A 57671-nucleotide genomic window follows, 5' to 3' on the forward strand; every position below is an offset into this window, starting at 1 on the left:
CATTCACTCGACCATCGGGTATCTCACTCCCAATGAATGCGAACGCAGGTACCGAAAGGCAGCTTAAAAATCTCGGTTTCTTGTGTCTACTCTATTGACAGAGATACAGATTATACCATATATTGATAGTTTCAATCCACGCTCTCGCACGGAGAGCGACATCTGCCTTCTTTTCCGTCGCATACTTATAGTATTGTTTCAATCCACGCTCTCGCACGGAGAGCGACAGGTCATAGCGATGAATGGCGGTGGGGACATTCCGGTTTCAATCCACGCTCTCGCACGGAGAGCGACCGGGGCTGGCTTAGCAGCTGGTATTGAGGGAACGGAGTTTCAATCCACGCTCTCGCACGGAGAGCGACCACACGTACAAGTAGGGTTTTGTGTCCTCTCCCATGTTTCAATCCACGCTCTCGCACGGAGAGCGACGTTAGCGGAGGATCGGCGGTACTTGATCGAGTCAAGTTTCAATCCACGCTCTCGCACGGAGAGCGACGGGAAAATTGCCTACACTTAAGGCAATTAAATAACGTTTCAATCCACGCTCTCGCACGGAGAGCGACCTACTACGTCCGTTGTCAAAATGTATTATAAAGGTGTTTCAATCCACGCTCTCGCACGGAGAGCGACAAAAATCCGTATAAGTCGATCCTAGACCGGATTATGTTTCAATCCACGCTCTCGCACGGAGAGCGACTTAACGGCATTAAACGGCGTATCCTGGAAAACTATGTTTCAATCCACGCTCTCGCACGGAGAGCGACCGCCTAAAAATATCGCCCGTTCGTCGTAATTAGGTTTCAATCCACGCTCTCGCACGGAGAGCGACCAAATCGGAAACCGTGTTCAGTCATACGCATTAACGTTTCAATCCACGCTCTCGCACGGAGAGCGACACTTTCAGCACCAACATATTCGGAAACCTTGCGTAGTTTCAATCCACGCTCTCGCACGGAGAGCGACATCTCATCATTCCTTTGTAAATTATTGTTCGATGCGTTTCAATCCACGCTCTCGCACGGAGAGCGACATCGACTCATCACACCAAACAAAAAATCTTTAATAGTTTCAATCCACGCTCTCGCACGGAGAGCGACCACCTACAACATGGTTGAGCCTTTGGAGTACCCAGTTTCAATCCACGCTCTCGCACGGAGAGCGACACACCTACAACATGGTTGAGCCTTTGGAGTACCCAGTTTCAATCCACGCTCTCGCACGGAGAGCGACGGATCAATATCAGCCATAAGGGGGTGAAAGTTTGTTTCAATCCACGCTCTCGCACGGAGAGCGACGGTAATATTCCACTACGGTTAAATACAGCATGTGAGTTTCAATCCACGCTCTCGCACGGAGAGCGACCAGAACCCGAATCCTTCAGATTGAGTTGCAAAAACTAGTTTCAATCCACGCTCTCGCACGGAGAGCGACACGAACATGATGTTTTAATGCGTCGTAGGCAGTTGGTTTCAATCCACGCTCTCGCACGGAGAGCGACTCGTCTTAACTAAACTGCCCGACTCATCGTAAAAGTTTCAATCCACGCTCTCGCACGGAGAGCGACCCAAACATGCTGCGGACGGATACGAGTGAATACTTGTTTCAATCCACGCTCTCGCACGGAGAGCGACGTTAAACGCTGCTGGAGTGCCGACAGCGAATCGTCTGTTTCAATCCACGCTCTCGCACGGAGAGCGACTTTATGATTTGCTGGAAGAGATGCTTACGGCCATGTTTCAATCCACGCTCTCGCACGGAGAGCGACGCGTTTGATACAGTTTGAAAATCGCATAACGATGTTTCAATCCACGCTCTCGCACGGAGAGCGACGCCATACGATAGAGTTCTTTCGGAAAAACCTTTAAAGTTTCAATCCACGCTCTCGCACGGAGAGCGACCTTGAATACCAGTTTCTTGAATGGATGATTATAGAGTTTCAATCCACGCTCTCGCACGGAGAGCGACGCTAACCTTCAGGCAAAGCTCCCAACGGAGCAGATGTTTCAATCCACGCTCTCGCACGGAGAGCGACCAATAGTCATGTGTACGAAGTGTAAGAAATTACACGTTTCAATCCACGCTCTCGCACGGAGAGCGACGTGGTGTTTTTGCATATATGGAAACAACTGGAAGTTTCAATCCACGCTCTCGCACGGAGAGCGACGGAGGAGAGAGGTTCAACGATGGGGGAGAGGTTATGTTTCAATCCACGCTCTCGCACGGAGAGCGACTTTCGGCTCCCACGTATTCCGAAACCTTGCGAAGTTTCAATCCACGCTCTCGCACGGAGAGCGACATTACCGTTGGGGCTGTTGTCGGGATTGTAGGCGGTTTCAATCCACGCTCTCGCACGGAGAGCGACGATCGACAACGGCAAGTTGCAAGTAGAACAAAAAGTTTCAATCCACGCTCTCGCACGGAGAGCGACTATGGGATAAGGTTATTACCAATCCCGACTTTTGGTTTCAATCCACGCTCTCGCACGGAGAGCGACCCACCTGTTCAATGCGGTGTAGGGGGTTAGCCGCGTGTTTCAATCCACGCTCTCGCACGGAGAGCGACTGTACCACCAGTAAAACAAGATGGCGATTAACACCAGGTTTCAATCCACGCTCTCGCACGGAGAGCGACGCAACTAGACAAAAACTGATTCTTGTCTTATATTGGTTTCAATCCACGCTCTCGCACGGAGAGCGACTGTTGCAAGCCCTTTTTAAAAATTCTTTTTCGCCTGTTTCAATCCACGCTCTCGCACGGAGAGCGACATAGCTGGAATCGTTTAATCGTAACCATATCAAGCGTTTCAATCCACGCTCTCGCACGGAGAGCGACAGCATATCTCATGAAGCCTTGCGCAGCAAGGGGAAAATGGTACATTTCCGCGAACCTCTTCATTCAACTCCATTTCCTAATGCCCATGGAAATAAAAATCCGAGTTTTCCCTGATCTGGCGCAATGTGCGAAACTCCCGGGGTTTTCATGGGAGCTTAACGTTCGCGCGACACTCCTCTTTTATCCTAGCATCCAAATCTGCCACTTACAATCATTTCCTGTGAAAATTCACCCTCTCAAGGCTCAAACCCCGCCTGACTTATAAAAAGCTGCTCTTCCGCAAATACCTCACGGAACTGCCGATAAACAGTCTCGTAAGCCGAAGGCTCATTCCATTCCTCTGCTCCCAGCTGCGCATACAGTGTCTCTAGTCCAAGTCGCTTAGTTCGTTTACCGCCGCTTCCGTCACCCATAAAATAATCGTCTATGCACACCCGATCCACGAGCGGAGCTAGCTTGTCCGCAAATGCCTCGCTGCTTGGCAGCAATGGAGCAACCGCCGCCTGAGTTGGCACTCCTGCTTCCTTCAATAATTTTAAAGCTTTCAATCGAGCTTGAATAGGCGGAGCCATCGGTGAAAAATGCTTGCGAATCGCCTCCAAATCCGTCTCCACCGTCATACTGACGCGTACCCGACTTCCCAGGCGCAGCAGCAAATCGATATCGCGAGTGACCAGCGGGCTTCTCGTCTGAACTAGCAAAAAGTCCGGCGGTTCCTCCGCCATCGCCTCCAGCAAGGAGCGAGTCACCTGCTCCTTATATTCGGCTGGCTGATACGGGTCCGTACTGGAGGACATAAAAATCGTCACCGGCCCCTTCGCTTTTCGCAGCTCTTTCTTTAGCAGTTCGGCAGCATTCAGCTTGACATCAACCCAACTTCCCCATTCCTGTCCACGGAAGATAGACACCGGCATGCCACGCACATAGCAATATGAGCAAGCAAATGCGCAGCCTGTATAAGGATTGAGCGAATGGCTGTAGCCTGACAGAAAGCCGGTTCCTTTATTGAGCAGCGTCTTCGGCTGCTTATATAAAAGCTCACTTTTCATCGTAACCCCTCCAGCTTGCAGAAAGCAGGCTTTTCAGCTTTGCTCTACTTTACTCCTCTATACTTTTCTTCTGCAGCATTAGCTTTTCACGACTTTCCGCTTCATGCTGCGGATAATCGCTTTCGTATCCGGATCGATGCGGTACGATTCGGTTATTTTTTGCAGCGCTTTGTTATACGTGAAAGTGTCGAGCGCATTATTTTTCAAATAGGCCATCGTCGGCTCCGGTTGCTTGATATAGCAAATGGATAGCGCCCATGCGACGGCCATTTTCACATAATACGCAGGATGGTCAATCTGATCGAGCCGCTGAAGCACCCGCTCCAAATATTCCTCCATTACATAAAAATTAAGCAGCATAACCGCGGCAAAACGCAAATCGTACTCCTGCTCCGAAGCAAAATACGGCTGGATAAAATCCCATATTTCCTGCTCATGTTTTTTGGTCACCTTCAGCCCCGCACAGAAGCTGTCGCAGACGGACCAGTTGTTGATTTTCGGCACAAAATCAGCAATATAGCGCTGAAGCTCCTTCATATCCGTCTTCACGAGGCCAATGACCATGCCTTGCAGCATGACCTCCTCGAAAAATTCATCGTCCGCCTCCGCCAAATAGGCGCGCCAGTCGCCCTTCGCAATTTCCGCTGCAAGCTTGCGCAGCTCCGGCAGCCGGACTCCCATTACATTGCTAATATTCGGAATCAGCGACGCAGCGAACTTCTGATAATCCGCCTCCGCACGCATAAGCAGCTCTTCCCTTATCGTTTTGGCCATTTCCATCCCCCCGCTATTCCATTTCGTTCGTCTTATCCTTACTATACCTCAAGTGACCAAGGCTGTAAGCCTCCGAGAATGAAAGAGCAAGATAACGAAATTCCTCATGACTAGTTAAAAAATATAGCCAAACAGCTCCTTACACTGTTTGGCTATATTTACACCGTCCCTATTTGACCGGGCAATGGTTCAATCCGAATCTTTGGCGGACAGAGATGCCGCTATTTTCCCCAAACAACGCTTGATGGAGAGGTTCGCGGACTCAGGAGCCGCTAATGGCTGCGAATGCCCCGCTTCTGTGCAAAATTCCCATAGATAACGGATTTCCTGTCCGCTCAAGCGCTGAAATCAACCAAAAGCTTAAAATAGCGGATCGTCAGGCCGCGAAAAAGAAGTATGCTTCTTGCTCCATGCTCCATGCTCCATGCTCCATGCTCCATGCTCCATGCTCCATGCTTCCTATTCTAGCTCAGCTTCACTAAGCTGTAGCTTTTTTTGCCTTTGCGGATAATGATGAACCGTCCGCCAATCGCATGCTCAGCTGTAACGGTAAACTCCAGCTCCGTCACCTTCTCGCCGTTCATGGAGATAGCGCCCTTCGTAATATCCTCGCGCGCTTGGCGCTTCGAAGGCTCAATGCCGAGATCGACGAGCCAGTCGACGATGTTTTTCGGCTCTCCGTTTGCTGTGAAGGTCGGCATTTCTTTAAAGCCCTGCTCAATTTCATCCGCTGTCAGCGAGCGAATATCGCCGCTGAACAGCGCTGCTGTAATGCGCTTCGCCTGCTCCAGCATGTCCTCGCCGTGCACGAATTTCGTCATTTCCTCTGCCAGCGCCTTCTGCGCCTCGCGTTTATGAGGCTCGGTTTGCACCTTCTCCTCAAGCGCTTCAATTTCCGCTTTGCTCAGGAACGTGAAGAACTTCAAGTATTTCACGACATCGCGGTCATCGGTATTCGCCCAGAACTGGTAAAACTCGAATGGCGTCGTTTTATTCGGGTCAAGCCAGATCGCGCCGCCCGCCGTTTTGCCGAATTTCGTGCCGTCGGCTTTCAGCATGAGCGGAATTGTCAGGCCGAACGCTTTCGCTTCTGCGCCTTCTTTTTTCCGGATGAGGTCAAGGCCGCTCGTAATGTTGCCCCATTGATCGGAACCGCCGATTTGCAGCTGCACATCCTCGTTCTGGAACAGGTGCAAGTAGTCGAGCGACTGCAAAATTTGGTACGAAAACTCGGTAAACGAGATGCCGCTATCGAGTCTGCTGGAGACGACGTCCTTCGCCAGCATCGTATTGATGCTGAAGTTTTTACCGAAGTCGCGCAAAAATTCAATGACATTGATTTTGTGCGTCCAGTCGTAGTTGTTGACCATGCGCACCTGATTGTCGCCGTCGGTCATAAAAAGCTTTTTCAGCTGAGCACTCAAAGCATCGACATTCGCCTGTACCTGCTCCAGCGTTTGCAGCGAGCGCTCCGTTTGGCGTCCGCTCGGATCGCCAATCGTTCCTGTCGCTCCGCCAATCAGAATAACTGGGCGATGGCCTGCGAGCTGGAAACGCTTCAGCATCATAAACGGAATCAAGTGGCCGATATGCATGCTGTCGCCTGTCGGGTCAACGCCACAGTATAGCGACACTGCCTTCGTATTCGTCAGCTCGCGAAGTCCCTCCGCATCCGTCTGCTGGTTAATGGCATCGCGCCATTCGAGTTCATCCATAATATTCAAAGCAAACAACCCCTTTTCCATTCGATAATAGTGGTCATGATTTACGTTAATGAGCACAATAACGCACTGGGCTAGGCTTTTTCAAAATATAAGAATTTATAAGTTTTGCACTTATAAATGGGCTTAAATTTCTCGGAATGAAACGAGCCGCGCCGCCAAAGAACGGCGATAGCCGTTTCACCTTGAAATATAAAAATTTATAAGTTTTTCACGTATAAATAGGCTTATATTTCTCCGACAAAGCTCTTCGCACGTCCCAGAAGGACGACGAAGTCGTTTTTGCTTGAAATATAAGAATTTATAAGTTTTGCACTTATAAATAGGCTTATATTTCTCGGACTGAAACGCGCCGCGCCGCCAGAGGACGGCGACAGCCGTTTCACCTTGGGCAACAAAAAATCGCCCCTCGTCTACTGGAGACATAGGGACGATTGAATAACCGTGGTACCACCCAACTTGCACAAACAGCTTGAAAAAAAGCTGCTCATGCCGCTTTTGGCGAAATATCGTTCGCCCTGCCGCTTGGCATTACCCAAGATACTCCAGAGTGTAATTCGCAGCCCATGTATGTGTCAGGTCTCATCAACCCCTGACTTTCTGCAACAGGGACAAAGCTGCTACTGCGCTCTATCAACGTATAACATGTATTAGATTATAGACAGTATAGCGGAACGTGAAAATCATTGCAAGCCTAAACGTCTAGTGAAAACGTATGGTGAAAAAGAGGCTGCGCTGCATGAAAAGCTGGGCTTACGATCGCCATTACCCTTGAATTTCTTTGAATCAGCTACAATAGGTTAAATTTTAAGTGTAAAAGCGAACGCTGGCGCTTCTTCCGCTCAACCTTTTCATTCCGCTACGCTTTTTTCACCGCCCTTTTATTCCTTTACCGCCCCTATAGTCAGCCCTTGAACGAAGTAGCGCTGGAAAAAAGGATAAGCGAGCACGATCGGTCCCGTCGCCAGCACGACCATCGCCATCCGCGACGTATCCTGCGGCATGTCCTGCAAAATGCCGGTGCTAAGCGAAGCATTGGTTGAGTTTTGCATAATAAACTGCATGCTCGTTTCAATTCGCATCAGCATCGATTGCAGCGGCACCAGATTAGGCGTGTCGATGTACAAGAGCGCATTAAACCAGTCATTCCAATAGCCGAGCGTATTGAATAGGCCAATCGTCGCAAGGCCGGGAAGCGACAGCGGCAGCACGAGCCGAATAAACGTTTGCAGCTCGCTCGCCCCATCGATTTTTCCCGATTCAATAATGGCGGTTGGCACCATCGTACTGAAAAATGTTCGCATAATGAGAATATAAAACGCATTGACGAGCATCGGCATAATGAGCGCCCATATCGTATCCTTCATATGCAGCAGCTGCGTAACGACGATAAAGGTCGGCACCATGCCGCCATTGAACAGCATCGTAAAAATCGCAAAAAAGCTGAAAAAGCGGCGATATTTAAAGCTTCTCTGAAAAATGGCATACGCATAAAGCGTAATAATGACAAGGCTCAGCAGTGTCCCGACGACCGTTACAAAAATCGTAACGCCATACGAGCGCAGCAGCGCCTCGCCTGTCCGGAATATATATTGGTACGCCTCCAGGCTCCATTCCTTCGGAATAATCCGGTAGCCGTTCGAGGCGAGCGATTTTTCATTCGTAAATGAAATGATGACGACGAACAGAAAAGGAAAGACGCAGGCAATCGCAATAGCACCTGTCAGCAGGCTCAGGAGAAAGTTGGCAGCAGGTGAGATTTGATCGAAACGCCTTGTTTTTTTGATGGGCACCTAAAGCTCCTCCTTCGTTTAAAACAAGGCATTATCCTTGTTTTTTCTTCTGACGATGTAGTTGGACAATAGAACAAGCAGAAATCCGACGAAGGACTGATATAGCCCGGCAGCTGTGCTCATGCCGATTTCGCCGTTCACTTTTAAGCCTCGGAACACATACGTATCAATGACGTTGGTCATCGAATAGAGCAGGCCCGAATCCCTTGGCACCTGATAAAAGAGTCCAAAATCCGCGTAAAAGATTTTTCCGACAGCGAGCAGCGTCATAATCGATATGACCGGAGCGAGCAGCGGAATCGTAATATTCGTAATTTGCTTCCATTTGCCTGCACCGTCAATCATCGCAGCCTCATAAAGCGAGCGGTCAATTCCCATAATAGCCGCCAAATACACGACGCTGTTGTAGCCGACGAGCTTCCACAGGTTGACCAATATGAGGATAAATGGCCATTTGGCAGGCTCCGAATACCAATTGATCCGCTCCATGCCCATCCATTCGAACGTTTTATTAATCAGCCCTTTATCAAAGCTGAGAAAGCTGAATACAAAATAGCCGACAATAACCCACGATAAAAAATAAGGCATAAACATCGCCGTTTGAAAAAACTTGCTCAGCCGCCTGTTCGTCAATTCAACTAAAATAATCGCCATCGCTACGGCCAAAATGAGCCCTAAAATAATAAACGCCGCATTATAGAGCACCGTATTGCGCGTAATGATATAGGCATCCGAGGTGCTGAACAAAAACTTGAAGTTGTCCAGGCCCACCCATTTGCTATTCATGATGCTGGCAAAAAAGCCATCCTTGCTGTATCTGTACTGCTTAAAGGAAATAATCGTGCCCGCCATCGGCAGGTAGGAAAACAGCAAAAACCATAGGGCGCCCGGCAGTACCATCAGGAGCATCGCCCGATTGCGAAAGATGTCCCGCAAAAATATTTTCAGCTTGTCGCTCATATCGTTCCTCTCCTTAAACCGCCAGCTTCTCAATACTCATTATCGTTATAAACAAAGAGAGGCAAATCCGAAAATTCGCCTCTCCCTCTCCGCGGATTATTTAGGATTAGCCGCTTTCCACGCATCAAGCTGGGTCTGGGCTTCGGCAATTACCTTATCCAGTCCGGCTGCTTTAAACTTCTCAATCGCTTTTGGCAAATATTCATTCGGATCAACTGTACCCGTCATTAACGCCGACCAGAACTCACCTTTGACGTTCTGAATCGATGCCAGCTCGGTCGTGACGCTCGTTGAATCGAAGTTGAAGCCCAGCGTTGGCGCTGCTTTGCCCGCTTCGTTGAATACTTTGTATTCATCCCATTTGTTCTCAGGATCGCCCGTATTGAGATACGTCAACGTGACATTGCCTAGCGAGAAGGTTGGCATATCATAGTTTTTCGAATCATCCAAGTTTTCCATTGCGTTGTCAGCCGTTTTCTTATAATGAACGTTTTCGATGCCGGAATCGATCATATTGCGCAATACCGGATCAGTGTTCAGCAAGTTTAAAAATGCCATTGCTTTCTCTGGATGCTCCGAATTTGCTGAAATCGCCTGCAGCGAGCCCATGACGGACCAGTTGAAAATGATCGATTCGCTCGCTGGTGTTGACACGACTGGATAGCCATAGCTCGCGCTCCACAGATTATCGGCGAATGGCGTCGTCGCTGCGCGGTCAAGGAACCATTTGCCGGATTTTTGCGTATCATCCAGCCCATTCGTCGTTGCCGCCTCTGGCGAAATGTAGCCCTTCTTGTAATAGCTGTGCATCGTATCAAGCGCTGCTTTAAGCTCCGGCGTCTCCAGCACATTTAAGACTTTGTAGTCGCCTTTATCCAAGCTTACAACCATTGGCAGGTTGGAGATCAAATAATCGTACGGCAGCACCGGCATATAGTCCTTCGTTATAGCGAATGGAGTAATGTCCGGCTCGCTGTCTTTAATCGTCTTCAGCAGCGGCTCTATGCTTTCCAGCGTGTAGATGCCGTCCATGCTCAGGTTGTATTTATCCAGCAGAGTTTTGTTAAAGCGCCATACTTCAAGCGCCGGGAGCTCTTTTTTCGCCGGAATGCCGTAGTTGTGGCCATCTACTTTGGAGCCTTCGAGGAAGGCTGGATCAAGCGTCTCCACAATTCCTTTGCCCTGCTCCTTCAGCAAATCGTCAATTTCATAAAAGGCTCCTTTACGGGCATTTTGCACGTAATCGAAGGCCCATGAAGAAGTAAACATGATGTCCATAGGCGTTCCTGATGAGGTAGCGATTTGCATTTTTTGCGTGTAGTCGCCCCAATCAATTTGGGTCATTTTGATCGTTACGCCAATTTTCTCAGCCGTATATTTGCTGACCTCCTCCATGACACGGTTGACATCCTTTTGCGGGGTACCGATTGTGTACCAGCTCAGCTCCACCGTTTCCTCTTTGCCCGCATTGCCGCCGTTGCCGCTGCCGCTGCTCTCCGCCGTTGCACCTGTTTCTTTTGCGCCGCCGTTTGTGCTGCATGCCCCTAGCAGCAGCGAAAATGAAAGCAGCACCCCGAGCAGCATCATCCAGCTTTTGTTTTGTCTCATCAATCGTTACCTCCCTTTTTTTGTAGCCCCTTTACTAACGCTTAACACTTACTTGTAGATTATCGGATGTAAGCACTTTCAAATAGAGAAGAAACTAAACAAACGCTGTTCAAAATAAACATATACAACGCTGCTCTTTATGTAGGAGAGTCACCCGATTCGCCGCTTGCTGCAAATAACATGCTTTTATAATCGGCTGGCGTTACGCCAACATATTTTTTAAACTGTTTATGAAAATAACCGCTGTCCCAATAGCCGACGTTTCGGGAAATTTCGTGTACCTTCTGCGCCGTTGTGCGGAGCAGCAGCTTGGACTGCTCGATCCGGTATTTGTTGACGTATTCCGTAAAGCTCTCCCCGGTTTCCTTCAGAAACAGCTTGCCTAAATAAACCGGGTGAATATGGTATTTGTGCGCCAGCTGCTTGAGGGACAAATCGGTGGCAAAATATTGCTCCACGTAATTCAGCACCTGCTTGACCGTAGGGTTCGTCTCCTCTTTAACAAGCATCGTGGACATGTCGCGGATCGTTCCTGTCATAATGGCAAGCAGCTCCTCCCATTCCGAAGCCTTCGCCGCCTTGTTAAAGGAAGCGTTCATATGGTCCGCAATAATAGCATTAACCGTATTGGCGCCTCCCATCTCCTGATGCAGCCAGAGAAGCGTTTGCATCACCAGCATGCGAAGCCTGCTTGGCGTTGCCGCGTCGGATGCTTGAATCGCCTGGAAGTCGCCTGTCAGCTCGGTGACAAGCGCCTCCGTATCCGCAGCGGAAACTTTCTTCCTGTAGCTGGCCCAGTTTAATTCCGTATCAGGCAGCAGCTCGTCCTTTTTTGCCGCATAATCCTCATACAAAGCAATCTCTTCCTTATGCAGCAGCAAAAAATAGTCCTGTGCCCGCAGCGCCTGCTCATAGCTGAGCGCCTCCTGCACTCCTCTTGCCTGAGGAGCGCCGATGGAAATCCGATAAGGGCACGCCTCCTCTCTCTGCCTCAGCTGCAAAGCAAATTGCAGGGCCATGGCAGCGCAATCCGCTTCCTCCTCCGCCATAAACACAAGCACGGCATCACCCTCTACATTTCGCAGAAACAGCCTGTCATGGCTGGCATTTGCCGTTTGCCGCAGCTCCTGCATGAGTCCGTCCTCCCGCTCGCCGCCCCCTCTGAGCAGCATCGTCGTCATATAACGGCCGCTGAAATGGATATCCAGCAGCGCCGCCCGCTCCTGCAATTGAATGGAATCGATCGCAGCGGTCAGCCAGCGATAAAGAATCGTATCTTTTAAAATATCAATTTTCTCAGCTTCAAGAGCGCTGCTTCGCCTTGTTTCATCCAGCTTCTTGACCGTATGGGCAAGCGTTGCGGCCAGCTCGGCGAAATTAAGCGGCTTCAGCAAATAGTTTTCAATGCCTAGCTGCATGCCTTCCTTTAAATATTCAAAATCATTGTAGCCGCTCAAAATAATAACCTTCAGCTCCGGCCTGATCGCTCGCGCAGCCCGAATCAGCTCCAGCCCATTCATAATGGGCATGGAAATATCGGTAATGAGCAAATCAGCGGGAACCTGCTGCAGCAGCTCGAGCGCCTTGCGGCCATTTTCTGCTTTGCCCGTCAGCTCCAGGCCATGGTCTGCCCAATCTATGGCATCGTATAAGCCCTCTAGTATAAACGGCTCGTCATCGACTAGAAATACGCGGTACATTTTCCATCTCTCCTTTCCTTAAAGCCGGGAAGCTGAAAATAATCTTCGTCCCTTTTCCTTGGACGCTCTCGATGTCGAATCTACCGTCTTTGCCATAAATCAATTCAAGCCTTTCTTTCACACTTCGCAGTCCAAGCGAATCCTCCTGCTCCTGAACCGTATACTTGCCAAGCGACCGTTTAATCTGCTCCAGCCGTTCCTTGCTAATGCCTGTTCCATTGTCCTCCGCTACAATCGTCACCATGTCGTTTTCCAGAGTGGCGGTTACTTTAATCAAGTTGTCCTCCTCCTCCGAGCGCAGGCCATGGACAATATAATTTTCCACAATCGGCTGCAGCGACATTTTAATCATCATGCGGTCCTTCAGCTCGGGATCACAGGCAATAAAATAGGCAAAACGATCCTTGTAACGAATGCGAAACAGCTCCAAATAAAGACGGCAATTTTCCAACTCCTCCTCCATCGTCACGACGGTCTGCTGCTGTACAAAGCTCTTGAACAATACGGCCAAACTATAAATCATCTCGCTGACATCGGCAGCGCCATGGGAAAGGGCTCTCATCCGAATGACCTCAAGTGTATTGTAGAGAAAATGAGGATTAATTCTCGCCTGCAGCGCTGCAAACTCCGTATGCTTTTGCTTCAGCTCGGCCACATACACCCGGTCGATATGGCGCGAAAGCTCATCGAGCATTTTGTTGAAGCCTTGCGAGAGCTGCCCGATTTCATCCTCCTTCTCGTCGACAATCCGAATCGTCAAATCGCCCGTCTCTACCCGCCTCATGGAGCGGATAATCCGGTTCGTCCGGCGTGAAAAATTAAAGACGACAAAGGACGGAATGGAAATCGTGATCAAAATAAACGCAAAGCTCGCTGCAATAACCGCATTTTTCATAGGCGCATAAATCGCTTCCACTTCCCGCTTCGGCATGATGCCAAATACGGTGTAGCCGAGGCTGCTGGACGGAAGCATGGAAATGTAGGACTCCTCCTCCAACAAAGCGATGCTGTCCACCGATTTGATTTTGTCCACATAGGGATAGAGCTTGCCGTAATATCGGTCCGAAGAGTCAAAAATGACCTGTCCATCTCCAGACAAAATCAAAATATTGCCCCGTCGGTCCCGCCCCTCGCTCGCCAGCGCCGTTTTTAATGCATCCGCTTGAAAAAAGACGAGCAGCTGCCCGACATTGCTCAGCGTGCCTACTTCATTAATATGTACTCTGACGGAAAAAAGCTTGTCGTCCCATTGGCCAATCGTCCTGCGAACCCACGGGTTGGGCGTAGATACGACGCTGCTTTCCAGCGCCATCGCATCCGGGACATAGGATTTAGACGCTTGCGTCTGATACAGCTTCGTCAAATTGCTTTGTCCGAACATATAAAGAAACTGCTTCTCGGAGCTGAACAGCAGCATATTCGCAATATCAACATCGTTTTCAATCATTTTTTTAAAAAAATCCAAATCATCGACACCGCTGCCCAAATTATTGTAATAGCTGTCCATTTTGAAATTCATATATTCGGAAAAAGAGTGCTTCAGCAAATAGGATAAGGAATAGGAAAAGGACGGGTCGCGATAAATGTCCTGCACCTGCTGCTGAACGACGTGAGCCTTGCCAGCAAGCTGCTGATTGACGCGCTCCATGGACATTTTCTGCTTCTCCAGCTCATTGTCAGCCACCGACTGGGACATATAATCGACTGTAAAATAAGCGAGAGTCGCCGTGGCGCAAACAATAATAACAGCAAAAACAAGCATGATTTTGACAAACAAATTATTTTTGATCGCATCAATATACAGCTTCTTCATCCCTTCCCCCTTGCCGCTTGCTCCTTCATCGACGTTAACAGGAAAAGGAAGACAGGGTATCGCCCTGTCCTCCCGCTTCTACTAGTATAAGATGATCTGATTAACAAATGAATTTATTTTTAGCTGCGAACATAGAGCGGCTGCGATTGATTTCCCGCATAATCCTCCATCACAATATAGACAGTGGCAGCTGTCGACGTGAAGCTCAGGCTTGCCTTCGTCGTTCTGCCGCGAATGATTTTCGCAAAGCTGCCCGCGCTGCCGGAAATGTACGTGACCGGGAACGACTTCGCCACGCCATTTTCATACACGTACATATAGCGCCAGTCCCTCGTATTTGGCATCGGCAAATTCAGCGTATTGCCGTTCCAGGACCATTGCTCGCTGTAAGGCTCGGCTATTTTATCAATAAAATGGCCGCTTTTGCTGACGGAGCTTCCGCCTCCCGTCGTAACCGTTACGAGAAAATCATCGCCGTTAATGGGCATATTGCTGAAGGTCACGCTAGTGGCTCCTGCCGCCGCCGTCTGCTGGGCAACAATAGGCTGCGCCGTCGTAATCCAGTTCAGCGAACGCAAGCTTACCATCGTATTTCCCGCTGCATTCGGCGGATTTACCCAGCTCACCGACAACTGGCCATTTTCCTGAGAATTCACGCTAATGCCGGAAGGTGCCGCATTCAAATTAAAAGGAAGCGTTGCGGCAAAGCCCTCCAATCCGTCCGCCCCAATCGGAACGACCTTCAGCGTGCCTGCTGTCGACGGAAGAGCTTTTATATAAAACACTTCATCATATTTGCCGCCTACATAGACGTCATTGATATAGATATCGTATTGCTTAACCTTGCTGTAGTCGGTATCCATATTCCACTTAATGTTCATTTCCCCTGTGTCCACAAAGGCTTCCGTAATGGCAAGGCCAGAAGGAGCTGCAGGCTTAATCGCCGAACCGTCGAAAATGCGAATTTGCCCCACATTGAGCTGATAACCCGCAATCGCGCTTGACCCTGGAGCAACGACAAGCCCGAAAGCGGCAAGCGATTTGCCCGCATAGGCGCCAAGCTCAAGCTGCTGCGTAATCCAGCCATTCGTCTTGCTGCCGGCATTTGGAATGGCAACCTTCACGACCTGACTCGGATTATCTTTAAAAATAAGGCCGATATAAGCAGCCGATGCATCATTAGCCGATGGCTTGTTATATGTGATCGACAGCTTGGAGTTTGCATTTACGCTCAAATCGGTTTTGAACAGACGCAGGAAATTTTCGGCGTTTAGGTTGCCGTTCAGCACAAGCGAGCTGCCGCCATTGTAGCCGCCCAGCTTTTCATATTGATAACGCTGCGTAGCCGAAAAATCATATTTTGTGCCGTAGTCATAGTCCACCGTCAGACGATTGCCTGTCGTATCCTGCCACCACTGCCAAGTGACGGGCACATCCTGCAGGCTCATATTGGACCACTCGCTGTTACCCGAGACCGCACCGTCCTTGTAATAGGAAAGGCCATGGCCCGTATTGAAATTCGTGTAAAAGTTCGTACTGCCAATAACGGAGCGCTCCGCAATGACCGAGGCGATTCCCGGCCAATAGCGGTTGTCCGCATAGACGTCGGCTGCCGTGTTCGCAGCGGAAACCGTCGTATTTTTCGGATTCAAATTCGGGCCCGACCACCACAGCTGATCACGCACATTCGTCATCCATTGGTAGTTGTTTTCCGATCGGTGGCTCACCGGCCAGCTTTGCCCCATATCCTCATCCAAGCCCGCATGGACAAAGTCCGCACCGAGCGTAGCCAGACTTAGACGGGGCAGCCCGCTGCTCAGCTTGCTCGAAAGTGCCGTTCCCTGTGCAGAAGAAAAACGGTCTCTGCCTGCCTCTAGTCCCGCAAAGCCGATATCAAAAATCGTATAGGCTGTACCATTTGCGGCATTGTAGCTGGCTAGATAAGTATTCGCGCTGTTAATTTGCGTATTGCCTACACCATAGTCAAAGAAAAAGGAATTGGTGACCGCTTGGTGATTCACCTTGTCATGCAGCATCGAAATATTGTTATTGTTGAACGTGCGGGCAAACGTATTTGCCCCTGTAGACGTACTCAACGAGTCATACCATTGCACGTAAAGGCCGCCGCTTTGCAGCACTTTCAGAAATTCAATATACGCAGGAATGTCAGCTGTCGCAACGTTGGGCGACAATTCCTCCTGGTTCATAAAATAGCCGTCATAGCCAAAATAATCGGCCATTTCAATCATTTTTTGGGCGACTGGGAAATTTCCGCTGCTGTCTTTTACAATCATTTGTTTGTAGGTTTGCTGGCCGCGGTCATTGTTGGAGAAAAAAACGCCAGCGAGGGAGAGGACGCCGTTTTTATGCGCGGCATCCGTATACGTTGGGTTAGGGATGTTCAGCATGCCGAATTCAAACCATTTTTGCTGCCAATTCGATTGGGCCAAATCATCGTAATATTCAGGCGGAGTGTAAGCGCTTGCAGTTCCATGCCAATAAGAATAATAGTCAATGTATTGCCAGAAGTTGAAATGATACTGGGCAAACTTGTTCGTATATGGCGCATTTTCGATAAAAGCATTGCCATAATCCCCTGCGACATTCATCATCTTCACATTGGTGCTCAGCGTCGGCTTTGCCTGTGTGCTGGCAAACGGCAAAATCCGGTTTTGCAGCGGCACCTTTGAACGCAGCTTCTCGGCACCCGGGTCTGTTGCCGGGCTCCAATTCGCAATTTGGCCACTCGTATAGCCGTGGACGCTTGGCTGATTGCTGCCGTGTGCGCTTTCCCCCTTGAATGGCCATGTGTCGCCGGCATACGCAGCAAGCGGCATCATGGTGATGAGCATAGAAGCGGTTAAAGCAACGGCTGTCCATTTACGGACAGCTGCTTTTGTTCCTTTTGTTAATGCCATCGTTCCATCTCTCCTCGCATGATTCGATTTACAATGTAACCATAACCGATGAAAGCCCTTTCCATAAGCAGATAAATTAAACATTGGCTGTTCAAAATAAAGAAACAGCTGCTTTTTAAGAAAAAAAGATGGACCATCCGTCGTCTTTCGACGACAAGACTGCTGAAAGGCAACGTTACATCACGATGAAGCTCGCAGAGACCCCTAACACAACAAAAAGGGTTCGAGCAGGGATATCCCCGATCCAACCCTTTTGTTACCTACTTACGGCTCAATTCCCCATACGAGCTGACCATTCATATAGCCGACAACCTGTTCATTGTTTACGAACTGATTGCTGGATGCCTTGAACGAGTAATCGCCCGCTTGGTTGTAATTGGACCAGTCGGTTTTGGAGAAGCGTGCTTGAATTTCTGCGCTCTGGCCGGGATTCAGTGTTCCAGCTGAGGTCGTAAAGCCAATTTCCAAAGCATAATCGGCACCCTCAACCGGAGTCGCCAGTTTGACGAATTTGCCGGTTACATTCGCATTTCCGATACTGGCCCAGTCGATCCAGAAACTCTGATTTCTCTCCCCGTCAATCGTATAATAATACCGGAGCAACACATCACTGAGCTGAATGGCTGCATCACCGGTGTTAACTACTTTGAATTTGGGTGAAATTCCGTTGGTGGAGGCACTCGTATTGCCGTTAAAGGCTTGGACCGTCAGCTCTCCCGCGGGTACGGAAACACCGCTGTCCACAACATTTAGCGTTAATATAGCTTGATTTCCTCCGCTGAAATGAAAGGTTATGGCATTCTGGCCCAGCGGCAGTGTGGAAAGATAAGATTTGCTCAGAACGACACCAGCGCTTGATGCCGTATAATCCTGGCCCGATAGAAGGGTATAATTTCCATTTGAGATACTTACAAGCTGGTGCCCGTTTAAGGTAAGGGCGACGATAATATCCTGCGCTAGAGTTGCCGCTTTATCAAATGCTGCACTCACGGGTGCAATGGATGCGCTCGGTGTTGTGTCAACAATTTTGACTTTTAATACGGGATCTTGACCTTGATTGAAATCAAAGACAATCGAATGCTCGCCAATCGGCAGCGTCGCCAGAAATGCTTTTTTCAGCAGCAGCGTATTTCCACTCAAGGTATAATCCTGATTCGCTAACAAGGCATTGGCTCCTGCGCGGAGAGCGATTAACGTATTTCCATTTGAATTCACGGTTATCGCTGGGTCGATTTGATTGGGGGCATACTTGTCAAATTCGACGGTTGCTGGTGTGATGGACGCGTTTGGAATTGGATTTTCAACCTTTAAATCGGGCAGCTCATCGAGCGTAATGACATAGTCGCTTTGGTACAGTGTTGTTAAGGTCGCTGGGTAATTGAAGGCAGAGCTCATGAGATGTTCCCCATACCAAGGCAAGAAGTAGAGCCATCCTGCTTTCTCCTCTGTCAGATTCATTACGCTTGGGACGGTGTCGTTCTCCGTCATGGCCACCATTTTCGTGCCGCCCGTCAAATCAACAAGCTGATAAAAAATAGAGGTAATAGCATCCTCATTGGGGACACCGGACAAGCCGTCATAGCGGTTGTAAATGGTATTGTATTTATCGTATCCGATAATATCCACCTGATCGCCGCCGGGATACCATGCGGGAGAAGTGCTATACACATAACTGTTGTAGGTCCAGATCAAGTTGTGCAAGTCGTATGTCTCTGTAAGCTCGGTATAGATCAGATCCCATAGCTGCTTATACACCTCCGCGCCTGCCGAAGCCCACCAGAACCATGCACCTTCCCCATTCAATCCGCCGTTGCCCTCCGCCTCATGGAAGGGTCGGAAGATCACCGGCACATTGTTATTTTGCAGAATCTCCAGTTGCTCTGCCAAATCCTCAATGGCCATCATCACGTATTGATATTCTTTCGTGCCGGGAATCACCGCACTCGCTGTATTGAAATTGGTTTCCGTCGGTTTGTAGGTGGCTTCTTTCCATTCCACAAACTCTCCAAGCTGATAGGCCGTGAAATTTCGGGGTACAGTAATATGCCAGCTGCTTGTTGCGATCCCGCCCCGGTTGTTCACCCAATCGATCATCCGGGCGGTTGTACCATCCTCCCAGCCGTAAAGCGGATTATAGTTCAGAAAATCGAACCCGCGAATGGCCGGATACTTTCCGGTTAAATTGTGAATCCAATCAAACTCCAGCTCGGAATTGCCGTCATTTCCGCCTCCGTATATCTCCTGCTGGCCGGAGAGCATATGATTGCCGTAAACCTCTGTTAAATAATTCATCAGAAGTTGTGTTTCCGCTGTGGCCTCAGAGTCGGCGAGGACAGGCTGCACATTCAAAGGATCAAGAGCAGCATAATCCACAGTGAAGGTATCAAAATAAGCGAATCCCCAACCTGCCTTCAACTGAATGGTGTTGCTTCCTTGATTCAGCTTGTGATAGCCAAAATCGAAATCCGCCCAATTGGTCGTATAGGGCAGCATATACGAACCCTTCGTAACGCCATTAACGGTTAAAGATTGCTGCCTGCCGTCAGGACTAAGCTCCTGCATATAGCGGGTGGAGATCGTATACATTCCGGTTTCAGGGACAGTCACTGTAAAGGTAATGGTACCGGAATTCTGCATCCAGACAAATCCACTTCCGGAGTATCCGGGCTTCTGTTGTCCGTAAATTTGGGTCGTCACTTGAAGATCGGAGGTGAGCTGAGCATTTTCGCTTTCAATTGTGAAAAGTGCGTTGTCTGCATGAACGGGCGGTGCTGTCATTAATCCAAGCAGCAGAGTAAATGCCAGCATCATTACGCTTGCCTTCTTGATTAAATTTTTCATCCTTTCCCTTCCTCCCATGTCAAAAATGGTAATTGCAAGTTCAATATACAAGATATTGAATGCGCTTTCATAGCAACCATATCATAATCCCCATATTATGTAAATCCTATCTATATTGAAAATTTTTGGCCTTCATTTTTCCATAATTATAAAGAAGAAGGTGCAGACAGTGACCCGTGAAGTGCGGATAGTGGTCTATGATACGGACTTGCAGCTTGAAGCGTATCAGTTCCAAGGCATTATGCTTCGGAGAGAAAAGCCAAGCTGGCAGCTTCCGGCGCATAGGGATGAGCATAGAAGCGGTTAAAGCAGCAGCTGTCCATTTACGGACATTTAACAAAAAAAGATGGACGGTCCGTCGTCCTTCGACGTCTAGACTGCATCCATCTCCTCTTAAACTTGCTCGAATCCGATTAACGTAAAACTGCTATAGTTCAACTGCTATAGTTCAGCAGCTTCTATTATTGCTCGGCCAGCAAGCAGCTCGCCGTCCATCCGGCTAACCGCATCGATAATCGCAATGTGGAACGAGCCGCTGCCTTTGCCTTCCGTTGCTTCTGCGGCAAGCTCGCCGGCAATGCCCATTGCAGCTACGCCCGCCGCGGCCGCGAGCAGCAAATCCCCCTCCTGCTTGGCGCCGCAAAATGCGCCGATCAGCGTGGAGCACATACAGCCGGTGCCCGTTACACCGGACAGCTGCGGTACGCCGTTGCGAATAAGCAGCGTTCGCTCGCCATCGCTAATGACATCGGTCGCTCCGGTAAGTGCCACGATGCAGCCAAGCTTGCTCGCTGCACGCTCCGCAACCTCCTGCGCGGTCACTTCGCTTCTGGCCAGGTCGGCCTCTGAAGCGTCGACGCCCTTCGTCAGCGATTCCAGTCCTGCTGCAAAGCGGATTTCCGATAAATTGCCGCGCAGCACGCTAATTTCCACCTCGCGCAGCAGCTGCTCCACCGCGGCATTGCGCAAGGCCGAGGCTCCCGCTCCCACCGGATCGAGCACAACCGGAATGCCCCGCTCATTCGCCCGCTTCCCGGCGGCGACCATTGACTCGATCGTGCGGCGGTTCAGCGTGCCGATATTAATGACAAGTGCCGAAGCAATGGCGACGATATCGTTCATTTCCTCCAGCTCATCCGCCATAATCGGCGAAGCGCCAACAGCGAGCGCAATATTCGCGCAGTCATTGACCGTCACGTAGTTCGTAATATGATGAACGAGCGGCTTATTGCGGCGCACCGCCTCCAATGATTCAGCAATCGTTTGTATGATTTCCATGTAGAAACATCCCTCTCTGCCGCATGACTAAAGCGGCCTTTTTATCTTATATATACCACAAAGCTGGGGCGAACACCTATGAGGATTGGCACAGCTGCATAAAAAAAACGGATCGGCACGGAGCATCTGCTGCTCTCTCTGCCCATCCGTTTGTGGCGGTGCTCTTTATTGCTGCTCGTTATTACTGCTCCTTCTAAACGCTTGCTCCATTTAATGGTTTCGGCTTGCCTTCCTTCAATACTTTGGCGATAAGACAGCCAATCAGCAAAGACCAGACTGGGGATGAAATGCCAAAAAAAGATACATTAGCAATCGCGATAATGAAGGCAAACAAGGTCGAAAACCGGTACGTCGTTTCGGAAAAAACAGCTTGCAGATTGCCAATCAGCACCCCAGCCAGCGAAAAGCCTGACAGAAGTACAATAAACGTCGATGGCAGCCGATTAATCAGCACAAGCATCGCTCCGGCAAACAGGCCGAAAATAATGACCAGCACGCTGCATACGATCCCCGCCCAGATGCGGCTTTTCCTCTCGCCTGCTTCTTCGCTGCTGCATAAAGCGGTCATCATGCCCCCGACGTTGACGGCATGCCCGCCGAAAAAGCCTACGAGCAGCGTACCGAGACCCGAAAAGACGACCGTCTTGTTCACTGGCGGATTGTAGCCATTTTTCTTAAGGGCAGCCAGCGATACCGCAATATCGTTGCTCAAAATCAATATCGCAACCGGGACGGATATAGAGATAAAGCTGCCCGTCGTAAAGGACGGACTAATCCAGTGCGGCATACTGAATTCAGCTGCCTGAGCCGCAGGAAAGTCATACCAAATGAGCAGGCCGATGACGCCAAATGCCAGCATTCCCAGCAAGGGCGGAATTGATTTATGCAGCCTAGGCACGATAAGAAAGCCCAGAAAAGATACTAAGCCGATCATTGGAAGCTCTTTAATCGCCGGAATAATCGCCACGACATAATGCAGGACAATTCCCGCCAGCATCGCATCCAGCATCGGCTTTGGAATGAGTCCTAGAAGCTTGCCGAATAAGCCGGTGGCGCCAAGCACGACAATAAGCGCGCCTGCCATAATAAAGCTGCCCGCCAGCTCCTTTATCGGATAATGCAGCGCCGACGCGCTTAGAAAAGCGACCGCGGTCAGCGAATGGCAGCCCGCAAACGGCATTTTATAGCGGAGGATAAGCCACAAATTCAGTGCCCCGCCAATCACATAAACCGCAAACAGCCACGATAAAGCTTCCGCCCGGCTAAGTCCAAGCGCATCGGCAGCTTGTATAATGAGCACCGCGCCGCCTGTACAGGCCATTATCGCTGTCGCGAGTCCGCTCGAAACATTTTTTGTGTTCAGCATACGTTTTCCTTCATGCTCCCTTCCCTAACACTCCTGCTGCAAGGAAAAATAACAGCATAAAGCTGGCTGAAATGACAGCCAGCTTTACACACATCCTCTTATTCTAGTATTTCTTCTACTAATTGTACAACCTCATGTCCTGTCCCGCACATCAGCGCCTTCGCAGCAAGCTGCTTCATCTCTTCCTGATTCAGCTTCGCCATGAGGCTGCGAGCGGGAAGAATCGAGCTTGCGCTCATGCTGAATTCATCCAGTCCGAGCCCAAGCAGCAGCGGAATAGCGGTTTGATCGCCAGCCATTTCGCCGCACATGCCCGTCCATTTGCCCGCTGCATGGGCAGCATCAATGACATTTTTGATCAGACGCAGCACGGCAGGATTATACGGTTGATACAAATAGGAAACCCGCTCGTTCATTCGGTCCGCCGCCATCGTATATTGAATCAAATCATTCGTGCCGATGCTGAAAAAATCAACTTCCTTCGCAAACTGGTCTGCAAGTACTGCTGTTGACGGAATTTCCACCATAATGCCGACCTGGATGTCATCCGACACCGCTTTTTCTTCGGAAAGAAGCTTTGCCCGCTCTTCTTCGAGAATCGCTTTCGCTGACCGGAACTCCTCCAGCGTCGCAATCATGGGAAACATAATGCGCAGATTGCCGAAGACGCTGGCGCGCAATAAAGCTCGCAGCTGCGTGCGGAACATATCCTGCTGCTCGAGGCAAAGCCTTACCGCACGGAAGCCTAGAAACGGATTCATTTCCTTCGGCATATTCAAATAAGGAAGCTCCTTGTCACCGCCAATGTCGAGCGTGCGCACGACGACCGGCTTCCCTTCCATTTTTTGCAGCACAGCTTTATAGGCGTTAAACTGCTCCTTCTCCGTCGGCATGCTTTCTCTGCCCATGTACAAAAACTCGGTGCGGAACAGCCCCACTGCTTCGCCGCCGTTGCCTAGAACAGCTGCCACATCCGCCGGTGTTCCAATGTTTGCCGCCAGCTCGACATGAATACCGTCCTTGGTCACGGTTGGTTCATTCCGCAGCTTCGCCCATTCCGCCCGCCTCGCTTCATACTCGGCTTGCTTGATTTTGTAGCCTTCAATGGTGGCCGCATCAGGATGCAAAATAACTTCCCCTGCCAAGCCATCAAGAATGAGCAAATCTCCGCTTTGCACCTGCTCCATAATTTCCTTCGTTCCGACAACAGCCGGAATTTGCAAAGTTCGCGCCATAATGGCGGAGTGGGAGGTCCGTCCTCCAATATTCGTTGCGAAGCCTTTAACGAAGCTTGGATTGAGCTGCGCCGTATCCGACGGCGTCAAGTCCTCGGCTACCAAAATAACCTCCTCATGAATGGCGGTCAAATCCTGAAGCTCCACGCCAAGCAAATGGGAAAGTACGCGTTTCGATACATCGCGCATATCAGCGGCACGCTCGCGAAGGTAGGCGCTTTTCATATTTTCGAACATCTGTACGAGAATCGCCGATACCTCTTGCAGCGCAAATTCCGCGTTGACACGCTCGCTTTGGATTTTCTCCTCGATCGGGCCTACCAGCTCGGGATCGCTGAGCACAAGCAGATGCGCTTCAAATATTTCCGCCTTCTCCTCGCCCAGCTCTTCAAGCGCCCGCTGCTTAATTTGCTGGAGCTCAATCTTGGATTTGCCCAGCGCTTCATGAAGGCGGGTCATTTCCAAAGCCAGATCATCCACCTTCCGCTTTTCTACAACGAGCGATGCCGATTTTAATATCATCGCTTTGGCGATAGCAATGCCATCCGCTGCCGCGATGCCCGTTATTTTAAGCATGAACAACACCAAGCCCCGCTTGCGTCATTACATCCTCTAAAGCTGAAATCGCTTCTGCCGCATCTGCTCCGTCTGCGCTAAAGGTAATCAGCTCACCCGCTTCAAGATCGAAGGACAATAGGCCGAGAATGGATTTCAGCGTTACCTTTTTACCATTTGCTTCTGCGTAGACTTCCGTTTCAAACTTGCTCGCCGTATTGACAAGCGCTGTCGCCGGTCTTGCGTGGATTCCGTCTTCGTCTGTAATTTTAAATGTTTTTTGCATGATTTCTCGCTCCTCATCCATTGTTTATATTTATATTAAAGCCCGTTATTCGAGATAACGTCCTTGTACCAATAAAAGCTTTTCTTCGGTGTTCTAGCAAGTGTTCCATTCCCGTCATTATCCTGGTCAACGTGAATAAAGCCGTAGCGTTTTTCCATTTCGGAGGACGAATAGCTGATCAGATCAATACAGCCCCAGCTCGTATATCCGATGAGTTCAACACCGTCGAGTATTGCCTCATGCATTTGCTCTAGATGCTGCTGGAAATAAGAGATGCGGTAATCGTCCTGGATGCTGCCGTCCTCTTCCACTTTATCGTAAGCTCCCATCCCATTTTCCACGATGAATAATGGCACCTGATAGCGATTATACAGTTCATTGAGGAAAATCCTTAAACCGACAGCATCAATCTGCCAGCCCCATTCACTCGTTTCCAAATACGGATTTTTAACCCCGCCGATTGTATTGCCGCTGACCTGCTCCATGCGTTCGCTGTCCACACTCGTCACGAGAGACATGTAGTAGCTGAAGGAAATAAAATCTACGGTATGTGCTTTTAGCAGCTCATCGTCGCCCGCATGCTTTTCAAGCTGTATGCCCTTCTCCCGGAACAAGCGCTCAATATATTTCGGATAAGCGCCGCGCACCTGAACGTCGGTGAAAAATAAATTAAACTGGTTGTCCTGATAAGCGACGAGCACATCTTTCGGATTTGGCGTATTCGGATATTTGATCAGGCAAGTCAGCATACAGCCAATTTGCGAGTCTGCTACAATCTCATGGCAATACTTGACAGCAAGGGCGCTCGCAATAAATTGATGATGCAAAGCCTGATAAACGGATTGCTCCAAATTTTCGAAACGGCCCGGAACCATTCCTCCGCTTGTAAATGGATGGCGGATAATGCTGTCAATTTCATTAAACGTAATCCATTGCTTGACCTTATGTTTATAGCGCTCGAACACCGTTTGGCAGAACCGGACAAAAAAGCCGACCACTTCCCGGCTCGTCCAGCCGCCATACTCGTTGACAAGATAAAGCGGCATTTCATAGTGGGACAAGGTCACGAGCGGTTCTATGCCATGCTTGATCAGCTCATCGAACAAATCGTCATAAAATTGCAGCCCCGCCTCATTCGGCTCCGTTTCATTGCCATTTGGAAAAATCCGCGACCAGGCAATGGATACCCTCAGCACCTTGAAGCCCATTTCGGCAAACAAAGCGATATCTTCGGGATAACGATGATAAAAATCAATCCCTCTGCGCTTCGGATACTCTGAGGCATCCGCCGTCTCCATCGCCTCTTTAATCTGCTCCTCGCTGATCGAGTTATGCTTCTTATAATCCGCTTTGCTTAAATGCTTCCGATACATCGCTACATCGGCGGTCGAAAGCCCTTTGCCGCCTTCGTTCCAGCCGCCCTCGACCTGATTGGCGGCGATGGCGCCGCCCCATAAAAAACCTTCAGGAAATTTGCGAAAATTGCTGCTCATCTGTTCCACTCCTATCTTCTATTGCCTGTTTATAACGGCTAGCCTCTTGAAACGACCCGTTTAATATGCAAAATGAGATACATTTTCTCTTCGTCCGAAATCGAATAGCCAAACTTCTTTTCTATATACTGCTTGATTTTCAGCACGCATTTATTCACTTCGGGGTACATGCCTACGATTTGGTCAGCCAATGCGTGATCGTCAGAATCGAGCATTTTGTTCTCCGTCAGCCGCTGAATGAAAAATTGCAAATGCGTCATAAATCGCGAATAACTGATCGACTGCGGTTCCAGCTCAATATCGAAATATTGCTTAATCATTTGAAGAATATCTTTATACGTATCCGTCATTAAAATAACCTGGCTCATATTATCTTCCGTTTGCTGGGCATTGACCAAGTGGAAAGCAATATTCGCCGCTTCCTCCTCAGGCAGAGCAACACCCAGCCGCTGCTCTATCAACCCTAGCGCATATTCGCCAATGCTGAATTCAAACGGGTAAAACTTTTTCACTTCCCACAGCAGCCGGTTTTGAATCGTCATATTAACCTTGAACCGTTTGACCGCCATATGCAGATGATCGGTTAAAGCAACGTAGAGATGCTCGCTGAGCGGCTTGTTCAAACGCCCCTTCGCAAACGTTATAATTTCATCTGCCAGAAAAAGATAGTCCTCGGGAATTTCCTTCATCAGCTTGGACAGGTTAGCGAAAATATCGTCGCTTTGCGGCACATAGATTTTTTCAATGTCGCTCTCCCTGATTTTATCGCCAGCCTTGCTGTTGTAGCCGATTCCCTTCCCAAGCACAATCACTTCCTTCTGATCGTCGCGTTTGGCGAGAACAACGCTGCTGTTGAGGATTTTGATTACTTTCATCTGCGAGCACCCCGTCGTTGATAATATTTAATTTATATAACGGTCACCAGCCGCGTATCGGGACCTGCCGGACTATTTTCATCCTGGGTCACAATTTCCAAATAATCCGCGGTATTCGTTACAATGACCGGAGTCGTCGTATCATAGCCAGCTTGCTTGATGGCCTCAAGGTCAAATTCAACGAGAAGCTGCCCTTGTTTAATGACGTCACCCGCTGCTGCATGAGCCGTAAAATGCTGGCCTTTCAGCTTCACCGTGTCGAGGCCGATATGAATAAGCAATTCCACGCCGGAAGCAGACTTTAACCCTAAAGCATGCTTCGAACGAGTCAGTGTCTCCAGCGTGCCGTCAAAAGGAGCGACTACCCTTCCGGCACTAGGACGAACGGCCATGCCTTTGCCCATCAGCTCTTTGGAGAACGCCTCGTCTTTAATGTTGCGAAGAGCGACGCTTGTTCCTTCCAGCGGGCTGTAAATATAGCTTTTTGCATTGGATTTAATCGTTTGCGGTGTCTGTTTTGCTTGCTCAGACGCTCCAGCCTGCTGCGTTAGCGTAGTGGAGGAAGCGGGTGGGACAACCGTTCCATTTCCAGCTGCAGCTGATTGAGCCGTATCCTGAAAACCAATGAAATAAACCGCAAGGAACGTAATTACTGCCGAAATGATCAATGTGACAATTGCATTTATTATGTTAGCCGAAGAATCCGAGCTAATGTACATGGGAAGCGAAGCAAGTCCAGGACCGACCGCTGCATAAGCTTTTAGCTGGACAATACCGGAGTAAGCTCCGGCTATTCCCGCACCGATCATACAGCCGATCATCGTTTTCTTTAAGCGCAAATGAACGCCATACAACGCTGGCTCTGTAATGCCGAACAAACCTGAAATGCCTGCTGAAATTGCCAGCGACTTGAGCTTGGCATCCTTCGTCTTGAAAGCAACCGCCAAAGCACCAGAGCCTTGAGCAATATTGTAGGAAAGCATTGCAACCAGCAGCAATGTGTCATAACCCGGCGAAGCAAGAGATGTAAATACGACGGGATAAAATACTTTGTGCATGCCGAACATGACGATGAATGGCAAAATAATCGCCATGAGCGCAACCGTCAGCCAACCAGCCCGATCCTGAATCCAATAGACTCCCGTAGATAAGCCATTGCCTACATAAGTTCCGAGCGGCCCAATGACGATCAAGCCGACAGGCACAACGATAAGCAGGACAATTAACGGCTTCAGAAAAATTTTAACGGGCCCTGGCGATACCTTATCGGCAAATCGCTCAATGTAGGACATGAACCACACAATAAGAATAATCGGGATCACCGTCGAAGCATATTGGACGACAGGTATTGGCATGCCGAGAAAAGCGATCGGCACCTTGCTGTTGAACAAAGCCGTCAAATTCGGATGAAGCAGCACGCCCGCAATCGATACCGCCACATACGGATTAACTTTGAACTTCTGCGCACTCGTGAATGCGAGTAAAATCGGCAGGAAATAAAACGCTGCATCGCCGACAATCGATAGAATCACATACACTTGATTCTCTTTAGCCAACCAGCCTAACGAAGTAACAAGCACTAAAAGCGCTTTCAACATCCCGGCAGCGGCAATCGCCGGAATGACTGGCTGGATAATGCCCGAAATGGTGCCGGCGAACAGGTTGAACCCCGCTTTAAACCCTTTTTCCCGTTTAACGCTGCCAGATTCTGCATCAATAGTGGTCATTTGGGCTAGCTCCCTGTACACATAACCTACATCATTGCCAATAATAATTTGATATTGCCCGCTGCTATTGACGACATCCAAAACGCCATCCAGCTGTTTAATCGCCTCTGTCTGCGCTTTCGCCGGGGTTTTCAAGGTCATTCTCAGCCGGGTCGAGCAGTGGATGACGCTGGAAATGTTGCTTTCGCCGCCAACCTTGTCCAGAATGGACTTTGCCGTCTCTTTGTAGTTCATAATGTTCCCTCCAGATATTGTAAGCATGCAAATTTAGGCAACAAAAAAAGACCTAAGACGGGCAGGTAAAAGTAAAGATTACCTACCCAATCTAGGTCTTGCCTGCCGAACAGTAACATGCCTGTATTGGATAAAATATGAAGTTATTGGTTGTGAAGCTTGATTGTTTAGTCTCGAGCTGTTTGGTAAATAAGCGCTTAGCCCTATTATAGCCAGATGTTTAGAAATTGCAAATCTTTTTTGCCGACATGCCGTTTATTCCATTTGATCAAGCAAAATAAATTGGCCATCCGCTTCTTCCAAGCGGAAAATGACGGGACGCTCCTGCGGGTGCTTGTTAGGCGCATGAATGGTCAGGCATAGCTGGCCTTCAAACGTTCTAAACAGCATGCCATGGCCCCCGTCCTTCGCAAACAATGGCTCGGCGTCCTGAATCCATGGCCCTGTAATTTGCCCGGAAGCCGAGCGGGCAATACCCATCGTATAGCCTTCCTGACCAGACGTCGACCACATCATGACCAGCTCGCCATTTGCCATGCGATATAGGAAAGGGCCGTCCGTGACGTAGTTTTGCTGATTGTCGCCACCGCCGACCGACCACACAGCATCCGAAGCTTTGAACAATAAGACCGGCTCGCCAATAGCTTGCTTGAAATCACGAGTAATCCGCACCGCATACATTTCGCCGTCCTGTACCTGCACCCACTCCTTGCAGAACACCATCCACGGATCGCCATCATTGTCGATGAACAGCGTGCCATCCAGGCATTCCCAATCCGGCGGGGTCAGCGCCCGGCTCCATGGCTCGAACGGCCCTTGCGGCTGGTCTGCCGCCAGAACGCCCGTTACCCGCGGAATGCCGTCCGCTTTGAAGCTGGCGAACATATAATAGCGGCCTTCCCACTCGTACACCTCCGGTGCCCAATAGTGATGGTCCGACCAGAAGTCCGGCTCAGGCCGGAAGCACGCAATGGGCCCCTCCCACTCAGCGAGATCGTCGCTCTCATAAACGTCAAAGCCTAGCGCTTTGCCGCTCCATACATTTTGCCCGGTGGAGCCGTACAAATAATATTTTTGGCGTGTTTGGTCGACTAGTATATATGGATCGCGAAAATGAATATCTCCCAGCTGTTTTTTGCTCAAATGAAACGCCCCTTTGCGCTATTTTAATCGTATTCACAAATGAATTAATGAAATCATTAATTAAAGAGCATATAAATTAACCTTACCTCATCATATAATTTGAAGGGCCTGATCGCAATCTTTTTTTGAAGGAGACAACTCTGTGCTAATTGTGACCCAGCATGCAACAAATTGTGCGTATATTCGTCTGAAATGAAAATGCAGGAAAATAATTAATCGTTTATTTCACTAAGGGAAGTGCAAACATGAAAGCAAAACATATAACCGTTCAAGGCTGTATTTTATTCAGCCTCTTAATAAGTGGTTGTTCGAATGATAGCCAAATAGGGACACCCACAGCAACCGAGAAGCCCATTTCAACGGCTCAGCCTGCGGCTGCCGTTACGAATTCGGCTGCTGAGCTGAGCAGCCTGAGCTTTACAACGAGCCGCAACGCCGATGGCAGCCTAAGTGCAGCTTTACCCGCTTCTTTCGGCCATTATTCAATGAGCAGCAGCCCTCCTGTCGAGCTTCAAGGAAGCATCTATCACATGGTCAATCTGTACCGCGGCGACGATAACGTTACAAATGCGCTTCTTTCGCACCGCCCCGGACAGGACGAGGTAAAGGTCGAATGGAGCGAGACGATTACCGATTCCAACAATCGCTGGTACAATTCTTTTCATCCCGGGAAGGAGCGGCAGCTTCTCAAACTGGACGAGGAACGGCTCGTGTTTCTTGAACCGGAAATCATTGGCGACAGTGGTCGCTACCACCTGTCCACTTTAAATGCAAAATCAGGTGAAATGGCACGGATTAGAGAGGATTTTTGGCCGCTGGCTGACGACTACGACTACATTTATCAATATCAATGGAACGAAGAGAAGCAGCAGCTGTTTATGCAGAGCTATTTGGGGAAAGTGTGGTTTTTCGACCTGCAAGGCGAGGACAACCAGGATCGGGTGCCGGAAAAGTTGCTCCGCGTCATCCCTCATTCGACGACCGGAGCCCCTTCCTTGTTCATTTCACCTGACTTTGAACGTTTCGCCCACAACGATGAAAGCGGGGAGGTTACTTTTTACACGGCTGACGGACAACCGCTTAAAAGTGTTAAACTTCCGGAAAAACGCTATGTCGCCTCCGAATTGATGAAATGGAATCCGGCAGGCACCGTGGCCTGGATGGATACGGCTCCAGAGCAGCGGCATCGCATTACAGGCATCGATATTGATTACTTAAAGCTGGCTCCTCAGCAAATTCATTTTTATGACCATGATGGACTGCCTATTGCTTCGTTGAAAGCCGCGGCAGGCGATCATTCAGCGATAGAAGTCGTTCGGTGGCTTGATTCTAACGTCGCTCTCATCAAAGCCTATACCTATGCACTAAAAAACACTACGAATTATGACATAGAAGAAACGGATATTAGCTACTACAGCTATGATGTCATTCATAAAGTGAAAAAGCCCGCTGATGCAGCGCCAGCAGCACCGGTCAAGGATTCGGCCGCCAAGGCGGAACCGCGCATTTCCGAGGATGGGCGAACCCTTATATATGAACAAGGTTAAAAATGGGGCGTAATAAGCGGGCACTCTGCAGCAGCAGAGCAGCCTCTCAATCTTTATGAATTGCAAAAGGCTGACGATGGATTAATGCCCATCGTCAGCCTTGCATTTTTCAAACCAAAGCCTCAGCTATGCACGGAGGACGCTTCATCCAGCGTCTCCTGCTTCAAATTAATGCTGCCCGCGTCATCAATGAACCCAATCAGCTTCTCAAGCGCTGAAATTTCCAAAGCTTTAATCGTTTCCACACATTGCTTCATTTTGCCAATGAGGAGCAGGTCCTCACTAATTTCGAGTTTCAGATAGAGATTGCGCAGCACAAGCGTTTTGTCGACTAAAAGTGCAAATTCATCAGCTAACGCAGCTGACGGCTTAATCCTTCCTGTCTTGCTTAAATAGTCAAAAAGTAAGCGCATGCATTTTTTATGCTCATACAAAATATGAAAAGGCAAGCTTGAATGCGCGGTGCTCTGTTGTTCAATCCGATCAAGAAAATGCTGTAAATCCGTATAAACATCGATGCCGTATGAGGCCTGCTCCCTCGGCTTCGTGAATAAAGGCATTCGTTCGTATGAATTTCTAGCGTACAAATAATCCTTCAGCAGCTTGCTCGCTAACGAAAAATTAAATTCATAATGCTCGACTTGATTTAATTCAATGACCACGATTTTGGAGCGATTTAACACTTGTCCATAAATCCCCTGTTTCGCAGCATGAACAAGCGCCGGGATGGAGATGGTGACAGCCATGTACTGGGCGTTGAAATAATCCATCAGCGTAAATTCATTTTTCTCCAAATCATAGCCCGTAATAAGCAATTGGCTTCTTCTATTGGCCTTCCCATAAAAATTCGAATAAGGCACATAAAAATAATCGCAATTTATATAAACATATTGATTGTTGTCAATGCAGCTAATAATGAACTCATCTAATGGAGTCAATTGGTTAATTAGACTCAATTCTATTTCTTGCGTATAAATCCACGGGTTATTGTTGTGCCTCCAAATGAGGGGCTCCCCTAAATAAAAGCTCAGCCAATGAATGTCTTTATCGAAGGGCTTATCTGTATACAGCTGTATAAAATGATTCAATATCCAGGCTTGAGACTTTTCATCATTACTCATTACTGCTAAAAAATGGGAATATCTTTTGTACCCCACAACTATTGGTATCGTTACAGGCAGCATCTTTTTTGTCAAACGATCCTTCCTTTCTCATTATAATTGAGGGTTTGTCACAATTATTTTTTGAGAAACTCTAGATGAAGAATAAACCGCAGCAAAACACCCCTTCTTGCATCCTTATTTGTAATAATTATCCTATAATTGTAACGTATTAGTTAACAGGCTGCAATCCTTTTCGACCAATTGGTTCGAGTAGCCCCACTAAACAGCCTCCATCCAACCATTCCCGCTCTACCACAATCATTTTTCTAACTCTTTACAGAAAAGAGGACGCTTGCTTACCTTTTTCTGTTGTTCGGTCACCTACCAGTCGTTTTTTATTGTATTTACAACAATAATGATTTTGTATAGGATAAACGAAGAACTTGTAATTTCAACCGAGCAAAACAAAAATCCGTCAGGGGGACTCTAACATTGCGTATAAAAGAAGGTTACCCATTTGAGATACGACGTTTATATCATCAAGAACTTCAAGATATACGAGCGCTTATGCTTGAGGTAATTTCACGGCTGCCTTTCCAGGATCTTTTTGCAATGAATGACGAAGATTACTTCCTCGAGCTTATGAATGGAAAGGGTGAGGTATACGGTGCTTTTCATAATGGGAAATTAGTTGCTTATTCAGTTTTGGCATTTCCCGGTGTAAGTGAGAGTAACCTAGGAACTGAATTTGGAGTACCAGAAAAAGAATTGCCCTTTGTTGCAGTATTGGATTCAACTGTAGTCCATGAATCCGCTCGCGGGCTTGGTCTACAAAGCTTCTTTCATGAGCTGAGAGAAAAGCGTGCGGTGGAAAAAGAATGCCTGTACCTATATTCAACTGTGCATCCTCAGAACCATACAAGTATTCATAATCTAGAAGCTGCAGGTTTTACTCTTCAGTTTACACGACTGATGTACGGAGGCAAGAATAGACATTGCTATTCAAAACGACTAATTGGGCTAAAGAAGTACGATAGTTGAGTCAATATGAATCATATATGAAAGGAGCACTCAACAAAGAGCGCCCCTTTTACATTACAATCTTTTACTATTTGCTGTTTTCCTACTGCCCGGCTGCTTTAATAAGCAAGTCCAGACTCTTCCTGAAATTTAAAATGGGAATTAGTCACATAGCCTCTCGGCAAAGCCGGCATATTGGTAAAGGTCGATTGCAGAGCGATGTGCCGCTTCGTCTCGCCGCTTTTTACGATGCTGTGTAAAATTTCCAGCGCATGATAGCCCATCTCCTTGCTGGCCCGGTTCGCTCTGCCCTTGCGCATGGACCATGCCATTTCTGCAACGCCAAGTCCTCTGCTCTCCTGCGTGAAGCTATGGGATTGCTGCATCACCATCGGCTCCGTGTTCCCCTTCAATATAACGTTGACTTCCCCTCCAAAAAGGTTAGGATCTGACATATACATCACGCCATCCGTGCCGTACAGCACCAGCGTAGGCTTCTCTGGGACAATCAGTATGGAATTGGAGTCAAACAGCATGCTGCCGACCGCCCCGCTCGCAAATTGCAGCGTGCCGGCCATTAGATTTTCACACTGGATTTCGTAGGACTCATCGAGCTTCTCCATATAATAATGCTGCCGTTCCTTGTTCAGCGTCTTCGCAATTCCGGAAACCTCCGCCACAGGTCCCAAAAGGCTCAGCAAAGCGGTAATATAATAAATGCCCACGTCAAAACCAATACCCGCGCCGGGCTTAATCGCATTCGGAGACAGCTCCGCGAAGAGGGATACATCCCTGCTTAAGGCGCAGTGAGCGGATGTAATCGTTCCGATCATCCCGCTTTCGACTACATATCTGGCGGTCTGAATGCTAGCTCCAAGGAACGTATCCGGGGCGACGCCAAGGTATAGGTTTTTTTCATCCGCAATTCTCACGAGCTCGGCCGCTTCCTCCAGCTCCAGCGCCAGCACCTTCTCGGTATAAACATGCTTGCCAGCTTCCAGCAGCTGCTTGACGACACTGTAATGGGCGGTCGAAGCAGTCAAATTAACAACGAGCTCAATAGAGTCATCTTCCAAAATTTGTTGCATGGTGAGCGCTTTAATGTTGTATTTTTCGGCAGTGCGCTCGGTCTTGTCCAAATTACGATCATAGCAGCCGACGACCTCTAATATACGAAACTGGTTAATCATCGTGCTTAAATAGGCGTCGCTAATCGCTCCGCATCCAATAGTAGCTACTTTTACAGGTTTCAAAGCTGTCATCCTAGTCAACCCCTTCTATATTATAAAAAATAGCTCACGCCCAGAAAAAGAGAATCGTCCTTTGTTCATCCGGGATTAGAACGTTAAGCCTTCAAGCGGTACGAAACAAAGGCAAGCCTGCGGCTGTCCGGCGCCCATGAATTGACGTTAATCGTGCCTTGACCGCCGAACAGCTTGGCAATCGTGCGGGACGCTCCGCCTTCGGCAGGCATTAAGCGAAGCTCCACTTGTTTGTTCGGCGGGTGCTCGCCGGGGGCAACATCTTCGGTGCGGTAGGCCACATAACATACCCATTTGCCATCGGGAGACACATGCGGGAACCAGCTGTTCGCATCGTCAAAAGTCATTTGCTCCTGATTTTCCCCGTCAGCGTCCATCCGCCAAATTTGCATGAGGCCGCTTCGCGTCGAATTGAACCAGATCCAACGGCCGCATGGGGAATATTCAGGTCCATCATCCAAGCTTCCTGGAACATCGGTCAGCTGTGTTTCGTCGCCGCCGCTCACAGCAATCGTATAAATATCGTATTGACCCTTTCTTTCCGCACAATAAGCAAGCGTCGAGCCGTCAGGAGACCATCCATGCAAATAGCTAGGAGCATTCGGCGTTACAAGTTCCGGCGTTCCTCCCTCGAGTGGCAGCACGTAAATTCGGGAGCTTGCATCCTCTTCCGTAAAATGGCTGACCGCAAGCCTCGTGCCGTCGGGAGAAAGCACATGATCGTTGTTGCAATCGATCGCAAATCCGGTTTCAATCTGCTTAACCGTTTGGCTGTCCAATTCATAGGCGTACATGCGGCCATTGCCGTTATAAACTAGAAATCGGCCGTCCTGCGTCCAATTCGGAGCTTCAATGACGTAGTCGAATTCTCGTAAAACCGTCCGTTCCCCCGTAACGATATCGAGCGTTTCCAATAGGCTGTAGCTATCCCGCTGCTTCATCAAAGCTCTAAGCGCATGAATGTCCACTTTTCAATCCCCCTCTGATATTTAAAATAGCTTGTGATTTCATGTCTGATGCGATTAATCCGCTTATTTCACTTCGTCTAAAGGCTTGGCCAGCCCTTTGACCAGGAGCTCCATTAATTGGCTAGTGTCAGCCAAGTTGTTAATGCTGAGCTCTAACCCAAGCTGCGCTTTCGTGTCTACATAGCTGTATGAGCCTTTGCCGAAATAGCCGACATGATATGGCTGTTCTGCTCCGATGCCCTCCAGCGTGTCATACATTGCCTTCCGGTCATCTACAAACAGGCAGAAATGGAATACGCCTTGTCCGTTATTGTCCAAGAAGGTTCTCCATGGACTCGGCGTTTCCGCTGGCTGCATAAGCTCTAGTATGAAATGCCCCAGCTCATATTTGGCGACCTTGCAGCCGCTATATTCAGCGGCCTTCTCATGCGTATAGTGAAGCAAGCCTTCCGTTGGGAATATTTCTACAGGCGCCTGCTGGACGCCGAGCACCTTGGACCAATTGGCGCTGGCCTGCTTCGCATCATGAACGACAAGACAGATCTGGGTCATTACAGGTGGCGATTGAGTCATCATTTTTTTCCACTCCTTCGATTCGTTTAAAAGCCATGCAGATGAATAACGATGCAAAAACATGAAGCTAGCTGGTGTTCATACAATATGTTAACGTTAACATATCAATCACAGCCAATGTGTTAACGTTAACACATTGGCTATATAACTAGGCAATGCTTAACCGTGCTCACTCAAAAAATCTTCCAGCTACCGCGGTGCGGACGCTAAAAAGCAAGGAGCAGGGAGCCCGATGGGAAAACCCGCCGGGCCGAAGGGAAGGCCGCCGGGCCGAAGGGAAGGCCGCCGTCTACCTTTTCAGACCATATGGCTTTAGTCGCCCTTCCATTCTCGCACCGTATGGCGATCCATCAGAAAAGGGTCTATCCCGATTGTGCAAGATGTGGCTTCCTGATCATTCATTCGCTGCAAAAGCAGCTGCAAAGCATGATCGCCAATTTCCTTAAATGGCAAGCCGACGGAAGTAATCGGCGGTGACAGCAAAGCGGACAGCGTGTTGTCATATCCGATCAGCGATAGATCATCAGGTACGCGAAGACCGCGTTCATACAATATCTGTAATACTCCGCAGGCGTAAATATCAGAGGTCATAAAAATCGCCGTAGGCGGCTGTCCAGCCCTTAACAGCTGGTCGATTGCCATTCGGCCTGCCTCGATCGAATATTCGGGCATCACCTGCACCCACTCTTCATGAGGGGCAATTCCCGCCTCGTTCAGCGCATCCAAATAACCGGCATAACGATCCTCTTCCACCTGATGCCCCAGCTTGGAGCCGATAAAGGCAATTCGCCGATGGCCCTTTTGCAGCATATGCCGGACGGCACCTAATGAACTCGCACGATCATTAACGACAATGCGGTCTACCATCGGCATATCATAGGTTCGTTCGATCATCACAACAGGAATATGATTTTCAATTAAACGCCCAATTAAGTCTTTGGAAATGGAATGATAGGAAGTCAGAATGACTCCATCCACCCGGTGGCCGATCAAGTCGTTAATTTGCTGCTCTTCCTCGCCGAGGCCCATATGGCTCGTCAGCGTCAGCACATGGTAACCGCTGCTTGCCGCTGCCGTATTAATCGCGGAGCTGATCTCCTTGAACTGCATATTGGTGTTGAATAGCGTCAAATGTCCAATAATGTTGCTGCGGCTGCTTTTCAGCCCCTGTGCAATTCGGTTTGGAATATATCCCAATTCTTTGATGATGCGCTCGATTTCCCGGCGCTTATCCTCAGACACATAACCGTTGTTATGCAAAACTCTGCCGACGGTCGCAAGCGAAACACCAGCTGCCTTAGCCACATCCGACATCTTAATATTCATTTTTAGTCTCCAGATTCCCATGTGTTATCGTTAACATATTAACATGTTATATTCGTTAGGGCAATATGATTGAAAACGCTTTTTTTAATCTTTCTTTTCGGGATGCTGTTCTCCCCTTCTCTGCATCGCTCTGTAGGCGCTGGGAGAGACGCCGTTTAGCAGCTTAAACATTTTGCTGAAGTGAAACTCCTCGAAATAGCCGCATAGCCTGCCAACCTCTTTAACCGGATAATCTGTAAATTGCAAATAGCCGCAAGCCTGCTGGTTGCGCAGATGGTTCAAATATTCTTTCGGTCCCATGCCTGTATATTTGAGAAAAAGCTTTCGCAGATAGGAAGCGGAAATGCTGTATTCCTTAGCCAGCTGCTCAATTCGCAAGTTTTCCCTATAGCTGCCCTCCAAATGCTTTTTTATTTGTTCAAAGGCGGCGAAGGCTCCCGATTCAGCCAAGTTCCAGTCCGGCTGTTCAATCTGATGGAGTCTATGCAGCAATATTTGCAGTTTGGATTGGGCAACGCTCGCGCCAGCGGCAATTCCTGCGAACCAATCCTCATGTGCTTCACGAAACAACTCCCCTAGCTCTTCCGCTTGCTTTGGCTGATATTGACTTAAAAAAGGGAGCGTAAGCTTGTTTATTGGTTTAACCTCCCCCCACATCACATCATAGATAAGCTCCGCGCAATCGAAGAGAACCATCGTCATGCGGAGCGGAGCATGCGGCTCTGAGCGCATGGACATCTCAAGACCGGGCTTTAAATAAGCGAGCATGCCCGCCTGCACCTTATGCTCCGAGTTCGTCAGAAAGGTCCCCTCTCCCCCATGAATCCAGTACAAGCTGTGCACATTCACAAGATTGCGAACATCCTCCCAGCCCGGATACGTTATTTTATCGAGGACGAAATGAATGTGCAGCACTAGGTTATTCGTGTGATAGGGCATTAGCTCCATCTCTATACCCCCTCTTCGATCCCGCTTCAATAGAGGATCGATTTTTACATGCGATTGCAGGTTTATTCCATTCCGCCTCAAAACGCCGCATGCTATTATCCATATTATCAAACGATAGCCAAGCTGACTAATGCTTCCTAGCGAAGAAGGAGGAATACCGTTGTTAAGGACTTTTCGCGAGCATCATATTCGCAAGACAGCATTATTGGACGGGCCATGGGACTTTGTAACAGATTCAGGCAATGAAGGACTCCATGAAAAATGGTTCGATCGATTTCCACATGATTCAAAAGCTTTATACATTCCATCCTGCTGGAATAACGAGCTGTCTCTGTTCCATTACGAGGGCGTTGCCTGGTATAGAAAAAAGATTCGGCTTGCAGATGCGCAGCATGTCAGACTGATTTTCCATGCCGTGCTAGGCCATTGCGATGTTTATTTGAACGGACGTCATCTCGGTTATCACTATGGCGGCTACACCCCATTTGACTTTGTCGTTCCTTCGTTAAGTGCGGGAGAGCATGAGCTTATCGTGCGGACAGACAGCACATTGGATCGCCTTACAATTCCGACGGAGCACGTCGATTGGTTCCACTACGGCGGCATTATCCGTTCCGTTGAACTGCAGCTTTTGCCGGATCTGTATATTGAGCAGCTCAAAATCGACTACCTGCTGGAAGGAGCAGAGGCAGACCTCTCCATTCAAGTAAGGCTTAACTCCCTCTCGCAGCAAGCTATCACCACGACATTGAAGCTTTCCGAAGGCGGACATGTTTTTCACTCCGAGAAAGTTAAGCTAGAGGCAGGCCAGTCTGTAGATTGCAGAGTGAAGCTGCATTGGAGCGACGTTCGGTTGTGGAATGTCGGTAAGCCGGAATTGTATAAAATAGAGGCTCGTACCGATTTTGACGACAAAATCGATCGAATCGGCTTCCGCCGAATAGAAACAAAGGACCACCGGATTCTCATTAATGGCTCTGCAATTTATTTGAAGGGCGTGAACCGCCATGAGGAGCACCCGGAGTGGGGCTTTGCTTTTCCGCCAAAGCTGATGCAGAAGGACCTCGATATCATCCGGGAGCTTGGCTGCAACACCGTGCGGGGTTCCCATTATCCCCAAAGCCCTTATTGGCTTGACCTGCTGGATGAGCATGGCATCCTTTTCTGGAGTGAAATCCCGATGTGGGGAGCCTTTCTGCCAAACGAAACGGTCTGCGAGCCTTTGTTCCAGGATCGTGCGCTCACTATGATTTCAGAGATGGTTAGCCTGCACTACCATCATCCATCGGTCGTGTTCTGGTCGGTTCATAATGAGATCGACTCCCGTACGCAGGATGCCTATGAGATGACGAAGCGGCTCGTTTCCTTAGTCAAGCAAATGGATACGTCCAGACTTGTTACTTACGCCACGATGCACCCGCTGGAGGATGTTCTGCTTCCGCTTTTTGATGTCATTGGCATCAACAAATATTATGGCTGGTACGAAGGCGATATAAGCGGCTTTCGGCAAATGCTCCAGCAGTTCCACGAGCGGGCGGAAATGCTAGGGGCGGGCGATCGTCCGGTGCTCATGACCGAGTTCGGGGGAGCGGGCATCTTTGGAGACGTCGGCTGGGAGCCACGATTGTTCAGCGAGGACTACCAGGCGAAAATCGTAACGGAGGCGCTGGACATCTTCCGCAACGATGCTAAAATCGGCGGCACCTATATTTGGCAATTCGCCGATATCCGGGGCGATCTGAAGAGCGACGGCAAGCATTTTCGCGACCGTGCGCGCAGCTTCAACAATAAAGGCCTGCTGAACGAATACCGCAAGCCTAAACAAGCGTTCCGCGAGGTGCGGCGCATATACCAATCTTGGAACGATACTGCGGATCTGCACGAATAGCCTAACGATAACGTTCCAAGCTCTCATCTACAAAAGTAGGAATAACTACCGCCGAACAATTCCCTGCCAAGCAGGAGTATTTTTCGGCGTTTTTTTGCAGAGCGGAATATGGAGACCATAGATATGTACCTTGCCTTAGTCCAAAGCTGTTCCTGCTTTGTCCGTGCTATCCTTCCAGTCACATCTTGACCTTCCCTAGGATACTTTATAGAGTGGGAGCCGTTGAATTTACACATACCCAGGAGGGATCGATGATGAAACTGGATTTGGGCTGCGGCGCTAGCAAGCACCCTGACTTTTACGGAATTGACTGCCGTCCTCTGGATGGCGTGGATTTGGTATGGGATGTGAACAACGGCATTCCTCTGCCTGATAATTCGATAGAATGGGTGTTGGCATCCCGCAGTCTACCTTATGTCCAAGATTTACATGCCGTATTGAAGGAAATCTATCGTATTTCTATTCATAAATCCGTCGTATGCATACTGGCCCCTTATGCCCACAGCTTCAGAAACGCAACAAATCCTCTGCTCCGGCATCGCTTTGACGAGCATACCCCTCGTTATTTAACGAAGCATTTTTATCAGCCGCCACACGGACCAGAATCTCCAGAAATCAAGTTTTATAATGACTTGGAGGAAATTCCATTTGATTTCCGCTTGCTTCGCATGGAATACTTCTACAACGAAATCTTTCGCTCCCCTATGTATGAATCGGAAGAACTGGAAGAACTTCAACGGCTTCAGGCCAATGTCGTGGATGAAATCATGTATCATTTCGTCGTCGTCAAAGAGCACATCTCGGCATCCGAGCTTGATCAATTGTCACGGCAATCCCAAATGGAGCCCTTCTGCGTAAACGCATTGCGCAAACTTGAGCCTCCTGCGGATCCGATAGAAAAAGCCGAGCCTCGCTTTCCAGAAGAAACCGATGCCGTTCCGCCAATCCCCCCCAAGCGTTCTTTGGCTCGGAGACACCTCCACAAAAAAGCGCCGCGATTTTCAGGCAATCCCAGGAAACGATCCCGTTATTATCGATAATTTATTTGCCTTGCCCGAATGTGGACAGACAAATTCAAGAGTTTAGGCTCATACTCATGAGTTGATAGAAACTTTTATGGAGTTGTCTTTCCGAAATGGAGGTGAATCAACATTCCACTTATCGTTCGGGCAACTGTTAATGCAACAGGCGCCATTACCTTTACGGGAAACACCCTCGGCCTCAGTCGTTCCGAGGTGTCTGGCATACCTGGAACTGCCGACAGCATTGGCGCATTCACTACAACCAATACCGCCCTGCGATATGGCACCTATCCTTTTGGCACCACGGATAATTATCTGCTCAACAGCTCGTCAGCCGTCCTGAATCTTCCAGCAGGAAGCACCGTGCTTTACGCAGAGCTGATCTGGGGCGGCACTTACGTCAACGGCACCACCAATCTGACGGCAGCCATTAATAATTCGGTGTCCTTCGCCACCCCCTTGGCCACCTCTGACGTATCGCCTGACTCGGCTACTAGCAACATCTTTGATCTGGGCGGAGGGGCGCTTGGATATGTGAGAACGGCAAATGTGACCTCGCTGGTTCAGCAGGGCGGTGCAGGAACCTATACAACGGGACGGGTCGTAGGCACCCTGACGATCAGCAGTGATCCAACCGCCAACAATGCCGGATGGACACTCGGCGTCATTTATCAAAATGCCACCCTTCCCTTTCGCAATATGTCTCTGAGGGCAGGGGCCATTCTCGTTCAAAGCACCTCATCAGCTGTTAATACTACACTTACTGGATTCTCTACGCCTGTATCTGGGGCTCTTGGAGGTAGAGCGTTATTCAGCGCTCAAGAGGGGGATGCCAACCGAAACGGTGATCAGGCGCTGTTCGGCCCTACAACTGCAACCTTGGTTGCTTTGTCGGGTACGAACAATTTCGCCAACAACTTTTTTGCCTCCCAGATCAATAATAATGCCGGCGCGTTGGATACAACGGGCACCTTCGGGAGCCGCAACCAGACCAACGGTGCGCCTGGAAGCAATATTGCGGGAGGAAGACAGGGCTGGGACATTACCAACGTGGATATATCGGCCAGATTGGTCAATAATCAGACCTCGGCTGTACTTCAATTAACGACCTCTGGCGATGCCTATGTCCTGAATGCCAATGCCCTGCAAATCGATATTAACGCACCGAGAGTCGGTGTGACCAAATCGGCTAATGTATCCGGCTCCCTGACCGGTGATACGATTCGTTATACCGTTACCGTCACCAATACGGGAACAGCCAATGCCACCGATATGATTGTGACCGACAGCCTTCCGGCCGGATTAACCTTCGTTGCGGGCAGCGTCACGGTTGCGGGTGCTGCAAGGCCGACCAACGATATTACGGCTGGCGTACCGGTCGGTACTTTAGCGCCAGGTGCCTCTATTGCCGTGGCCTACAGCACACGGGTAACTTCCATGCCCGGCACACAGCTGCTCGTCAACACAGCCAGTGCCTCCTTCAATTTCCAAAGCATAGCCGGAGGCCCGATCACACCTGCTGTTATACCGTCAAACGGCGTCACGGTCCCCGTATATTCGCCGATTCTAGCGATGAAAAAAACAGCAAGCACAGCTAATGCAACTGTGGGAAGCACCGTCACTTACACGATTGTTGTGACCAACTCAGGCAATATCGCTGGCACGACAACCGTAACGGACCCGATACCTGCGGGCACTTCGTTTGTGCCGAACAGCGTGACCGTGGGAGGTGCGACCGTGCCGGGAGCCAATATTGCTGCAGGGGTTCCGGTTGGCTCCATTCCGGCAGGCGGCTCGGCCACCGTCACCTTTCGGGTATTGGTTCAAAATCTGCCCTCTCCTCCACAGCTGGTAAACCAGGCTACCGCCGCGTATACGTTCACGGTTCCCGACGGCCGAGCCTCTTCCGGCTCGGCAGCCTCGAACACCGTAACGTTGCCTGTTGCCCTGCCGAATGTAGCAGTCGTCAAAAGCGCCAGCGTACCTGATGCTTCTGTCGGAGAGGCTTATACCTATACCGCAATAATAGCCAACAATGGCACTGATCCCGTCACGAATGTAACTTTGACCGATGCCATGCCGAGCGGTTCTGTTCTTGTAGCCGGCAGCGTGACCCTGAACGGAGCCCCTCAGCCGTCGGCTAATCCTGCAAGCGGCATTGCTATCGGCACTTTGAATGCGGGCAGTTCAGCAACCATCACCTTCCAAGTAACATCATCATCGCTGCCCTCTCCGACTCAATTTGTCAACAGAGCTTCAGTCGCGTACAGCTCCGGAGCATTCAGCGGTGTATCGCTGTCCAATACCGTAACCATTCCGGTCTATCAGCCGATTGTACGTACAGTGAAATCGGTGAACCGGAACGTTGCCACCGTTGGAGATACTTTAACTTATACGGTGTTCGTCTCAAATACCGGCAATTTGGCTGCACAAGCGACCTTAACGGATACGCTTCCGGCAGGCACCTCCTTTGTGCCTGGAAGTGTCACGGTTAACACGGTTTCCGTCCCGGGGGCTTCTCCGCTAGCGGGTATTTCTCTCGGCTTGATTGCGCCCGGCAGCTCCGTTCCTATTACATTTCAGTTCCTTCTGAGCACGCTGCCCTCACCGCCACGGCTCGTGAATCAGGCAACAACGTCGTATTCGTATCAATTGCCAAGCGGACGCTCATTTACAGGCTTTACAGCTCCGTCCAATGTTGTCGATATCCCGGCCACCTCACCTAGTGTGACTGTAACCAAAGCGGTTAACAGCACGATTGCCACCATAGGCGATATTCTGACGTATACGATATCCGTCACGAACAACGGTGTAGAAGCGGTAACTAATGCTGTATTTTCAGATAACCTTCCCTCCGGAACGGTTTTTGTAGCGGGCAGTATCGTCGTGAACGGCACAGCCTTGCCTAATGCAGACCCCAGCGGCGGCATACTGCTTGGAACCATTAACGCTGGGAGTATCGTGCCGATCAGCTTCAACGTCCGTGTGGCAGCCGTTGCGTCAACTATCCCGGCACTGCTCAGCAATCGGGCTAATGTGAGCTTTACTTCAGGGAGTTTTACCGGATCCTCCTCCTCAGCGCTGGTCACAACGGCCGCTTACCTCCCCGTCATTAACGTGGTGAAAAGCAGCAGCGTCAGTACATTAACTGTAGGAGACACCTTTACGTATACATTAACCGTCAGCAATACCGGCAATTATCCGGCTGAAGTTCGATTAGAGGATGCGTTGCCTCCTGAGGTTGTGTTTGTGCCCAATAGCGTTGTCATTAACGGATTTCCGAATCCGGGTGTCGATCCACTTACAGGCATCGCTCTGGACACGGTGTCCGCAGCCGAAATCAACGTCGTCAGCTTCTCGGTTATCGTCGTTTCCTTGCCGAATCCACAGCAGCTTGTCAATCAGTCGAATGCGCTCTACACCTATACCCTGCCTGACGGCAGAATGTTTGCGAAAAATTCCTTATCCAACACAGTTACAATCTCTGTATCCACACCCAATGTATCCGTGCTCAAAAGCAGCAGCAGCTCATCAGTAGCCAGCGGCGACACGCTCACCTATAGCGTACTGGTCGCCAACAATGGTTTAGCTCCAATTAACAATGCGGTCATAAGCGACATGATGCCTCAGGGCACCAGCTTTATTTCCGGGAGCGTGTTTGTAAATGGTGCGTCCGTACCACTTGCAAATCCGGCTATCGGCATTCCAATCGGTACATTAGCCCCCAGCGCTTCTGCTACCGTAACCTTCGAGGTGATGGTCAACATGCCAGCTCCATCCGTAATTTCAAATCAGTCCACGGTCAGCTTTACCTCTGGCGCTTTCTCGTCAACGTCCCAATCCAACAACGTGAATACGCCAGTTACGCAGCCTGTCATCAATCTGGTGAAAACTTCGGATACGACCAACGCTTCTGTTGGAGGCTCGGTTACATATTCCGTCGCTGTTTCCAACACAGGCAATCTGGCCGCACAGGTCACCTTGACCGACATCCTGCCTAACGGCACAGCCTTTATTCCGAACAGCGTGGTGGTTGGAGGCTTGCCTGTGGCTGGAGCTGATCCTGCTACAGGCATTCCAGTAGGGTCTGTGGCTGCCGGGGCAACGGTCCTTGTCACCTTTAGTGCGCTGGTGACTTCCCTGCCGAGTCCTCAGCAGCTTGCCAACCAGGCCGCAGCAGCCTACACCTTTGTACCGCCAGATGGACGTACACTGTCAGGCAGCGCTTTGTCCAATACATTAAGTATTTCTGTGTCCGCCCCCAATGTTTCGATAGTCAAAAGCTCCACGACGGCTAATACAACAATCGGAGACACGGTCCCCTATTCCGTCAGCGTGACCAATACAGGTATTGCGTCAGTAACCAACACCATATTTTCGGATCCTACTCCCGAAGGCTCGTCCTTCGTACCAGGCTCGGTTACAATCAATGGCGTACCAAGCTCTGCCGCTGTTCCAGCCGGCGGGATTCCACTCGGAACGATCGCGCCGGGAGCAACGGTTATCGTTACCTTTAACGTCCTGGTGGATTCACTCCCACCATCCGGCTCGCTCATTAACCAATCGTCTGCAACCTTTACTTCTGGAGCTTTTTCGGGATCAACCTTCTCCAACGTCTCAGTAACACCAATTAACCAGCCGATTCTGACGGCCGTGAAATCAGCAGGCGTTGTCGCTGCAACAGTAGGCGATACGCTGAATTATACAATAGCCGTTACAAATTCCGGAAACTATAGCGCTTCGGCAACCGTCACGGACACCATCCCGACAGGGACCTCCTTCATTCCGAACAGCGTTATCGTGGGCGGCGTGCCTCAAGCTGCCGCTTCGCCTTTAACAGGAATCCCTATCGGCGTCGTTGCACCAGGAGCAACCGTTCAGGTCATTTTCTCTGTCCTTATCGAATTCCTTCCTACGCCGCAGCAGCTTCTAAATCAAGCCACAACCAGCTTCGATTTTACGCTGCCTGACGGGCGTCCGTTCAGCAGCTCTGTAACCTCCAACACGGTTGTAGTAAGCGTAACGGCCCCTAACGTTTCTATTGTCAAAGCCACGACTACCACCGCTTCTACGGTTGGCGATACCATTGCGTACAGCATCAATGTGACAAATAACGGAATTGCAGCGATCAGCAACACGCTGCTTACCGATCCGATTCCTGTAGGTACGGCTTTGGTTCCGGGAAGCGTAACCGTAAACGGAGTATCACAGCCTGCGGCAGTTCCAGCTGCCGGCATACCGCTCGGCGATATTGCGCCTGGAGCATCTGTACCAGTGACCTTCAGCGTAACGGTTAATTCGGTTCCGAATCCGGCTTTCGTCAACAACCAGTCGTTTGTCAGCTTTACTTCTGGTGCTCTCTCGGCTACGGCCTTCTCTGACAATGTAGTCACGCCTGTGTTTCAGCCTACTATGTCCGTAGTCAAAACCGTCAGCAGCACGAATGCTACTGTTGGAGATACCATCGTGTATACATCCACGATTACGAACTCAGGGAATATTGGCGCAACGACAACTTTGACTGACCCGATTCCGGCTGGTACGACACTTGTTCCGAACAGTGTATTGCTGAACGGCTCCGGCCTGGCCGGCGCTGACCCTGCTGCTGGCATACCGCTTGGCGTGATTGCGCCTGGAAGCCCTGCAACGTTAACCTTTTCGGTTGTGATCACTTCACTTCCGCCAACCCAGCAGCTGGTGAACCAATCCACAGCCGGCTTCAGCTACACCTTGACAGATGGCCGCAGCTTTACAGGATCCGCCCCGTCAAATACAGTCACCTCAATGGTTTCCTCGCCTAATGTGACTGCTGTGAAAAGCACAACCTTTACCGCAACGACAATTGGCGACATTGTACCTTTTACGATTACTGTAACCAACGCCGGGATTGAAAACGTTACGAATGCCATTTTGGTTGACCCGATACCTGCCAATACCTCGTTTGTTCCGGGCAGTGTTAGCGTTGACGGCGTGCCTCGTCCTGGCAGCAATCCAGCATCCGGCATTCAGCTTGGAACGATAGCTCCTGCCGGCAGCGTTGAGGTTACCTTCAGCGTCACAGTTACAACCTTGCCAACGTCTGGCTCCTTCAGCAACCAAGCTACCGTCAGCTTCACTTCCGGCGCGTTCTCAGGTACATCCTTGTCCAACATTGTCACACTGCCTGTAGCTCAAGCGATAATTGGCGTACTAAAGGGCTCCAATGTGACTGTCGCTACGGTAGGCGATACAGTCATTTACTATTTGAACATCACTAATACTGGAAATACGGCGGCAACCGTTACGCTCTCAGACCCGGTGCCCGCAGGCGCCGAATTTGTCCCCAACAGTGTCATTATCAATGGCATGCCCCAGCCCGGAGTCGATCCTGACCAGGGCATCGTAGTCGGAACAGTTCCGCCAGGAGGTACGATTACCGTTACGGTAACCCTGCAAGTGACCATTGGATCGCTGCCATCACCACAGCAGTTGGTCAACTCGGCCGTAGCCACCTTCTCCTTCTTGCTTCCCGATGGAAGAACCGGTACCGGCTCGGCTCCATCCAATACGGTCGTCATTCCGGTTTCCTCTCCAGATGTCAGTGTGGTTAAGAGTACGCCTGCCATTGATGCCGTTTCTGGAGATACTATCACTTATACGATTCTTGTGACGAACAACGGCATTTCTACTGTCAACAATGTCGTCGTTATTGACCCGATTCCAGTCGGCAGCACCTTTGTCGCAGGCAGCGTCACCGTGGACACCGTATCGTTTCCGGCAGCAAATCCTTCTGTCGGCATAGCCGTCGGTTCAATAGCAGCAGGTGCCACGTCTACCGTTACCTTCCAGGTGACTGTATCATGACGCCCGGCACAGCCAAGGAAGAAAGCCTGCTAAACCAATCCCGCATCCTCTATAGCGCAGGTGGAACGGAATTTGTTACTTATTCCAATACGGTGAACACACCCATCGTAGGCCCTGTCATCACCCTAGTCAAAAGCTCTGAATCATCTCAGGCATTTCCTGGCCTCCCGGTCATTTTCGCTGTATCCATAACTAATTCGGGCAATCGGGACGCAGATATTGCCATCTATGATTTGCTGCAAGAAGGAACTGAATTTGTCCCTAACAGCGTACACCGGGATGGCATTCCGCTTCCGGGCGCCAATCCCGTGTCCGGTTTGCACCTTGGCAGGCTCGGCCTGCATCAGAGCATTCACATTACCTTCCAGCTTATGACCGCCCTGCAAATGACCAGCGAGCAACTGAGTAACCGAGTGCGGGCAGATTATACATTCCAGACGACCAATGGGCGGCTCGTCGAGGATAGCGTTTTTTCCAATACGGTCACACTTCCTGTAGTCCGAATCGGCAAGCCGGAGATTACGATTACCTTTTCGGTGAACAAAACCCGCGCCAGTCCGGGGGAAATCCTTCGTTACACCGCACGTGTAGCCAACATAGGAGACGTCGCCGCAGATGTTCTCCTGCTATCCACTATTCCGAGCGGCACGCTCTTCGTCCGCAACAGCATTACCTTAAATGGAATCATGCAAAGCGGGGAGCTTGTGGCCATGGGCATCGCACTAGGATCAGTTGCCCCCAGAACCCAGTCTATCGTAACCTTTGAGGTGATGGTCACAGGCAGCAATGCTGTATCACCAGGGCAGCTTTTAATCAACGAAACCCGCACAGAAGGCACCTATAGAAGCTCTGACGGCAGCGTTATACGGCTGGAGCCCTCGGTATCAAGCACCGTTTCAACAGAGGTATGCTGTCCGCTCTTTCAACTTGAGGTTAGCACGAATCCCTCTATCGTAGAGCCCGACGCTGTTGTTAATTATACCGGCCTGCTGACGAATTCCGGGAATTGGGCTGCTGATGTTACGCTGACCCGCCTTACGATCAGGCAAACGGTTCTAGTGCGCGGGTCCATCCTCATAAATGGGATACCCTCCGCAGATCCTGACGCCTCTGGCTCCATTAATATAGGGAATGTATCGCCCGGAAGCACAGTTCAAATCTACTATCAGGCTAGGGTAAGCTCGCTGGTAACGAGCCCTGTACTGCAAGGAATAGCCACAGCTCAATATGCGTATGAACTGAACGGAGTTCAGCACAATGGAGAAGCGGCCTCCAACGGTAATGTGATTTACATTGAATACTCGTATGAATGAGGAGCTTGGGCACATGAACTGTTCCATATGTAAAACAATCATTGCAAAAACAAGCTGGAATTCAGGCTATTGCCAGAATTCCAGCTTGTTTTAATGAAGCTACCGCTTCGCCTTATAAAACTCATGATCAAACGTCATGAGTGTTCTCTGCTCAGTCCGCGAGACCTACTCCAACTAATGCCCTGCCCTTCTCCTTTCTCCCTCCTCACTCCTTGCATCAGGATTAGTCGCACGATCCAGAAACAACGTTGAATTGATGACCAGATTAACATCAGGCCAAGTCCGTGCCAAAATCCGCCAACCCCGCTTATTCAGCTGTAATTCATCAATCGCTTCATACATGATTTGCCTCATGCCTACGGCCGTACGAACAGCTACGAGAGGACTTTGGGATGTACGAGCTATTTGTTCAAGCACCGCCAGCTTATTTTGCACGAGACTAGCTACAAAGATCCGGCTATAGCAGCTGTAATCGAACTCTGCCCCATCTTTCATCATGACATTCACTTTCGTTCCTAACCCCATTTTTTCAAGAAAAGAGCACGAGGTTTCACAGGCCGCTGGGTCGATATCAAGGCAGATGACCTCCACATCAGCTAATAGATGAAGAATAATCGCGCTAAGCGGCATCGGCCCGCTGCCAACAAATACAATCGGCGAATTCTCTATCTGACCATCTTGCCGATTAAACGGACGCAGCGTGGACAGCTCCTCGCTAACTAAAGCCATATAAATCGTCCAGTAGGGCAGCTGTGTGACGATATCCATTGCGGCAGCCTCCGCCCTGCAAATATGCTGAGAATCAGCCAGCTCTACTTGAAATTCGGCTTTTGACAGCTTATCCTGCAGCATTCGCTGGTTCATGACCATATATTCATCGCTTAGAACAGCCTTGATTTCTTCGGGCGAGTAGCAAATGCGCAATTGCTGTGAAAGGCGCCCGATCATGTTCGCCACCCGTAGATTGGCAGGAGAAAGATCCTCTTCTTTTTGAAGAAGCTCATTTATTTCACGAATAAAATCGATAAAATCATCAACCTTTTGAATGCTTGGTGCTCTCGCTGTATGAATAGTAGTATTTGTAGAAAAGTCCTCCATTTGCCCAATTCCTCCTTCAATCTGCATCCGCGTTCCCACTTCGAATATATTCGAATGGTTAGCAATGTAGACGAAGGTTAGGACTGGGTATTCAGTAAATCATCTTTAGCAAACGAACCGACGCTCATCAAATATGAAGAGTCGTCGCCAGCCGCATGCTGCATGGCCGCACAGGTCAGCATTGCACTTAGACGCACTCCTGCTTCGCAAGCAGTCGTTTTTTATCCACCTTTCCATTTGAATTAAGCGGGAATTCCTGCAGCTCGACAAACTGCTTAGGGATAATCGAGGGCGGCAGCCTCTGAAGCAAAAAAGCTCGCAGTTCGGTTACCGACACCGTTGCCGCTCCCGGCTGCGCCAAGCGATAATAAACGATCAGCTTTCCTCCTTCATCTTCCGGTGAAAAAAGGACAATAGCGGCTTGAATCGCCTGATGAGCTTCAACTGCTTTACGAATTGTTTCAGGATGAACGAGTATGCCATTAATTTTCAGCTGATCGTCGACCCTGCCGGCATATTCGACTAGCCCCTCTGGCAGCCATTTTCCAAAGTCTCCGGTGCGGTACAACATAGCTCCTTGTTCGAAGGGGTTCGGAACAAATCTTTGCTTTGTCAGCTCCTCGCGCTGCAGGTATCCCATAGCCAAGCCTTCTCCGGCGATGCAGATTTCCCCAATTACACCGATCGGGCATAGCTGCATGTGTGAATTAACGATGTATATGCTTGTATTTCCAATCGGCTTGCCAATCGTTACAGGCAAGCCTTCCTTCAGCTCGGTGGTTACGGACACGACCGTCGCCTCAGTCGGACCGTAGTGATTAAAAACCCGATATCCCTTGTGCACAAGACGATCCTTCAGCCCCTGCTCAAGGGCTTCTCCTCCGGAAATGACAATTTGCACGCTAGCGAGCCGCTCTCCTTCCGACAGCAGCCGATTGAGCAGCGTAGGGACAAGATGAATAACCTGTACCTGATGCTTGTCAATAAACTGCCGGAACGCGCGCTGATGCACCAACAGCTCGGTTTGAATCAAAACGACGCTGCCACCCCCTAGCAAGGTGCAAAAGATCGACTCTACCGATGCATCAAACGTCAAGTTGGCGGCTAGAAGCACACGAAGCGGCGCCTCTCTGCCATATTGGGCGTTAAACCAAGCTGCATAATTGACGACGTTCCGATGCCGGATCATCACCCCCTTAGAGGCTCCCGTCGTTCCCGATGTATAGATGATATACGCCAGAAGTTCTGAATCGGTCGACGTGTTAAAGCTCTTCTCAAAATCCGACTCATCCGAGTAAGACGAAGCCTCATATGGGTTCAGCGTCTGGAGTCCCTGCAGCGGCGTGCGAGAGATCGCGATTTGGGCTTTGCAGTCTTCCAAAATGATACGGTTATGCGCCTCCGGTGCACGGAGATCGATGGGCAAGTATGCGGCGCCCGCTTTCAATATCGCCAATAAACCGATCAGCATTTCCGGCGTGCGGTCGGCCGTAATGGCAACGATCTGTCCCTTGCCTGCTCCCCTCTTGCGCAGCGATGCAGCAAGTCTGCTGGATTCTCTCTCCAGCTCCCCGTAAGTCAAGCTGCCAGCGTTTGAAACAACCGCTATGTGCTCCGAATACAGCGCCGCGCGTTCCGAGAACAGTCCGTGTATCGTCCTCTCCCGTGGAAACGCAAGCGTAGTCTCGTTGAAGTCCCTTGCGAGCTGAATATATTCATCGGCTAGCAGCATGGGCACATCCCTAAGCAGTTGATTGCGCTTGTGAAACATCGCCTCCTCCAAGCTGGCCACATGGGACTTGAAACGCTCCATAGAAATATTTTCGTGCAAATGCCCATTCCATCTCGCATCGTCATACACGATTTGTTCTAGCTCATCCTGCCATTCCGAGGAATATCGCTGCGGAGAAGCTTTAATAACCTCGTTTATTGAAGGAATGCCAAGCATGGCCTCCAGCCGCTGCAGCCATTTTTCAACCGTTTCGTCCACAGAGCAGTCTAGTTCCAAAAAAGTCCTATTGCCGGAGTCTGGTTCTTCTGGAGCTTTGCCAGTTCGCTTGCAGCTCCACAATGGCGGGCTCCCTTGCTCCTCCACGTACAGCTGAAGCTGCTCGGGCTCGTGGTATTTCACCAGCACAAGCCCCCAAGCCAGCCGTAAACTCGTTAATTGTACACTATCATGGCTAGCGAGCGTCATCGACATCTGCCCTCCCTTGTAGAAGGTTTTAGTAGAAGGATTTGTCAGCTTAATCTTCTTCGTTGCAGAGCTTCGAGCATGGAGGCAAGAACCTCCTTCTCTAGCTTGCAAATCGTTTGCAGCCCATTTCCGATTTCCCTTGAAATCCCTGTCGGTCACAGCGTGCCATCACATCTTCGTCGCCATGCGCACCAGCTAACCCTTCGTCTCAGCTGCATGCAGCAGCTCAAGAAAACGATCAGCTGCATTCGGAAGCAGCGCCTCGCTCTCCTGATGGTTCTCAAGCCGGTTCTGTAGACGATCCCATATCGGCAGCGCCGGCTGAAGCAAAACCCTTGTAGCGAGATTGACCGTCACTCTCCAGTCGTCTATATACTGAACAATGCTTTGCCTCAGCTCCGACACGGCCTCTCCTTCTCCTAAAGGCAGCGGCGCAGCATCCACCATTCGGATAAAGCCGTACAGCCGATGATGGAAATGGCGCGTTGCCTTCAGGATCATACATTTGCGCAGCACCGTCTCCTCCGAGGCCAATAATCGCTGTGCAAAGTTGCTTAAGTAGAAGGAATCCGCCTTGAGCATGCGGGATACGTAGCCAATCGCAGAAGCATCCGTCACCTGAAGCATGCCTGGCACAAACCTCTGATACGGCAAGCCCAATGCATCATGGGCCGTCTTTAGTGCTGTCCGATCCATCCCCCCGCAAAACGCGGGATGATCGTCGAAGATCAAGTAGCTTCCGTCCGGCAGAAGCTCACGCACAACAATGTAGTGTCCTGCATGCTCTTTGCCGTAAAACACCTTCGCATGCGGCATGTAGAACAGATCGCAAGGGAGCAGTACCAGATGCCCGCTTCGCAGTGCCTCATCGATCCAGTTGTTTTCATAACTCCGCTCAATTCCATAGTGTGTAAGGAGCTGTTCCTCCGTAGCCAGCACCCGGCTCAAATCTACCTCCTCGCCTACCTCGTCCCATACCGGCTTGAACGCCCAGCGGTCTATCATTGCCGCATAAGGGTGAATGCCTGGATAGAGGGTAAGCAGCTTGTCGATGGAGCAATCCACCCACGCGAGATTCATGGCTGCAGCTTTCCGCAAATGCTATCGACCATATGCTGCAAGGTGGCAAAATTTTCGAAAAGCAACTCCTCGTCCTCAAAGACGATATCAAAATTCGTTTCGAACGCTACAACAAGACTCATCGAAGCAAACGAGTCCATCCCATAGCTTGCCAGCTCATCATCTGGCGCGACATCTTCCTCCAGTTGAAGCTGTTCCTTGATTTGCGCCTGCACATAACCCGCGATATGTTCCTTGGTCCATTCCGTACGGTTCATAATGGATCTCCTTTCTAGGCTTAGAATGCGATTAGCTTGTTCATGCCAAATCCTCAGGCTTCCTGCCGAACAAGGTGCCTCCTATAATATCTTTCCTGTAACGGCTCAAGGTCCATCTCTCCGTGATAGCAGCAGGCCGCTCCCCCCAAGACCGGAAATACGACATATAAAGCTGGATATGACGAAACATCATCCAATCGGGAATATGGCGCTGAAGCTCTTCTGAGACGGTCCGGCAAACGGAATAGCCCTCCAAAAAATCATGCAGGAATAACCCCGGAGACCAACTGCTCTCACTCGCCCGGCTATGTTCCGCCAAACCGTAATATAAGGCGACCGCAATATCGCTCGCATAATGATGATGCGTCAACCCGTCGAAATCGAACATTACGATGCCTTCCCCGGTCCAATGAAAATTGCGAGGATGCATATCGTTATGGATTAAACCAAATTCCCCCGTACGCTCGGGAATTCGTCTTACTTTGGACATCCAGGTGTCAGCCGCAGATCGAAGCTCCGGGAGCGAGCTGAGGGCACACACGTCTAACGTTGGCAGCAGCTCAGATTCCTCCCAGCTGGGACGAATCCATTCGGGCTGCTTCGGCGCGTAAAGCTCGGCAAGGCTGTGCAGCCTTCCCATGGCCATCCCCCATACTTTGTAAAGCTTGGGGCCATAGTGGCCGGGACCGACGCGCTCGCCCTCTGCCCACTCGAAAGCATACGCCCAGTATCCCGAGCTTCCGCCACTTCCTTCGCCGTCCACTTTGCCGTCAATGGCATCCATGCCATTCATGCTATTGATGCTGCCGCTGATGTTTTCTACGTATTGCCCGCTCCTTGCAACGATGGGCCTAGCCACGGAAACGCCATGAGAGGCAACAAATTGAATAAAATCGATTTCTCCCATCAGCTGTTCCCGAGTTCGACGGCTTTTCCGGGTCATTTTTAAAATAAATTTGCGACCCTTCAATTCCCATGCGTATACTCCGCTCTCATAGCTCTCCAGCGGAACGAATGCGACCCGTTCTAGAGCGAAGCGTCCGATCGCTTCTTGAACGAGTCTGTTGTCGTCTTGTACAAACAAATTAGCTTTCATCGGCTGGCAGTTCCTTGTTCCTCGTCTACCGCTTTCAGCAGATCACACAGCAATTTTTCGTGCTCGTCAAGAAGCAGAGTGAATCGATCCTGCAGCAGGCCGATCTTATCGCGCTGGACGGATAAGCCAACCTTGTATAACTGCATCAGTGCTTTGCGCCATTTCTCCCGCAATCCTTCCACGCGGTATAGAAGCTCTTGGCCCTCTTGTGGCCATCGCCCTTCATAGCGCCCGATATATGCAGCAAGGTATTCAAGCTGATGAAGCATCCCCCCGACCCGGAAGCAATAATACACGTTCCGGCACACAGCAGAGAACGCCGGAGCATCTAACGCAGGCAGCTTAGCGTAGTCCCTTACATACATACGGTAGGCAAGACTGCCTTGGTACCTTTGGTCAGGCAATTCTAAGCCTTGATTAAATGAGCGAATGTTTTGGAGCACCTCATTAAATCGTTCTAAGCCTGAGAAAAGCTTCTGCTCCGCATCAGTCTCGAACCAAGCGTACCCCCATAATCCTCTTCGCAGCGCATCGACCGTCAACACTCCTTCATAGGTAGTGACATGCCCCGCCTGATCGAGAAAGGAGCTGTCGCCGATCAGCACCGAATCGCTGCCATCGTCCCAGCCAAGCAGAAGGACAAGGTGATTTCTCTCTTCTCCGTCTCTGAATACCTCATGGTAGTCGAGCGATGTCGTACGTATAAACAGCAGCGGCATGCGGCCTCGCAGCACAGCCTCCCGCAGGCGCAGCAGCGCGGCACCCGGATTCAGCTCCACCTCGAACGAGGCATGCGGCTTAAGTCCGTAAGTTTGGGCGAATCGTTCTACAATGTCCTGCTGAGACGCAAGCCAAACCCTGTTCAGATCGCCGTAGTACTCCAAATTCTGCCCGTTCGTCTCGAAATAAATATCCGCTTCATCGCTCTCCGCTGCCGCTTCCGGCCGTTCTCGCTCCAAGATGTGGTACAAACCGGAGAACAAGCAGTGCAGGCCCGCGCGTATGGCAAAAGGTTTTTTATGCTTAATGTCCATTTCCATGGGTTGTGGCCTCCTTTACCGCCGGCGAGAGTCTCGCAGGTTCCCCATTTCCTCTTACATAGGGGAGAATGTACTCGCCGATGCGCAGCTGTTCATCGGGCCCCGCGAGCCCGCTTAGAATAAAATAGTCTACGCCTAGCTGTTGGAACTTCCGAATCGACTGCCGCACCTCCTCGTACGATCCGACGATGGAAAACCCGTTTGATGTATTCAGCTGCACGAGTCCTGCCCATAAGTGCTCGGATACTTTTGCCATCGGGTCTGCATAATGCGCTTTGTAGCTCTGAATCCCTGCAGCATCGCAATTATTGCGGAACAGCCGGTTCGTGCGCTTCTCTAAAGCGCTCGCTCCGCCAAGAAAACGCTCTGCTGCGGCCCAAGCCGATTCAGTCGTCTCTCTGGCAATAATATCGATCATGATGCCGCACTTGGGACGATGCAGACTTGCCTTCGGGATATATCCGCGAAACGTTTCAAGCCGCTTGCTGACAACCGGATAATCATGCCCGTACGTTAAATAATGGTGCCCGCTGGCAGCCGCGATTCGCATGGCCTCTGGGGAGCTGCCGGAAATGAACACGCTGCCGCGAGCAGGCGGCTTCGGATACAGCTCTCCTTGATTCACCTCGAACCAGGACCCTTTAAAGTGAACAGTTCCGCCTGCTTGCAGCCGGTGAAACAGCTCTACAAATTCCTTCGTCCGCTCATAGCGCTGCTCATGGCTAAGCGCTTTCGTCATGCGTCCCATCTCAATAGCCGAGCTGCCGGTTACCACATTTATATCCGCTCGGCCCCCAGTTAACAGGTTTAATGTGCTTAGCGCTTTTGCTGCTGCCGTTGGCAGAATATAGCTCGTATTTTGCGCGATCAGAAATCGCAGCTTCCTGGT

38 protein-coding genes, 1 CRISPR repeat array and 1 other annotated feature (1 of these 40 running past the window's edge) are annotated in these 57671 nt (G+C 49.9%); of the genes, 7 read left to right on the forward strand and 31 right to left on the reverse strand.

Annotated elements, in window-relative coordinates; translation table 11 throughout:
* Positions 1-128 precede the first annotated feature (128 nt).
* A CRISPR array of direct repeats spans positions 129-2832; the repeat unit is 32 nt; unit sequence GTTTCAATCCACGCTCTCGCACGGAGAGCGAC.
* A gap of 236 nt (positions 2833-3068) precedes the next feature.
* From ASF12_RS13315 to ASF12_RS13360, 10 genes are all read right to left on the reverse strand, one after another.
* Positions 3069-3881 (reverse strand): SPL family radical SAM protein, encoded by an 813-nt coding sequence (locus ASF12_RS13315; RefSeq protein ID WP_056035257.1) that lies wholly within the window; start codon positions 3879-3881, stop codon positions 3069-3071.
* Positions 3882-3959: 78 nt separating this feature from the next.
* The gene (locus tag ASF12_RS13320; RefSeq protein ID WP_056035266.1) at positions 3960-4655 is read right to left on the reverse strand and encodes a DNA alkylation repair protein; all 696 of its coding nucleotides are present in this window, start codon (positions 4653-4655) and stop codon (positions 3960-3962) included.
* A 464-nt stretch (positions 4656-5119) separates the two neighbouring features.
* Positions 5120-6379 carry a tyrosine--tRNA ligase gene (gene tyrS / locus ASF12_RS13325; protein ID WP_056035269.1) on the reverse strand — a complete coding sequence of 420 codons (1260 nt, stop codon included), beginning with the start codon at positions 6377-6379 and terminating at the stop codon, positions 5120-5122.
* Positions 6380-6799: 420 nt separating this feature from the next.
* Positions 6800-7022, reverse strand: a binding site (T-box leader).
* 235 nt (positions 7023-7257) lie between these two features.
* Positions 7258-8136 (reverse strand): carbohydrate ABC transporter permease, encoded by an 879-nt coding sequence (locus ASF12_RS13330; RefSeq protein WP_235533157.1) that lies wholly within the window; start codon positions 8134-8136, stop codon positions 7258-7260.
* A gap of 51 nt (positions 8137-8187) precedes the next feature.
* The gene (locus tag ASF12_RS13335; protein ID WP_056035275.1) at positions 8188-9129 is read right to left on the reverse strand and encodes an ABC transporter permease; all 942 of its coding nucleotides are present in this window, start codon (positions 9127-9129) and stop codon (positions 8188-8190) included.
* 96 nt (positions 9130-9225) lie between these two features.
* A complete protein-coding gene (locus ASF12_RS13340; RefSeq protein ID WP_056035277.1) occupies positions 9226-10740 on the reverse strand; it encodes an ABC transporter substrate-binding protein in 1515 nt (504 codons plus the stop codon).
* Positions 10741-10874: 134 nt separating this feature from the next.
* On the reverse strand, positions 10875-12437 hold the full coding sequence (locus ASF12_RS13345; protein WP_056035280.1) for a response regulator transcription factor: 1563 nt from the start codon (positions 12435-12437) through the stop codon (positions 10875-10877).
* Positions 12412-14250, reverse strand: a complete 1839-nt coding sequence (locus ASF12_RS13350) for a sensor histidine kinase (protein WP_056035282.1) — start codon at positions 14248-14250, stop codon at positions 12412-12414. The genes ASF12_RS13345 and ASF12_RS13350 overlap by 26 nt, the downstream gene beginning before the upstream one ends.
* Before the next feature lie 119 nt (positions 14251-14369).
* Complete coding sequence (locus ASF12_RS13355) at positions 14370-17168, reverse strand: endo-beta-N-acetylglucosaminidase (RefSeq protein ID WP_056035285.1); 2799 nt, start codon at positions 17166-17168, stop codon at positions 14370-14372.
* 264 nt (positions 17169-17432) lie between these two features.
* On the reverse strand, positions 17433-20009 hold the full coding sequence (locus ASF12_RS13360; RefSeq protein ID WP_056035287.1) for a glycosyl hydrolase: 2577 nt from the start codon (positions 20007-20009) through the stop codon (positions 17433-17435).
* A 169-nt stretch (positions 20010-20178) separates the two neighbouring features.
* Here ASF12_RS13360 and ASF12_RS35200 point away from each other — a divergent pair, with 169 nt between their 5' ends.
* Positions 20179-20316 (forward strand): hypothetical protein, encoded by a 138-nt coding sequence (locus ASF12_RS35200; RefSeq protein ID WP_200931617.1) that lies wholly within the window; start codon positions 20179-20181, stop codon positions 20314-20316.
* A 134-nt stretch (positions 20317-20450) separates the two neighbouring features.
* Here the strand turns inward: ASF12_RS35200 and thiM are convergent, their stop codons facing one another.
* The 8 genes from thiM to ASF12_RS13400 form a co-directional block, all read right to left on the reverse strand.
* On the reverse strand, positions 20451-21287 hold the full coding sequence (gene thiM / locus ASF12_RS13365) for a hydroxyethylthiazole kinase (RefSeq protein ID WP_056035291.1): 837 nt from the start codon (positions 21285-21287) through the stop codon (positions 20451-20453).
* Positions 21288-21480: 193 nt separating this feature from the next.
* Entirely contained in the window at positions 21481-22653 is a 1173-nt protein-coding gene (locus ASF12_RS13370; RefSeq protein WP_081418797.1) for a benzoate/H(+) symporter BenE family transporter, read from the reverse strand.
* A gap of 98 nt (positions 22654-22751) precedes the next feature.
* Entirely contained in the window at positions 22752-24464 is a 1713-nt protein-coding gene (gene ptsP, locus ASF12_RS13375; protein WP_056035294.1) for a phosphoenolpyruvate--protein phosphotransferase, read from the reverse strand.
* Positions 24457-24729: an HPr family phosphocarrier protein gene (locus ASF12_RS13380; RefSeq protein WP_056035297.1), complete on the reverse strand. Its 273-nt coding sequence runs from the start codon at positions 24727-24729 to the stop codon at positions 24457-24459. Before ASF12_RS13380 ends, ptsP begins: the two co-directional genes overlap by 8 nt.
* A 35-nt stretch (positions 24730-24764) precedes the next feature.
* Positions 24765-26222, reverse strand: coding sequence for a glycoside hydrolase family 1 protein (locus ASF12_RS13385; RefSeq protein ID WP_056035300.1), 1458 nt, complete (start codon positions 26220-26222; stop codon positions 24765-24767).
* Positions 26223-26260: 38 nt separating this feature from the next.
* Positions 26261-27097 (reverse strand): BglG family transcription antiterminator LicT, encoded by an 837-nt coding sequence (licT, locus tag ASF12_RS13390; RefSeq protein WP_056035302.1) that lies wholly within the window; start codon positions 27095-27097, stop codon positions 26261-26263.
* 32 nt (positions 27098-27129) lie between these two features.
* The gene (locus ASF12_RS13395; protein WP_056035305.1) at positions 27130-29058 is read right to left on the reverse strand and encodes a beta-glucoside-specific PTS transporter subunit IIABC; all 1929 of its coding nucleotides are present in this window, start codon (positions 29056-29058) and stop codon (positions 27130-27132) included.
* A 255-nt stretch (positions 29059-29313) separates the two neighbouring features.
* The gene (locus ASF12_RS13400) at positions 29314-30201 is read right to left on the reverse strand and encodes a glycoside hydrolase family 43 protein (protein ID WP_056035308.1); all 888 of its coding nucleotides are present in this window, start codon (positions 30199-30201) and stop codon (positions 29314-29316) included.
* 245 nt (positions 30202-30446) lie between these two features.
* Between ASF12_RS13400 and ASF12_RS13405 the strand changes: the two genes are divergently transcribed.
* Positions 30447-31748: a hypothetical protein gene (locus ASF12_RS13405; protein WP_056035309.1), complete on the forward strand. Its 1302-nt coding sequence runs from the start codon at positions 30447-30449 to the stop codon at positions 31746-31748.
* Between the two features lie 122 nt (positions 31749-31870).
* Here ASF12_RS13405 and ASF12_RS13410 read toward each other — a convergent pair whose 3' ends face one another.
* Positions 31871-32944 carry a hypothetical protein gene (locus ASF12_RS13410; protein WP_056035312.1) on the reverse strand — a complete coding sequence of 358 codons (1074 nt, stop codon included), beginning with the start codon at positions 32942-32944 and terminating at the stop codon, positions 31871-31873.
* Positions 32945-33343: 399 nt separating this feature from the next.
* On the opposite strand from ASF12_RS13410, the gene ASF12_RS13415 reads away from it, so the two are divergent.
* Complete coding sequence (locus ASF12_RS13415; protein WP_056035316.1) at positions 33344-33892, forward strand: GNAT family N-acetyltransferase; 549 nt, start codon at positions 33344-33346, stop codon at positions 33890-33892.
* Between the two features lie 98 nt (positions 33893-33990).
* Here ASF12_RS13415 and ASF12_RS13420 read toward each other — a convergent pair whose 3' ends face one another.
* From ASF12_RS13420 to ASF12_RS13440, 5 genes are all read right to left on the reverse strand, one after another.
* The gene (locus ASF12_RS13420) at positions 33991-35133 is read right to left on the reverse strand and encodes a Gfo/Idh/MocA family protein (protein WP_056035320.1); all 1143 of its coding nucleotides are present in this window, start codon (positions 35131-35133) and stop codon (positions 33991-33993) included.
* Between the two features lie 83 nt (positions 35134-35216).
* A complete protein-coding gene (locus ASF12_RS13425) occupies positions 35217-36101 on the reverse strand; it encodes a TolB family protein (RefSeq protein WP_235533154.1) in 885 nt (294 codons plus the stop codon).
* A 63-nt stretch (positions 36102-36164) separates the two neighbouring features.
* Positions 36165-36677 (reverse strand): VOC family protein, encoded by a 513-nt coding sequence (locus ASF12_RS13430; RefSeq protein WP_056035324.1) that lies wholly within the window; start codon positions 36675-36677, stop codon positions 36165-36167.
* A gap of 309 nt (positions 36678-36986) precedes the next feature.
* Entirely contained in the window at positions 36987-38000 is a 1014-nt protein-coding gene (locus ASF12_RS13435) for a LacI family DNA-binding transcriptional regulator (protein ID WP_056035326.1), read from the reverse strand.
* Between the two features lie 84 nt (positions 38001-38084).
* Positions 38085-38948: a helix-turn-helix transcriptional regulator gene (locus tag ASF12_RS13440; RefSeq protein WP_056035328.1), complete on the reverse strand. Its 864-nt coding sequence runs from the start codon at positions 38946-38948 to the stop codon at positions 38085-38087.
* A gap of 160 nt (positions 38949-39108) precedes the next feature.
* Between ASF12_RS13440 and ASF12_RS13445 the strand changes: the two genes are divergently transcribed.
* From ASF12_RS13445 to ASF12_RS13460, 4 genes are all read left to right on the forward strand, one after another.
* The gene (locus ASF12_RS13445) at positions 39109-40836 is read left to right on the forward strand and encodes a glycoside hydrolase family 2 protein (RefSeq protein ID WP_056035332.1); all 1728 of its coding nucleotides are present in this window, start codon (positions 39109-39111) and stop codon (positions 40834-40836) included.
* Between the two features lie 251 nt (positions 40837-41087).
* The gene (locus ASF12_RS13450; RefSeq protein WP_200931618.1) at positions 41088-41876 is read left to right on the forward strand and encodes a hypothetical protein; all 789 of its coding nucleotides are present in this window, start codon (positions 41088-41090) and stop codon (positions 41874-41876) included.
* A gap of 195 nt (positions 41877-42071) precedes the next feature.
* On the forward strand, positions 42072-48701 hold the full coding sequence (locus ASF12_RS13455; RefSeq protein ID WP_235533155.1) for a DUF7507 domain-containing protein: 6630 nt from the start codon (positions 42072-42074) through the stop codon (positions 48699-48701).
* Positions 48698-50014 carry a DUF11 domain-containing protein gene (locus tag ASF12_RS13460; protein ID WP_056035338.1) on the forward strand — a complete coding sequence of 439 codons (1317 nt, stop codon included), beginning with the start codon at positions 48698-48700 and terminating at the stop codon, positions 50012-50014. Before ASF12_RS13455 ends, ASF12_RS13460 begins: the two co-directional genes overlap by 4 nt.
* Positions 50015-50188: 174 nt before the next feature.
* On the opposite strand, the gene ASF12_RS13465 is transcribed toward ASF12_RS13460, so the two are convergent.
* From ASF12_RS13465 to ASF12_RS13495, 7 genes are all read right to left on the reverse strand, one after another.
* Entirely contained in the window at positions 50189-51112 is a 924-nt protein-coding gene (locus tag ASF12_RS13465) for a nicotianamine synthase family protein (protein WP_056035342.1), read from the reverse strand.
* A 187-nt stretch (positions 51113-51299) separates the two neighbouring features.
* The gene (locus ASF12_RS13470) at positions 51300-53309 is read right to left on the reverse strand and encodes an amino acid adenylation domain-containing protein (protein WP_056035345.1); all 2010 of its coding nucleotides are present in this window, start codon (positions 53307-53309) and stop codon (positions 51300-51302) included.
* A 195-nt stretch (positions 53310-53504) separates the two neighbouring features.
* On the reverse strand, positions 53505-54389 hold the full coding sequence (locus ASF12_RS13475; protein ID WP_056035348.1) for a hypothetical protein: 885 nt from the start codon (positions 54387-54389) through the stop codon (positions 53505-53507).
* A complete protein-coding gene (locus ASF12_RS13480; protein ID WP_056035350.1) occupies positions 54386-54646 on the reverse strand; it encodes an acyl carrier protein in 261 nt (86 codons plus the stop codon). Before ASF12_RS13480 ends, ASF12_RS13475 begins: the two co-directional genes overlap by 4 nt.
* Before the next feature lie 40 nt (positions 54647-54686).
* Entirely contained in the window at positions 54687-55742 is a 1056-nt protein-coding gene (locus ASF12_RS13485) for a phosphotransferase enzyme family protein (RefSeq protein WP_056035354.1), read from the reverse strand.
* The gene (locus ASF12_RS13490) at positions 55739-56782 is read right to left on the reverse strand and encodes a hypothetical protein (protein WP_056035357.1); all 1044 of its coding nucleotides are present in this window, start codon (positions 56780-56782) and stop codon (positions 55739-55741) included. The genes ASF12_RS13485 and ASF12_RS13490 overlap by 4 nt, the downstream gene beginning before the upstream one ends.
* Positions 56766-57671, reverse strand: the 3' portion of a protein-coding gene (locus tag ASF12_RS13495) for an LLM class flavin-dependent oxidoreductase (protein ID WP_056035360.1). The gene runs 153 nt beyond the window's last position; 906 of the gene's 1059 nt are visible here — the last part of the coding sequence; the start codon falls outside the window, past its right edge; it ends in the stop codon at positions 56766-56768. The genes ASF12_RS13490 and ASF12_RS13495 overlap by 17 nt, the downstream gene beginning before the upstream one ends.

The organism is Paenibacillus sp. Leaf72 (genome assembly GCF_001422685.1).
Lineage (GTDB): Bacteria > Bacillota > Bacilli > Paenibacillales > Paenibacillaceae > Pristimantibacillus.

Coding starts and splice junctions, on each gene's coding strand:
- ASF12_RS13315 (WP_056035257.1), bottom strand. CDS start 3,881: ATGAAAAGTGAGCTTTTATATAAGCAGCCGAAGACGCTGCTCAATAAA.
- ASF12_RS13320 (WP_056035266.1), bottom strand. CDS start 4,655: ATGGCCAAAACGATAAGGGAAGAGCTGCTTATGCGTGCGGAGGCGGAT.
- ASF12_RS13335 (WP_056035275.1), bottom strand. CDS start 9,129: ATGAGCGACAAGCTGAAAATATTTTTGCGGGACATCTTTCGCAATCGG.
- ASF12_RS13345 (WP_056035280.1), bottom strand. CDS start 12,437: ATGTACCGCGTATTTCTAGTCGATGACGAGCCGTTTATACTAGAGGGC.
- ASF12_RS13350 (WP_056035282.1), bottom strand. CDS start 14,250: ATGAAGAAGCTGTATATTGATGCGATCAAAAATAATTTGTTTGTCAAA.
- ASF12_RS13355 (WP_056035285.1), bottom strand. CDS start 17,168: ATGGCATTAACAAAAGGAACAAAAGCAGCTGTCCGTAAATGGACAGCC.
- ASF12_RS13360 (WP_056035287.1), bottom strand. CDS start 20,009: ATGAAAAATTTAATCAAGAAGGCAAGCGTAATGATGCTGGCATTTACT.
- thiM (WP_056035291.1), bottom strand. CDS start 21,287: ATGGAAATCATACAAACGATTGCTGAATCATTGGAGGCGGTGCGCCGC.
- ASF12_RS13370 (WP_081418797.1), bottom strand. CDS start 22,653: ATGCTGAACACAAAAAATGTTTCGAGCGGACTCGCGACAGCGATAATG.
- ptsP (WP_056035294.1), bottom strand. CDS start 24,464: ATGCTTAAAATAACGGGCATCGCGGCAGCGGATGGCATTGCTATCGCC.
- ASF12_RS13380 (WP_056035297.1), bottom strand. CDS start 24,729: ATGCAAAAAACATTTAAAATTACAGACGAAGACGGAATCCACGCAAGA.
- ASF12_RS13385 (WP_056035300.1), bottom strand. CDS start 26,222: ATGAGCAGCAATTTTCGCAAATTTCCTGAAGGTTTTTTATGGGGCGGC.
- licT (WP_056035302.1), bottom strand. CDS start 27,097: ATGAAAGTAATCAAAATCCTCAACAGCAGCGTTGTTCTCGCCAAACGC.
- ASF12_RS13395 (WP_056035305.1), bottom strand. CDS start 29,058: ATGAACTACAAAGAGACGGCAAAGTCCATTCTGGACAAGGTTGGCGGC.
- ASF12_RS13405 (WP_056035309.1), top strand. CDS start 30,447: ATGAAAGCAAAACATATAACCGTTCAAGGCTGTATTTTATTCAGCCTC.
- ASF12_RS13420 (WP_056035320.1), bottom strand. CDS start 35,133: ATGACAGCTTTGAAACCTGTAAAAGTAGCTACTATTGGATGCGGAGCG.
- ASF12_RS13430 (WP_056035324.1), bottom strand. CDS start 36,677: ATGATGACTCAATCGCCACCTGTAATGACCCAGATCTGTCTTGTCGTT.
- ASF12_RS13435 (WP_056035326.1), bottom strand. CDS start 38,000: ATGAATATTAAGATGTCGGATGTGGCTAAGGCAGCTGGTGTTTCGCTT.
- ASF12_RS13440 (WP_056035328.1), bottom strand. CDS start 38,948: ATGGAGCTAATGCCCTATCACACGAATAACCTAGTGCTGCACATTCAT.
- ASF12_RS13450 (WP_200931618.1), top strand. CDS start 41,088: ATGATGAAACTGGATTTGGGCTGCGGCGCTAGCAAGCACCCTGACTTT.
- ASF12_RS13460 (WP_056035338.1), top strand. CDS start 48,698: ATGACGCCCGGCACAGCCAAGGAAGAAAGCCTGCTAAACCAATCCCGC.
- ASF12_RS13465 (WP_056035342.1), bottom strand. CDS start 51,112: ATGGAGGACTTTTCTACAAATACTACTATTCATACAGCGAGAGCACCA.
- ASF12_RS13470 (WP_056035345.1), bottom strand. CDS start 53,309: ATGACGCTCGCTAGCCATGATAGTGTACAATTAACGAGTTTACGGCTG.
- ASF12_RS13475 (WP_056035348.1), bottom strand. CDS start 54,389: ATGAATCTCGCGTGGGTGGATTGCTCCATCGACAAGCTGCTTACCCTC.
- ASF12_RS13480 (WP_056035350.1), bottom strand. CDS start 54,646: ATGAACCGTACGGAATGGACCAAGGAACATATCGCGGGTTATGTGCAG.
- ASF12_RS13485 (WP_056035354.1), bottom strand. CDS start 55,742: ATGAAAGCTAATTTGTTTGTACAAGACGACAACAGACTCGTTCAAGAA.
- ASF12_RS13490 (WP_056035357.1), bottom strand. CDS start 56,782: ATGGAAATGGACATTAAGCATAAAAAACCTTTTGCCATACGCGCGGGC.